Here is a 57529-nt window from a genome sequence, read left to right on the forward strand (position 1 = left end):
CGCGTCGAGGACGGCGTCGGCCAGGCAAGCCGGAACCGCGCCAAGCCGGACGCCGTCCGCCAACTTCACAAGTGGTGACGCGGCGCGTCCGGTGGGGTAGCGCCGCGACGATGCGCTGACCCAGTCGGTCGGCGACAAGGGCAGCGCACCCCCGCCTGGTTCTCCACGGTCCAGGGCGTCCGCGACTACCGCAACTTCTGCCGCGTCGACCGCGAGCGCGAGTTCACCGAGCCGGGCGAGGGCGTCGGCGAGCCCGGCCCCGGTGGCCTGCCAGGTCACCTCCCGCAGCCGCGCCAGCGTGTCCCGGGCGTGGTCGACCAGTGTCAGCACCGTGGCGAGGGTCGGCGGGTCGCCGGCCTCGCGTGGGGTGCTGATCGGGGTGGTCGTCATGGTATTAATCGTACATGTGTTCGGATCTATTGGCAAGAGTCGATTCCGTGAAAAGTCTTGTGGGACAGGGGGTCTCGCGTCCTCGGGCACGCAGGAGTTGCGGCTCGTGAGGGGTCGTTGCGCCGTGAGGTCGATCATGCCGCCGACCACCGACAACCCGCGACGGCGCACGTAGGCCGGCCCTGCTGCGGGAACTATCGCACCATCGCAACAACGTGATCCCGTCCCGGACGAGGCCTCGTCAGGGGCGAGGTTAGGCTGCGGGCAAGAGACGCCGAAGGAGACGTCACGAATGCCCAAGATTGACCTAACCGTGCTCGCGATCCCGGCGTATGTCGGGGCGATGGGGGCCGAGTACGCGTGGCTGCGGCGCAACCTCCCAGCGCCCGGCACCACTCGCGCGGGTGACTACACCCTTGCCGACACACTCGCCAGCCTGTCGATGGGCGTCGGCAGTCTCCTCGCCCCCACTGTGGCCAAGCGCGTGCTCGACCCGATCACGCCCGGCGTCGGCCGCTGGAGCAAGGCTTTGCTGGGCACGGCGGCGGCCGGTGCGCTCGTCACCACGATCGCCGACGTCGTCCGAGTCCGGTATGCCGCGGGCGAACTCCCCGCTGCCGGCGTCCGGCCCGACCCTGGCACTCCCGCCGGCTCGGTGTCCGCGACCCCTCCGGATACGCCCGCCGCCCAAGGATCTCCGGCCGCTAGCGGCGCGACCGCCGGCAGAGGACCCGCGGCCGATCCCGCCACGCCCGCCAGGCTGGCCGCGATCAGCCCGAACAGCATTGTCCCGCAACGCCTCACCGGGGCCGCCGCGGTAGCAGCAGTAGGTGCGACGGCGCTCACCGTCGCGACGACCTGGGCGGCCCAGACGTCGGCCAAGCGCCTTTTCGAAACCCACGCGCGCGACCTCGGCTCGGGCGCGCTGGGCACTGTGCTCGCCATCGCCGGCTGGGACTTCATCTACTACTGGAACCCCGGCTCTCGCACGAGAGCCGCTGGCTCTGGGCGGTGCACGTCGTCCACCACAGCAGCGAGCACTACAACCTCTCGACCGCGCTCCGACAGCCCGTCGCTGAGGGAGTGACGTGGACCGTGCCCTACGGGCTACTGGCGCTGATCGGCATACGGCCATCGGCGATCGAGAACGCGCGAGCGCTCAATCTGGTCTACCAGTTCTGGATTCACACCGAGGTGGTGCGCTCGATCGGGTGGCTGGGGCGTGTGCTCAACACCCCGTCACACCATCGGGTCCACCATGGCTCCAACCGCCGCTATCTCGACCGCAATCACGGCAGCATCTTGATCGTCTGGGACCGGATCTTCGGCACCTTCGAGCCGGAGGGGGAGCCCGTGGTCTACGGCCTCACGCGCAATATCGACACCAACAACCCGGCCCGCATCGCGACCCATGAATGGCGCGATATCGCCCGCGACATCGCCGGTTCCCGCACGTGGAGCGACCGTTTCGGCTATCTGGTGCGCGGCCCCGGATGGGCGTATTCGCGGCGGCCCGCCGCGGCGGTGTGATTGCCTAGGGCGTATGCCGTCCTTTGTCTCGCACACCTCGGTCGACGCCGGCAACGCCTACGAGCAGGCGGAGTTCTGGAAGCAGGTCCTCGGCTATGTCGACGATCCCGACGACCCCAACAGTCCCGGCGATCCGGAGTGTTCGATCGAGGATCCGGAAACCGGTCATACGATCCTGTTCATCGAGGTCCCGGAGCGCAAGACGCTGAAGAACCGCCTGCACTTCGACCTGCGGCCGCGACCGGACTCAGGCACCCGTGATGAGGAGTTGACGCGTCTGCTCGCCCTCGGCGCCCGTCAGGTCAGCGACCTGCGCGGCATCGACGGCCCCGGCACCGGCTGGGTCGTGCTGGCGGACCCCGAGGGCAACGAGTTCTGCATCCTGCGCTCGCCCGCCGAGCTCGGCCGCTGACGCGGCCCAGTGCTCGCCCGCCGAGCTCGCCCGCCGAGCTCGGCCGCCGACGCGGCCCGGCGCTCTCCCGCCGAACTCGCCCGCTGACGCGGCTCGGCGCTCGGCCGCTCATGCAGCCGAGCGCCGTTCGGACCTGATCGGCCCGCTTAACTCGCCCTCAGCCGCGCAGCTTGGCGGTCAGAGGCAGCAGCTGGCCCAGCAGGGTCTCGAACTCCGCTGCCCGCCGGTCGTTCGGGGTGAATCCGTTCGGCCCGAATTCGGTGAACAGGCTGCACGAAACCTGCTGGCGCACATCGACCATCGAGAAGTTCGAGACGATCTGACGCCAGTGCTCCACCGCCCGCACACCCGACTCCGCGCCATAGGAGACGAAGGCCACCGTCTTGCCGGCCCACTCGCTGCCGAGCGAGTCGAAGGCGTTCTTGAAGGCACCCGGCACGCTGTGGTTGTACTCCGGCGTGACGAAGATGAAGCCGTCGCAGGCGTCGACGGCCCGGCTCCAGGCGGTGACCTCGGGGCTCTCGTACTGCTTGTTCGCCGCTCCGGGGACGGTGGCGGAGGTGAGCAGCGGCACGTCGAAGGTCTTCAGGTCAAGCACCTCGAACACCGCATCCGTGCGGCCCTCGACCTGCTGCCTGACCCAGTCGCCCACCGATTCGCCGGTGCGGCCGTCGCGGATCGAGCCAAGGATGATGCCGATTTTCATGGGGTAGTGCTCCTAGGGGAGGGCGTCGCCGCTGATGCGGCCGTTCGTTGAACGAGCAACCACCTTAGTCGGATTGCTATTCCCCAGGCCGTATGCCGTGTGGCGACCTCAGCCGGATCCCCCCAGATCGACTTCGTAGGCCTCGTGCACGAGTTTCGCGCCGCGCTCGCGGTGCCTGACCAGCCGGGTCAACAGTCCGCGCACGGCGGCACGGTGCCCGGCCACGTCTTGGCCGGCCAGCCCGTCGTCGCGCTCATCCAGCAGGCGGTCGACCTCGACGAGCAGGTGGGCGTGCTCGTCGAGCTGGGCATCGACGCCATTGGTCAGGCGCGGCGCCGAGGCGCGCAGATCGTCATACAGCCCGCCCTCGGCCTCGGTCAGTTCGACGTGCGTGCGGATGTCGTGGGCGAGTTCGGTCAGGGCTGCGCGCACGCGCCGCCGCCAATGCGGTCCCTCGTCCGCAGGCAACTCCAGTGCTGCGTCGAGGGCCTGCATGGCCTCACCCAGCTCACCCCTGTGGGCCCGCACCCGTTCGAGATAGCTGGCAAATGCCTGATCCATCACGCCTCCCGCTGCTCGGCCGATAGCACCATGGTCCCTGCTGGGGGCAGGACACGCCAGAGGGGAGCGCCAAAGCTGGCCGCGCGGGCCCGCGGACAAGATCGGGCGCGCCTGGATGGCACGATGGCGAGATGGGTGCGGCGCCGACTCACGACGACTTGGGGTATGCCGTCGACCTCCCCGCGCGACCGACCCGCGTCATCTCCTTGGTGCCTTCGCTCACCGAGGCCATCGCGGCCACCGCGCCCGAGGTGCTCGTCGGTGCCACCGACTGGTGCACGCACCCGGCCGGCCTGGATGTGGTCCGGGTGCGCGGCACCAAGAACCCAGATCGCGCCGCGATCGCCACACTTCGTCCCGATCTGGTGGTCGCCAACAAGGAGGAGAACCGGGAGCTTGATGTGGACCGCCTGCGTGCAGCGGGCATACCGGTCTGGGTGACCGACATCGTCGATGTGCCGACGGCACTCGCGTCGATGGCCCGCCTCGTCGCCGTTCTCACCGAGGATGAGCCGGTATGGCTGTGGCAGGCTCGCGAGCTGTGGTCCGGGTCGGTGCCCTCACCGCATACGCGCGTCGCTGTGCCGATCTGGCGCGATCCGTGGATGGTCGTGGGCGGCGCCACCTACACCAGCGATCTGCTCGCGCGCTTGGGCCTGGCCAATGTCTTCGCCGGCCGGGAGCGCTATCCGCATGTCGAGCTTGGCGAGATCGACACATCGAGGGTGGATGTGGTGCTGCTCCCGGATGAGCCCTATGTCTTTACTGCCGACGACGGACCCGAGGCGTTCGCGCGAGTCTCGACACGCCTGGTGTCCGGGCGGTTGCTGACGTGGTACGGCCCGGCCATGATCGAGGCGCACGCCCTGGGCGCCCGCTTCCGTCCCGCCTGACGCCTGCGGCGCGCCGCCTGTGGAGGCCGACCGCCTACGCTGGCTTCCACGCCATAGGTCAGCGCGGCCGACGGGCCGCCGGAACGCCTGGAGGAATACGCCGGTGCCGCACACCCTCGTCGTGATCCGTCACGCCAAGTCCGACTGGGAAGTCGCCGCGTCCGACCGGGACCGGCCGCTCGCCACGCGCGGCAGGCGGCAGGCCCCCGTGACCGGCGCCTGGCTCGCCGCTGAAGGAGTGCGTCCGGACCTAGCGATCGTCTCGCCCGCCGAGCGCGCCCGGGCCACGTGGGCGCTGGTCGCGGCTGAATTGGAGGGCGCGGTGCCGACGCGGATCGAGGAGGCCGCCTACACCTTCGACGGCGACGATCTACTGGACCTGGTGCGCGCCACACCCGAGGACATCGCCACCCTCGCCTTGGTCGGTCACAACCCGGCGGTCGAGGAACTGCTCGAATCCTTGACCCGCGAGTGGGTCCGTATGCCGACGTCGGCGCTGGCCGTCGTGGAGTTGCCGTCCTGGACGGCCTCGCTGGGTAGCGGGCGGGTCGCCTACGCGGGCCGGCCGGCCGACTGAGCGGGCGGCATCCGGATATGGGGTCATTGGGGTGTCACGTGCGGGGCCTGGCCTGGCGCGATGGTGAGCTGATCGATGACGATGTCACCGCGGAGGAGGTCGCGGATGTGGCGCGCGCTGATGGCGCGATTGCCTGGGTCGACCTGCTGCGCCCGAGCGCCGCAGACCTGACGGCCCTGGCCGAACGGCTCGATCTGGCACCCACAGCGGTCGACGACATCCTCAGTGCGCACGAGCGGCCGAAGGTCACCAGGCACGGGCGCATTCTCTACTTCACTGTCTACTCCGCGCCCTTGGTCACCGACACCGAGCACCCCGCGGAGGAACGTCTAGTGACCAATCGCATCTCCGGGCTGGTCCTGCCGAATATGCTCGTCACCATCCGGCTGGACGATCGCTTCATGATGGAGCCGATCGTCGCCCGCTGGCAGGACAACCATGATCTGCTCAAGTCCGGCGTGGGCGCCCTGCTGCACGGCCTGCTCGACGCGGTGGTCGACGAACATTTCGACACCATCCAGAAGCTCGATGACGAGATCGAATTGCTCGAGGATGCCCTCTTCGACGACGGCCCCACCGACGCCCGGTTCGTGCAGCGTGTCTATCGTTTCCGCAAGGACCTGGTGGCTCTGCGGCGGGTCGTTCTGCCGATGCGCGAGGTGGTCAATGCGTTGGTGCGCAACAGAACTCGCGATGGCTCCGATCTCGACCACTGGTATGACGATCTCTACGATCACGTCTTGCGAGCCAGTGAGTGGACGGAGTCGCTGCGCGATCTGGTGACGACGATCTTTGAGGCCAACCTCTCGTTGCAGGACTCGCGCCTCAACATGATCATGAAGAAGCTCGCGGGCTGGGCGGCCATCATCGCCATCCCGACAGCCATCACCGGCTGGTTCGGGCAGAACGTGCCCTACCCCGGTTTCGACAAGCCTTTGGGGCTTTGGCTGAGCGTGATTCTGATCGTGATGCTCTCCGGCGGCCTCTATGTCATGTTCCGGCGACGGGACTGGCTTTGACGACCCGGGATCAGCGGATCAAGCGGGCGATGGCGCTGGAGACCTCGGCGAGCTTGGTGGCCTCCTCCTGCCCGCCCTCGCGGGCGGCGTGCACCACGCAGTGCGCGAGATGCTCGTCGAGCAGGCCGAGCGCGACGGCCTTGAGCCCCGACTGGATCGCCGTGATTTGCGTGAGCACGTCGATGCAGTAGCGGTCCTCCTCGATCATCCGCTCCACGCCGCGCACCTGACCCTCGATGCGCCGCAGCCGCTTGGACAGCGCATCTTTCGTGTCGGCATAACCGGGCCTGGTCGAATCGTCATGCGTCGCAAGGACGTCGGTCTCAGAGTTCATCGGTCGCCTTGGGGTGTGAAGCGGCGCAGTCGCTGGCTGTTGAGGACGACGAAGACCGACGAGAAGGCCATGGCCGCGCCGGCGAACATCGGGTTGAGCAGGCCCGCCGCAGCCAGAGGCAGGGCGGCAATGTTGTAGGCGAAGGCCCAGAAAAGGTTGCCCTTGATCGTCCGCAGGGTGGCACGGGAGAGGCGGATCGCGTCAGCGGTGACCCGCAGGTCACCACGGACCAGAGTCAGATCTGCCGCCTCGATCGCCGCGTCGGTCCCGGTGCCCATGGCGATGCCCAGGTCGGCCTGAGCCAGGGCCGCGGCGTCGTTGATGCCGTCGCCGACCATGGCGACAACTCGTCCGTCGGCCTGCAGCTCACGAATGACGTCGACCTTGCCCTCGGGCAGCACGCCGGCGATCACGTCGTCGATGCCGACCTGTGCCGCAACATTTTCCGCGCTCGCTCGGTTGTCCCCGGTCAGGAGCACCGGGCGTAGGCCAAGTGCTCGCAGCCGCGCGATCGCCTCACGGCTGGTGGGCTTGACGGCATCCCCGACGACGACCAGCCCGCGCGCGGCGCCGTCCCAGGCGACGGCGACGACGGTGGCGGCAGAACGCTCGGCTGCCGCCATCGCGTCGGCCAGTTGCGGGGGCAGGTCGACGGACCAGTCGATTAGAAGTTCTGGGCGGCCGACGACGACCGCACGGCCACCCTCAGCCGTCTCGACAATCCCGTGCACGCCGCGGCCCTGGACGTTCTCGAATCCGTCGATCGGGAGCAGCCGGCCGGGGAGTGCACCGGCCGCCGCGGAGATGGCGCGCGCGATCGGGTGCTCCGACCCGTGCTCGAGAGATCCGGCCGAGCGCAGCACGTCGTCGCGCGACTCACCTTCTGTGGCAATGACATCACGCACGGCCATCAGGCCGGTGGTCACGGTGCCGGTCTTGTCGAGCACGACGGTGTCGACGCGCTTGGTCGACTCGAGCACCTCGGGGCCCTTGATCAGGATGCCGTGCTTGGCGCCCTGTCCGGTGCCGACCATCAAGGCCATCGGCGTGGCCAGGCCGAGCGCACACGGGCAGGCGATGATGAGCACAGCGACGGCCGCGGTGAAGGCGGCGCCACCCCCGGCCCCGCGGAGCAGCCAGAACACCAGCGTGCCCAGGGCCAGCAGGATGACGACCGGGACGAAGACCCCGGAGATCCGGTCCGCCAGCCGTTGCACGGCCGCCTTTCCCGACTGGGCCTGCTCGACGAGTCGGGCCATCCGCGCCAGTTGCGTGTCGGCCCCGATGCGCGTCGCGCGCACGACGAGCCGGCCGCTGACGTTGACGGTCGCCCCGGTGACAAGGTCGCCCACGCCGACGTCGACGGGCACCGGCTCACCGGTTAGCATCGACGCGTCCACCGCGGAGGTGCCGGACTCCACCACGCCGTCGGTCGCGATCGTCTCACCGGGGCGCACGACGAAACGGTCGCCGACCGCGAGGGCGGCAATCGGCATACGTTCTTCTCGTATGCCGTCGCGCATCACCGCAACATCCTTGGCTCCCAAGGACATCAGTGCGCGCAGCGCGGTGCCGGCGTCGCGCTTGGAGCGCGCCTCCAGATAGCGGCCGGCAAGAATGAAGGTGGTGACGCCGGCCGCGGCCTCGAGATAGATATTGCCGGCACCGTCCGAGCGCGCGATGCCCCACGCGAAGTGGTGGGTCATCCCGGGCATGCCGGCATGGCCGAAGAAGAGGGCATAGAGCGACCAGAGGAAGGCCGCTCCGGTGCCCAGCGAAATGAGGGTGTCCATCGTCGCGGCGCCGTGGCGCAGGTTGATCCACGCTGCTCGGTGGAAGGGCCAGGCGCCCCAGACCGCCACGGGAGCGGCGAGGGTGAGGGAGAGCCACTGCCAGTTGGTGAACTGCAGTGCCGGGATCATCGCCATCGCGATCACGGGGAGGCTCAGCACCGCCGAGATGAGCAGACGGCTGCGCAGGCGCTCGAGGTGGGCGTCCCGCGGGGCGGCTGGCGGCTCGTCATCGCCAGTGTCCGCCACGGGGGCAGCGGGAATGGTGGCGCCGTAGCCGGCCGCCTCGACGGCGGCGACGAGAGCATCGGGGCTGACGGTCTCCGCGAAGCGGACGTGTGCCCGCTCGGTCGCGTAGTTGACGCTCGCGGCGACGCCGTCGAGCTTGTTGAGTTTGCGCTCGATGCGGTTGGCGCACGAGGCGCACGTCATACCGGTGAGTTCGAGATCGATCTCCCGGGCCGCGTCGGTGTCCGGGGTTGTCGGCAGCGTCGTCGTCATGCCAGGGCGTAGCCGGCTTCCGTCACGGCGGCGTCGACCTGCTCGCGCGTGACCGCAGCCCCGGAGGTGAAGGTCAAGGCGCCCGAAGCCAGTTCGACCTGGACATCGCCGACGCCGGGGATCGCGCTGACCTCCTCGGTGACCGATGCGACGCAGTGGCCGCAGGTCATGCCTCTGACGGTGTAGGTGTTCTCAGCGCTCATGGTGGTGCTCCTCACGTGGGTGATATTGCTGCCTCGGAAACATCATACCCCCAGGGGGTATTCCCGTCGAAAGGCCGGTTCAGCCCCGTCGAGTGGCCGGTTCAGCCCCGTCGAGTGGCCGGTTCAGCCCCGAGGTGTTCCGTTGCCTCGATGCCGGCGAGCGGCCACACTGCTCGCACACGCCCAGCCACACCGATGTGACGGGACTGGCTATGACGACCACCACCGTGCCCGCGGTCGCGCTGCTGACGGATCCGATGACGAGATGGGCGGCGGCTCAGCCGGACGCGCCGTGTGTCGGCTACCAGGATCAGAACTACACGTGGGCTCAATGGGCCGAGCGCGTCCAGCGCGTCTCCGGTGCGTTGCGGATGCTTGGCATCCCCCGCGGTGAACGAGTGGCGACGATCGACATGAACAACCTCGCCACCGTCGAGGTGACCAACGGTGCGGCTGCCATCGGCGCGGCGCACGTGATCGTCAACTTCCGACTCTTCGGTGACCAACTCGCGTATGTCCTCGCCGACAGCGCGCCCAAGGTCGTCTTCGTCGGGGCGGACGTCCGAGCGGCATACGACGCAATCGCCGACCGCGTGCCGAGCGTCGAGAAGGTCATCGTCCTGGGTGGGGATGACGACGAACTCCAGGACTGGGTGGCGGCCGGCGAGCCCGAGCCGACGGGCTCCGTCCCCCATGCCGCTGCCGATGCTCCAAAAGGCCCTGGCGAGTTGGCCCGAGATGGACTTCGTCCAGGTCTACGAGATGACCGAGATGGGCGGGGTGATCACATCGCTCAGCCCGCTCGCACATCGAGACCCGGAACATCGCGAGCGGCTGACCAGCGCCGGCCAGGTGGTGGCTGATGGGCAGGTGCGGGTCGTCGACCCGGCGACGGGCGAGGACTGCGCCGTGGGTCAGGTCGGGGAATTGTGGTTCCACACGCCACAGTTGATGAAGGGCTATCTCGGCAAACCGGAGGCTTGCGCCCAAGCCTGGTGTGACCGTGGACCCGGACGAGGTGATCGCGTGGATGCGCGAACGCCTCGCGGCCTACAAGTGTCCGAAGTCGGTCGACGTGGTGGATGCCTTGCCGCGCAACCCCTCCGGCAAGATTCTCAAGCGCGAGTGCGCGCTCCCCACTGGGCCGGCAGAGACAGCGCGATCGCCTGAAGTCCCGCCACCTCCCAGCGGTCGGTAGCATCCGGAGCGGGAAAGGGGGCCGGATGGGCGCGGCGTATTTCGAGCGATTGGGGCCCACGCGGTTCCGGGCGACCGAGCACACAAGCGGGGCCTGGCAGGTCAGCGAGCAACACATCGCCCCGGCGCTCGGGCTGCTTGCTCATTGCATCGAGCGCGATCGCGACGCGCGTCGCCCGGACGGGTTGATCGTCGGGCGGCTGTCCTACGACATTCTCGGCACCGTCCCGGTCGGCGAGGTGGAGGTGGCAACCCGGGTGCTGCGCCCCGGGCGGACCATCGACCTCGTCGAGGCGACCATGACGTATGCCGATCGCGCCATCGTCCGTGCGCGCGCCTGGTTGATGGCGACGGCCGACACCATGTCGATCGCGGGCGGGGCGCTGCCGGCGGTGCCCGGGCCGCAGGAGTGCGAGCCCTGGGCGATGCGAGATGTCTGGCCAGGAGGCTTCATCGGGGGCGTCGAGGTGCGTCGGCAGGTGCTCGGGCCCGGCCGTTCGGTGGCGTGGGTGCGGACGCCGGTGCCCTTGCTTGCCGACGAATCCGTGAGCACACACGCGCGGTGGGCAGGCTTGCTCGACATCACCAATGGTGTTGCGGTGCGCGCCGATCCACGCGACGTGCTCTTCCCTAATGTCGATCTGACCGCACACTTCGTCCGGTCGCCGGTGGGGGAGTGGGCGGGCTTCGATGTCACCGTTATCTTCGGCGGCGACGGCTTGGGCGTGACGCACACGATCCTCCATGACGCCGCCGGCCCCCTCGGCACCCAATCACAACTCCTGACGGTGCGCCCCCGCCATCAATGACCCGAGGGAAGAGAGAACGCGTTGCTGGTCAAGTGGCCCGGCGCCATACGGAAATGTGACTCGGACTATCGGCCGTGAAATCGGAGCCGTCCCAGTCCGCAACCCGGGACTCGAACTCTAGGCCGGCGAGCTGCGCCATCAGATCGCACTCGGCCGGCCAGATATAGCGGAAGTTCGTTGTGCCGTAACGGATCGAGCCGTCCGCTTCGTGTGTGTAGTGGTGTGAGGTGCCCTGCTGGGTCACCAGATCGTAGGTATCCATGCCGAGATGCCGGTCGGTCACGTCGAAGGGCACGGCGCGTTGTCCGGGCGGCATCCGGCGGATCGGCGGAATCCAGAGCTCGATGAGGAAACGCCCGCCGGGCGCGAGATGCCGCGCGGCGTTGCGGAAGCACGCCACCTGTTCCGTCTGGGTTCGCAAGTTCGCGATGGTGTTGTAGATCAGATAGACGAGGCTGAAGTCGCCGTCAACGCGCGTCGTCGCCATGTCGCCGATGGTCACCGGCACGAGGCCATCGGGATCCTTACGCCGCAGCTGCCTGGCCATCGGATACGACAACTCGATGCCGGCGACGGGCACCCCACGCAACGCGAGCGGTATGCCGATCCGCCCCGTGCCGATGGCAAACTCCAACGCACGCCCCGGACCGGCAAGTCCCGCAAGGACATTCAGAGTGGCGTCAGTCTCGGCCGGGGTAAAGTCCTCGGCGCAGACGGCGTCGTACCGGGCTGCCGTCTCCTCGTCCCACAGGTCGCTGCTCGTCACGGGTGCCAGTGTGCAGGTTCCAGCGAAGGTGCGCGCAGGATTTCCGATCAGCTATTCGGCTCGGGGTGTGGGGTAGCTGATTGTCTCGCTGCGCCCGCTGGTCAGCGAGCGGGTCGCGGCCTCGGCAATTGCCTGCGCCTTCAGCCCATCGGTCAGCGACGGGGAAAAGGGCGAGCCCGTTTCCACGGAGGTGACGAAAATGTCCAGAGTCGCGGCATACGTGGGTTGGACGCGCTCGAACCAACCGGCAGGCATACCGTTAGCGACAACGGAATTCGCGCCATACCGTGAAACGGTCCCCGTCACATGGCGCCCGGCCTCGATCAGGCCGCCCGACCCCATGACTTCGATCCGCTCGTCATAGCCGTATGCCGTGCGGCGCACCGAGTCGATCTGGACGATGGCGCCACTGGGGAGTTTGAGGATGGCGGCGGAGGTGTCGACGTCGTCATACTGCGCGATGCGCGGGTCGGCGAGGGCTGACCCGCTGGCGAAGACCTCGACGGGGTCGGCACCGGCGATGAATCTCGTGAGGTCGAAGAAGTGGACAGCGGAGTCGCGCATGATGCCGCCGGAGACCTTGATGTAGTCAAGTGGTGGGACGACCGGGCCGCGCGACGTCATCTGGATGAGCTCGACGTCGCCGACGTCGCCGGCGGCGACAGCTCGCTGGAGCGCGCCGTAGTCGCGGTCGAAGCGCCGGTTGAAGGCCATCATGACCCGCCCGTCGCGCGCGGTCACATAGTCGACGACGTCGATGGCCGCCATCAGGTCCTTGTCGATCGGTTTCTCGCACAACGCAGCCAGGCCGGCGTCTGCGGCGCGGCGCAGGTTGTCCGCGTGGCTGTCGGTGGACGACGCGATGAAGACGGCGTCGATGCGCTCCGGGTCGAAGGCATCCTCGATTGTCGTCGTCGCGACAGTGCCGTAGCGAGTGGCGACCGCTTGGGCGCGGTCGGGGTCCACGTCATACACAAGCGCGAAGTCGACCCCGGGATGCGCGGCCAGGTTGCCCGCGTGCACACTCCCGATGAAGCCCGCCCCGACCAGCGCCATTCGTTGCATTCCGACTCCTTTTTCCTCACGTATGCCGTTGCCCCCCAATCTAGTCTCGGCCCTGTCCCAGCCCCGTCGAGTGGCCGGTTCAGCCCCGTCGAGTGGCCTACTGCTGCGCCCGGCCGCGACGCCGTCGACGTTCGAGATTCTCCAAGAGCGTGGCCGCGGCCTCAGGTGAGTGGCGTTGCGGTTCCGCGGCCGGGAGATCGAGTCGGTGTGCCGGAAAGCCGAGGGCATCAGCCAGCGCTGACAGGAACTCGTTGCGCAGATCCCGGTCCCAGATCTGGTCCGAACGCACTTCCAGGAATGTCCAACCGTGCCGCTTGCCGACCTCGAAACGGCGGGTGTCGCTGGCGACGGCGTCAGGGGTGTCGTGGTATTCGGTGCCCTGACATTCGACGGCAACTCGTTTGGCGCGCCAAGCAAGGTCCGGGCGGAAGAGGAAGTTGCCCTTGGAGTCGTAGACGTTCTGATTAAGTGATGCCGACGGCACGCCGCCGCGATGCACGACGAGTCGCGTCCCAGTTTCGAGCATCGATTCCGATCCCCGCCGCATCCAAGGCAGCGCTGGGAGCAACGTCCGTTTGCCGCGTGGGCGGATCCGGCTCTCGACAATGAGGCGTAGTTGCTCCTTCGTGCAACCGGCATTGAGCGCCTGGTCGCCGGCGCCGATGATGTCCTCGAAGGTGTAGGGCAGCCCCCGTCCGACCAATTCGCCCAGGTCGGCCCAGGTATGCGCGGGCGCGACGATAGGCAGCCCGTGGCGCAGCACCACCGCCCGGCTCTCCAGCCCCCGGTGACCGATGAAGCCGATCCTCTTGAGGTGTCCGGCACGGGTCTCGGTGATCACGTGGAGATCACCGACGACGCGCGCGGCCCACGGTGTCGGCCAGCCGGCGATCTCGGCAGCCGTCGAATGTGAGAACGCAAACGGCACGTCGATCGAGCGCGCGACGGCGGTGAGGGCCTCGAGGTTCTTGGGCGCGGGCGGTCGGTGTCGTGGGTGCGCCAGTGGCGAATCGGTGTGGTCGGGGTTCGTCATACCTCTCAATGCTGCGCGCCTTGCCGTCGAGAGGTACCCGGAAAACCGACGGCCTGTGGATAACCGGCCTCTCGACGGGGCTGAACCAGCCTCTCGACGGGGCTGAACCGGCCTCTCGACGGGTTAGGGTCGGGGCATGAGCGACGTCGCTGCCGAGGCTGCAGCTGTGCCACCAACAGGGAGCGCGACACCGGAAGTCATCGCCCCGGGGACCGGCAGCGGGGCGGCGGACGGAGAGGGCGTGGCGGCGGACGGAGAGGGCGTGGCGTCGCCGCCGTGGTGGACGTCGGCTACGGTCTATCAGATTTATCCGCGCAGCTTCGCCGACAGTGACGGCGACGGGCTGGGCGACCTCGGTGGCATCCTCGGCAAGCTCGACTATCTGGCGGACCTCGGGGTCGATGTCGTCTGGCTCTCGCCGGTCTATCGCTCGCCGCAGGACGACAATGGTTACGACATCAGCGACTACGAGCACGTCGACCCGATGTTCGGCACCGATGCGCAGTTGGACGCGATCATCGCTGGGCTGCACGAGCGCGGCATCCGGCTGGTCATGGACCTCGTGGTCAATCACACCAGTGACGAGCATCCGTGGTTCATGGAGTCGCGCAGCTCGCGCGAGAACCCCAAGCGCGACTGGTACTGGTGGCGCGACCAGCCGACCGACTGGGTCTCCTTCTTCTCCGGCTCCACCTGGGAGTACGACCTGGCCACCGAGCAGTACTACCTGCACCTCTTCTCGCGCAAGCAACCCGACCTCAACTGGGAGAATCCCGAGGTCCGCCAGGCCGTCTACGCAATGATGCGCCGCTGGCTCGAGCGGGGCGTCGACGGCTTCCGGATGGACGTCATCAATCTGATCAGCAAGGTCACGCCCCTGCGAGACGCCCACGACGACCTGGTCGCGCAGACCTTCAACGGACCGCACATCCATGAGTTCCTCCAGGAAATGCATCGGGAGGTCTTCGCCGGCCGCGAGGCCGCTCTTATCACGGTCGGTGAGACGCCGGGCGTGACCATCGAGGAGGCCCGTCTCTACACCGATCCCGCGCGCGCCGAGGTCGACATGGTCTTCCAGTTCGAGCATGTCGATCTCGACTCCGGGCCGAACGGCAAGTGGGACGTCATCCCGCTCGAACTACCCCGGCTCAAGGCGAATCTCGCTGCGTGGCAAGACGGTTTGGCCGACGTCGGCTGGAACTCCCTCTATTGGGACAACCACGACCAGCCGCGTGCGGTCTCGCGCTTCGGCGACGACGACCCGGCCTGGCGCGAGCGCTCGGCCAAGACCTTGGCCACGGTCCTGCACCTGCACCGGGGCACGCCCTACGTCTATCAGGGCGAAGAACTCGGGATGACCAATGCCCCGATCGCGGGCATCGACGATGTCCGCGACATCGAGTCGATCAACTACTACCGCGAGGCCGCCGACGCCGGTGTGCAGCCCGCGCAAGTGTTGCACGGCATACGGGCCAAGGGACGCGACAACGCGCGAACGCCAGTCCAATGGGACGCCAGCCGGCACGCGGGGTTCACCACCGGCGAGCCGTGGATCGCCGTCAACCCCAACCACATTGAGATCAACGCCGCCACTCAAGCCGACGACCCGGACTCGGTCCTCGCGCACTACAAGCGGCTGATCACGTTGCGGCACAACAATTCCACCGTCGCGCTCGGCCGCTTCGAGCTACTTCTTGCCGACCACCCGACCGTATGGGCGTTCACCCGCACGCGAGGCGACGACCAACTGCTTGTGCTCGCCAATCTCTCGCGCGTGCCGATCGAACTGGCCGACTTCGGCGCGGCGGGGCCGTTCGAGGGCTGGGCAGGCGCGGAGGTCCTGTCGACTACGGAAACCGATGGAGGCATGCCGTCTCCCGCGCTGCCCGCCGCCGCGGGTCACCTCGCGTCGTGGTCGGCCGTCGTCTTGCGGCGGACGATCTGACCTGATCGTCGACAACTCTGGACCGGCCTTTCGACGGGGCTGAACCGGCCTTTCGACGGGGTGGGGTGGGGTCAAATCAGGACGCGGTCTAGGGCGGCGGACAGGCGGCCGGGGTCGCGCTCACGCAACGAATAGCGGGCCCGCACAAGGGGTTTGTCGACGGTCAACACTCGCGTCAAGTCGATCGGGGTGCCTGACACGATCGCCTCGACCGGCATGGCGGCGATCGTGGCCTGCAGGTCCGCGATCTGCTGCTCGCCATAACCCATGGCCGGGAGAATCCCCACGGCGTTGGGGTACTTGGCGTAGGTCTCGGCGATGGCGCCAACGGCATACGGCTCGGGGTCGACGATCCCGGCGACGCCTGCGGCCCGGGCGGCGACGACGCCGGCGCCGAAGCTCATCGACCCGTGTGTCAGCGTCGGCCCGTCCTCGACGACGACGACGCGCCGGCCAGCGATAAGTCCGGGGCCGGCCAGCGTCACGGGGGAGTCGCAGCGCACGATCTCGGCATCGGGGTTCAGCGACCGCGCGCCCGCCTCGACGGCACTGATCTGCTCCTCGCTCGCGGAGTCGCACTTGGCGACGATGACGACATCGGCCATCCGGACGTTGGCTTCGCCCGGGTGGTAGGCCGATTCGTGTCCGGCCCGCAGGGGGTCGACGAGCACGATGTGCAGATCGCTGACATAGAACGGGATGTCGTTGTTGCCGCCGTCCCAGAGGATGACATCGGCCTCCTCCTCGGCCGCGCGCAGGATGCGCTCGTAGTCGACGCCGGCATAGACGATGACCCCGCTGTCGATGTGCGGCTCGTACTCCTCCCGCTCCTCGATCGTGCACTGGTGACGGTCGAGATCGGCATAGGTGGCGAAGCGCTGGCAGGCCTGCGCGGCCAGGTCGCCATAGGGCATGGGGTGGCGAATGGCGACGACGCGCAGCCCTCGCTCGCGCAGCAGCTCGGCGACGAAGCGCGTGGTCTGCGATTTGCCGACGCCGGTGCGGACCGCGGTGATCGCGACGACCGGGCGGGTCGAGCGCACCATCGTCGCCTTCGAGCCGTGCAGGACGAAGTCGGCGCCGGCCGCGATCGCGCGCGAGGCCAGGTGCATGACGCCCGCGTGCGGCAGGTCAGAGTAGGCGAACGCCACGACATCGACGCGCTCGCGCGCGATCAATGCCTCCAGTTCCGTCTCGTCGACGATCGGTATGCCCGCGGGGTAGAGCTCGCCGGCCAACTCCGGCGGGTAGGTCCGCCCGTCGATATCGGGGATCTGCGTCGCCGTGAAGGCGACCACCTCCACGCTCGGGTCATCGCGGTAGACGACATTGAAGTCGTGGAAGTCGCGACCCGCGGCGCCCAGGATGACGACGCGCTGACGTTCTCCGGCAAGGGTTTTCGCTGTGCCGCTCATGGCGATCTCCGCGGGGCTGAGGTCGACCGCGGGACCGACTTACCCGACACGGGCAGTCCTGGCTGCGGGGACCCGCCTCCACCGCGATGCTATCGCGAACCGCCGCGCCGCCGACGCCTAGGCCGGCGGTCGCGACGGTTCAGACGGACAGCGGGACGACGCGGTCGGTGAACCCGGCGAGCACCTCGTTCAGCACGTCGACACCGATGCCCGGGCCGCCTGGGACGGCGATGCAGCCATCGGCGTCGAGTTCGAAGGGCGCGGTGATGTCCTGGGTGTAGTAGCGCGCGGACGCCGAGGTGTCGCCCGGCAGCACGAAGCCCGGCAATGCGGCGAGCGCCAGATTGGGTGCCCGGCCGATGCCCGTCTCCAGCATTCCGCCGCACCACACCGGTATGCCATTGGCCGCAGCCACATCGTGGATCCGGCGGGCCTCCAGGTAGCCGCCGACCCGCGAGGGTTTGACATTGATCACCGAGCAGGCGCGCATCGCGATCGCGGTCGCGGCGTCGCGCGCCGAGGTGATCGACTCATCCAGGCAGACCGGCGTCCGGATCAACCGGGCCAGCTCTGCGTGGCCGCGCAGGTCGTCCTCGCGCAGCGGTTGCTCGATCAGGAGCAGCCCGAACTCATCCAGTCGCGCCAGATGCTGCGCGTCCATCAGCGTGTAGGCGGTATTGGCGTCCACCTGCAACTGAATGTCGCCGAACTCCTTGCGCACCAGGCGAACCGGTTCGATATCCCAGCCCGGCTCGATCTTGAGTTTGATGCGCACATAGCCCGCGTCGAGATACCCGGCGACGGCGGCGAGCAGGTCGGCATGGGCGTCCATGATGCCCACCGACACACCCGCCGGCACGCGTTCGCGCACCGATCCGAGATAGGTCGCGAACGGCATACGGGCACTCTTGAGCTCCGCGTCGAGGACGGCGGTCTCCAGCAGGTGCTTGGCCATGAAGTGGCGCTTGACCGGCTCCAGCGCCGGCTTGACGCGAGCCGCCGTCACCTCATCGCCAAGGGCCACCAGCCGCGGCAGCAGATGATCGCGCAGGACGAGATCGACCCCATCGAGCCACTCCTCGCTGTAGAGCGGGTCGATCTCGGCGCCGCACTCGGCCCACCCCTCGGCACCCTCGTCGGTCACCATGCGCAGCACGATGGTGTCCCGGTCGTAGGACGTGCCGAAGGAGGTGCGGAAGGGCGCCACCAGCGGCATCCGCACCCAGCGCAACTCGGCGTGCGCGATCCTCATGACGACTCCTTCACGGTCAGGTGATACCAGCCTCGACGGGTCACGCCGACCGCGACGTAGCCGGCGGCGAAGGCGTCGGTGAACCACTCACGGGTGGTCGACCGCCACGCGCTCGCCTGGGCCGGATCGCTGCGGCGCAGGGCGACGATATCCGCCGGCACGCGCAGCCAGCGTGCGCCGTCCCCGAGGACATGGGCCGGGTCGCCGTCCGGCCCGGCGACGCCGCCGACTGCCGGCGGCTCCGGTGGCTCGGCCCGCGGACCGGGATCGGTCAGCACCCACCGGGCCACCAGCCGGTCCGCCGGGTCACTGCCATTGATCCGGTCGGACATCACGCCATAGAACTCCGGCTCGTAACAGTCCACAGCAGCTCCGAGCTTGGTGAGATTGAAGCGCGCATTGCGGCCGACGAGGGGGTCGAAAGTCCAACTCATGCAATGGATTCCGCGCTCCAGGCACCACTGCCGCTGGTGCAGCTTCAGCAAGAGTCCCAGGCCCCGCTGCTCATGCCCGGGCGCGGTCGCCGCGATATAGCTGTATGCCGTTCCCGGCGCCCCGCGCCCCAGCGCGGCGGCACCCAGCAGGGCCCCAGCGCCATCGTGAAGGAGCGTGACCAGCCCGTCCGCGTGCGCCAGACTGCGCAGCATCTCGCTGCCGATCGGCAGGCCCTCGTCATTGCGTCCCCACACCGCGCCGAAGAGCTCGGCAGCGGCCCGCATCTGCGCCATCGTGTGCGCCGCGCGCGCCTGCGGCTCCGGCTCAGTTGTCACGACGTACAGCATGCCCGAGCGCGCCGGGGTGCGTTCGCGCGAGCGACCTCGAGACCCCGGACATAGGGTGCCGCCCATGCACATCGGGCGAATCGCCGCCGGCCTGCTCGCGCCATTCGCCCTCCTCAGCGCCGGCGGTCCGGCCGGCGCGCAGGACGGGAACGCCGTCGAACTCGTCGGCGAGTTCGCCCGCTGGGAAGAGAAGCGGATCGCAGAGTCCAGCGGCCTGCTCTGGTGGCGCGATCGCCTGATCACGACGAACGACTCCGGTGACGAGGCGGTGCTCTATGTCGCCGATCGCACCGGTCGCGAGACCGCGCGCCTGCGGTATGCCGATTCCGACCCCACCGATGTCGAAGCCCTCGCGCTGGGGCCGGACGGCACCATCTGGGTCGGTGACATCGGCGACAACGCCCAGCAGCGCAGCACCATCACGGTCGTCCGGGTGCCGTCCCCGCCCCTCGACCACGACGACCATGTTTCTGGCACCCGCTACGACCTGCGCTATCCGGACGGCCCGCACAATGCCGAGGCGTTGCTCGTCCACCCCACGACGGGCGCGCTCTATGTCGTCACCAAGGCCCTCGTGGGCGCGATCTACCGGGCGCCGCAGCCGCTGCGCGCGGACGGGGTCAACGCGCTGGCATACGTCGGTCCGGCACCGGCGATCGTCACCGACGCGACCTTCGCGCCCGCGGGCGCGCAGGTCTACCTGCGTGGCTATGCGAGCTTGACCGTGCTCGACTATCCGGACTTCACGCTGCGGGCCACCTGGCCCACACCCGCGCAGCCGCAGGGCGAAGGGCTGGCCAATGGGCCCGATGGCACCCTCCTGGCCTCGACCGAGGGCTCACGCTCGGCGATCCAGCAGTGGCGGATGCCGCCGCTCCCCGCCCCGGTCGGGGCCACCGGCGCCTCGCCCACGCCGCCCTCGCCGGCGCCCACCGCATCGCCCGCGGCCGCACGGATCGCTCCCGAGTCATCCGCGCCCGAGGCGCCCGGCTCCACGGCAGACGCTCGCCGGTGGCGCGGCATCGCCCCAGCTCTCGCTCTCGCGGTCGCCGCGGCCGGGGCGCTGGGCGCGCTGCGGAACCGCCGGCGGCGCGAGCACTTCTGAACTGCGAGGGCACCCGGCCGGCGGTGCTGATTCACGAGGGAGTGGCATCATGCGTTGTCCCAAGTGCGGCAAGTCCGTCAGCGGCAAGAGCTATGGCACGCCGCTGGGCGAGCGGGTCTGCGGCCCGTGCAATGACAAGGTCAATGGCTTTGTCATCGGCGCTCTCGCCGGTGATGCCGGCGGTGCCGTCGCCGGCCCCGGCATCATGGCGTGGGTGCGCACGTCCCTCCGCGGCAAGGCCAAGCGCAGCACGATCTGACGAGGCCGCCGCGGCTCACAGCCGCGGATCGACCGGCTCGGATTCCAGGGCGAGCACGGCGAAGACCGCCTGGTGGACGCGCCACAGCGGCTCGCCGTCCACCAGGCGGCGCAGCGACTCCAGCCCCAGGGCATACTCCCGCAGGGCCAACGACCGCTTGTGGCCGAGGTTGCGGCCGCGCAGCCGCGGCAGGGCGTCGACATAGTCGGGGCCGTAGATCAGCCGTAGGTACTCGCGCCCGCGCACCTTCAGACCCGGTTGCACGAGGCGGTTCTTGCGATCGCGGACCAGCCCGGCCAGTGGCTTGACGACCATCCCCTCGCCGCCGGCAGCGGTCAGGCCGAGCCACCAGGCGGTGCCGGCAGCCCGCGAATCGCTGTCGGTGAGGTCGACGATCACCCGGCGCGTGGGCGTGACGACATCGGGATCGGCCGCCACAAGCGCATCGGCGACGCGCAGGTGCCAATCGTGCGGCCGGCTCTCGTGGGTTGCCCCCTCGGATGCGAGGAGCGCAAAGGGCGCCAGGCGAACGCCGTCCAGCCCGTTGGTCGGCCAGCAATAGTGCCGGTATGCCGTGGTGAAGGCCTCCGCATTCGCCGCCCGGCGGGCGGTGCGGGCCCGCAGATCGGCCACGTCGATGCCGCGGGCGGCGGCCGCGTTCACGGCCCCGAGGACCGCGGGCAGGGCGGCCCGGGCCGCGGTGCCGGTCGCGGCATACTGCTCGCGAAGCAGCCCGTCCGCCTTGAGCGACCACGGGAGCAGTTCGCTGTCCAGGACGACCCAGTCGCTGTCCAGTTCATCCCAGAGCCCGGATCGGTCTGCGGCGCAGCGCAAGCGGTCGAGGAAGCGCTCGGTCGTCGCGGCGTCGAAGAAGGCACGGCCGGTGCGGGTGTAGACCGCCCCCGTGCCCGCCGAGGCCGCCGGGAACCGCCGGCGCGCCGCGTCCTCGCCACGGCACAGGACGACGACCGCGCGGCTGCCCATGTGCTTCTCCTCCGCGATCACCGACTCGACACCGGCCTGGTCGTAGGCCGCCCAGGCCTGATCGGGATGCTCCAGATAGTCGCCCTCCGGCATGGTCGGCGCCGGCGCCATCGTGGGCGGCAGATAGGGCAGCCAGCCCGGCTCGGTGGCGAAGCGGCTCATGACCTCCAGGGCGCCGGCGGCATTCTCGGGCCGCACCGTGACCCGCCCCAGGACGCTGGTCTCGACCAGCCGATTGTGCACGACATCGGCGATATCGAGACCGGAGCCGTGGACCGAATCCGAATCCCCTGGCGCAGAAGCGCTCTCGGCGGTGGCGAAGGGGCGCGCGGGCTCGTACCACACCCGCTGGGCAGGGATCTGGACGCTCTCCTTCTCCGGATAGCGCAAGGCTGAGAGCCGGCCACCGAAGACGCAACCGGTGTCGAGGCAGAGGGTGTTGTTGACCCATTCCAGGGTGGGAGTGGGTGTGTGCCCGTACAGCACCATGGCCGCGCCCCGGTAGTCGGCCGCCCACGGATAGCGCACCGGCAGACCGAACTCGTCGGTCTCGCCGGTGGTGTCGCCGTAGAGCGCGAAGGCGCGGACCCGCCCGCTCGCCCGGTTGTGGTAGCTCTCCTTCAGGCCGGCGTGGGCGACGACGAGCCGTCCCTCGTCGAGCACCTGGTGCGAGACCAGGCCGCGTGCCCACTCCCGGACGGCGGCCCGGAACTCCGCCGGCTCCGCGGCGAGCTGGGCGAGGGTGGTCTCCAGGCCGTGACTGACGGTGACCTTCTGGCCGTCGAGGGCCCGGATGAGCTTGTTCTCGTGATTGCCCGGCACGGCGAGGGCGTGCCCGGCGGCCGTCATCCCCATCGCCAGCCGCAGGATGCCGGGCGAGTCCGGGCCGCGGTCGACGAGGTCACCGAGGAAGATCACGGTCCGGCCCTGCGGGTGCGCGGCGTCGACCGGGCGCCCCTGCGGGTCGCGGATCACGGCATAGCCGAGGGCATCGAGCAGGCTGAGCAACTCCGGCAGGCAGCCGTGGACGTCACCGATGACATCGAAGGGCCCGTGCAGATCGCGCCGGTCGCTCAACAGCGGCACCCGCTCGATGACGGCCGCGTCCACCTCCTCCACCCCGCGCAGGATGTGGACGGCCCGGAAGCCCTCGCGGGCCAGGCCTTTGAGCGCGCGACGCAAGTCGCCGGCCTGGCGATGGATGACCCGGTCTCCGAAGTCGCGGTCGGACCGGCTCCGGTTGCGTTCGCGGGCAACGGATTCTGGGATGTCCAGGACGATCGCCACGGGTAGCAGATCGTGGTCGCGGGCCAGGCGCACCAGGCCCTTGCGGGCGGCCGCGGTGACATTGGTGGCGTCGATGACGGTGAGCAGGCCGCGGGTCAGGCGGACGCCGGCGATGTGATCGAGCAAGGTGAAGGCGTCGGCGCTCGCCGCCTGGTCGTTGACGTCATTGCTGACCACGCCCCGGCAGAAGTCGCTGGAGACCACCTCGAAGGGGCCGAAATGCCGGGCCGCGAAGCTGCTCTTGCCGGAGCCACTGACCCCGACGAGCACGACCAGGCTGGGGTCGGGAAGCCGCAGGACCGTCACGGCGCCTCCCGCCGGAAGAGCGCAAGCTGGGTCGGCGACCCGAGTTGCGGATCGTCCGCGCCGACCGGGCGGAACTCGACGGCATACCCATGCCGCTCGGCGAGCGGTAGCGCCCAGGACCGGAACTCGGCGCGGGTCCACTCGAAGCGATGGTCCGGGTGGCGCATGGCGCCGGGGGGCAGGCCGGCATACCGCGAGTTGTACTCCCGGTTCGAGGTGGTGACGATGACCGCGCCCGGCCGGGCCTGGCCGAAGACGGCGATCTCCAGCGCCGCGAGGCGCGGCGGGTCGATGTGCTCGACCACCTCCATCAGGACGATCGCGTCGTATGCCGTGAGGCGGGTGTCGCGGTAGGTGGCCGACGTCTGGAGCAGCGTCAGCCGCTCGCGAGTGCGGTCGGGCAGTTGGTCCAGTCGTAGCCGGCGCTCCGCGCCGGCCAGGGCACGGGCCGACACATCGGCGCCGACGATCTCGTGGAAAGTGTTGTCGGCCAATAATTCTCGCAAGAGGGCACCCTCGCCGCATCCGAGGTCGACGACGCGGTGCGCGCCGACATCGTGCAGGGCGGCGAGCACCGCGTCCATACGCTGCCGGCGCAAGGGCTGGGCCGGCTCGCTGCCCTCGCCGGGCGGTGGCGGCGCCACCTCCGTCGAGTCGTCCAGGGCGGCGAGCCGGGTGAGGGCGTCCGCGACATAGTCGCGGCGATGGGCGAGATAGCGTCGCGTGATCCATTCGCGCTCGGGATGGTTCGCCAGCCACGCACCACCGCGGCGCAGGAGTTTGTCGGCCTCGCTGGCGTCGACCCAGTAGTGCTTCTCGCCGTCTAGCACCGGCATCAGCAGGTAGAGCTGGGTCAGGGCGTCGGCCAGCCGCGCTGTCCCGGTCAAGGTCAGGTCGACCAGGCGTGCGTCGCCCCAGGCGGGTTGGGTGGGATCGAGCGGGATCTGCGCTGCCGCCACCGACCAGCCCAGCGGCTCGAAGAGCGCACGGACGCGACCCGGATCGCCATCGCATTGCAGTGCGGGCAGGTGGATCGTCAGCGGCAGGGGCGTGGCGGCGAGGTCCTCGTGGCCCGCGCAGCCGCCGCGCATCGCGGAGCCGAAGACCCGGCCGAGGGCGACGGCGAGAAGGGAGCCCGCGGCATAGGTCCGGTCGTTGACATAGGCGGCCAATGGGCCGTGCTCGCCGAAGCGGCGGCTGCGCACGATGTCGACGGGGTCGATCTCCAGGACGAGCGCGACGGTGCAGCGGGTGTCACTGGCCTCCGGATAGAAGACGTGCGCCCGGCCCACGGGCAGGTCGAAGACCTGGTGCCGGTCGGGATGCTTGTGCAGCAGATAGCCCAGATCGCTCGCGGCGGGCGCGGTCGACGTCAGGCTCAGGAACACTGCTCCATCCTGCCGCCCTCGCCGCGTGCCGTCGCGGGAGTTTTCGCCGCGATACGGCCGACCAGTTCCGCGAGGTCCTGCCGGTAGCGCTCCACATTGGCCAGCTTGATCGCTTCGTAGCCGCGGACCTGGCCGGGCAGTTCGGCGAGCCGGGCGACGTCCGCGAGCGTGTCGTGGCTGAGGTGGGCCGTCGCGGCGGCCACCGCACGGACATACTCATCGGGGAGTTCGCGCTCGATGCGGCGAACGGCACTGTGCCCGAAGGGATCCAGCCGAGTGCCGCGCAGGCGCTTCATGGCGGCCAGGCCGCGCAGGGCCGGGATCGACTTCTCGCCGAGGGCGATCTTGGAGTCCATGCCCAGGGCCCGCAGGACCGGGGGATGCAGCCGGAAGGCGAAGGCGGCGTCCGGGCCGAACTGCGCCCGGATGCCTTCCGCCACCGCGGGATCGACGCTCAGGCGCGCGACTTCGTATTCGTCCTTGTAGGCCATGAGCTTGTGCAGATTGCGTGCAAAGGCGCTCGTCAGTCCGGCTGCCGCGGCGCCACCCACCGTGTCCGCGCGCCGGTGCACCTCGGCGATATGACGCAGATACGTGCGGGCATACCGTTCGTCCTGGTAGCCGATCAGGTCGTCGGCCAACCGGGTGATCAGCGGGCTCAGGTCCGCGTAGTCCGCGAGTCCGGCTCGCTGCACGAGCGCCTGCGCGGCCGCGCTCGGTCGGGCAGCGGCTGCCGCGTCGGCGGGGCCGGCGACAGCGAGCACGGCAGCGGGGTCCACGGCATACCGGCGGCCCCAGCGGAAGGCCTGGAGATTCGCCGTGACGGCAACGCCGTTCTGCGCCAACGCCTCCTCGACGGCGCTCGGTGAGACCGGGATGCCGGCCGACTGGATGGCGATGCCCAGGAGGAAGGTGTTGGCGAGCTGATCGCTGCCGAAGAGACCCTCGTTGACGGCGCGCGCGTCGAGCAGCACCGGATCCGGGCCGGTGTGTGCGCGCACGAACTCGGCCAGGGCAATCGTGTCAGCGGCGGGTGCTGTCACATGAGCCACCATCGCCCCCGTCGGGTTCGGCGTCGTCGAGATGATCGCTCGCGTGCGGGCCGGGTCGGTGACCGCGAGATTGCGCGGATCGGCGGCGACGAGCAGGTCGGCACCCAGATAGACATCGCAGGTCCCGGGCTCGAGCTTGTTGGTGCCCTCGAAGGGCGCCGCGGCGAGCCGGAGGTCGGAGACGACGGCCCCACCCTTTTGTGATAGCCCGAGCTGGTCGAGGCCACGGACGTGGAGCCCGGCGTTGGTCGCGGCGACTGCGAGGACCTGGGCGGTGGTGACGATGCCCGTGCCGCCGATGCCCATGATGCGGATGTTGAGCGGTGAGTTCGTTGCTGCGGCAACGGGATCCGGGAGGTCGGTGCCCTCGATCGCCGGGGCGCGGCCGGCCGGTCGCTGCGGGCCAGCGGGAGTCACGCTGATGAAGGAGGGGCAGTCCCCCTCGATGCAGGAGTAGTCCAGATTGCAGCTGGCCTGGTGGATCCGGGTCTTGCGGCCGAACTCGGTCTCGACCGGCTGCACCGAGAGGCAGTTGGACTTGGCGCCGCAGTCGCCACAACCCTCGCAGACGCGCTCGTTGATCCAGATCCGCCGGCCGGGCGACTCGATGAGCCCGCGTTTGCGCTTTCGCCGCAACTCGGTTGCGCATTCCTGCTGGTGGATGACGGCGGTCACCCCGGGCACTGTCGCCAGCTCGGTGAGGACGTCCTCGAGGTCGTCACGGTGGCGGACGGTGACGCCGTCGGGCAGGCCGGCCGACCGGCTGCGACCCACGTCATCGGTCGTGACGACGACCTGCCGGACACCCTCGGCGAGGAGTTCGCGCGCGAGATTCGCCGGCGTCATACCGCCCACGATGTCCTGCCCGCCGGTCATTGCGACGGCCCCGTTGTACAGGATGCGGTAGGTGACATTGGTGCCGGCGGCGACGCTGGCGCGCACGGCAAGACTGCCGGAGTGATGATAGGTCCCGTCGCCGAGATTCTGGACGAGATGCTCGTCGGTGACAAAGGGGGACATCCCGATCCAGGCCGCGCCTTCGCCACCCATCTGGCTGAAGCCGACGACATTGCCGACCCGCTCCTCGTCCATGAAGACGACCAGCGTGTGGCAGCCGATGCCCGCCGCGACCAGGCTCCCCGCCGGCGTGCGCGTGGAGCGGTTGTGCGGGCATCCCGAGCAGAAGTAGGGCGTCCGCGCCGGGACCGGAGTCAGCGGCAGTGCCCGCCGCGTCAGGGCCGTCGTCTCCCGCGCCTGGGGATTGGCGTATGCCCGCGCCCCCGCCAGTCCCAGCGTGCTCGCCAGCACCGGCGCCAGGGCGTCGGCGATGACCTGCGGGGGCAGGTCGCCCGTCGCCCGCAGCAAGGCGCGCCCGTCGGGATCGGTCTTGCCGTGGACTCGGGGTGTCCCGGCGCGTCCGTATAGCGCCGCCTTGACGGCCGTCTCCACGACGGGGCGCTTCTCCTCCACGACGATCAGATCGGTCAGGCCGGCCGCGAACTCCCGCACGATCTCGGGGTCGAGGGGCGCGACCATGCCGAGCTTGAGCAGGCGAATGTCGCTGTCGGACAAGTGATCCGGGTCGACGCCGAGGCTGGCGAGAGCCTCCTGGGTGTCGCGGAAGGTCAGCCCCGCCGCGACGACCCCGACCCGGCCACGGGCATCACCGGTGACGACATTGAGGCCATTGGCGCGGGCATACCGGCGGGCGAGTTCCGGCCGCGCACCGGCCAGGCTCTCCTCGAGCGCCGCGAGATGCGGCTGGAGGAATCGCGCGGTGACCTGGTGATGGAAGGGCCGGCCGTCGATCTCCCGATCCGGCTCGACGATCGTGATCGCCGGGTCGGCCAGGGTGAAGGTGGCGCTCCCGTCGACGACATTGGTCGCCAGCTTCAGCCCGCTCCACAGCCCGCTGAAGCGGGACAGGGCGATGCCGTGCAAACCCAGGTGCAGGATGTCGGCCGGGTCGGCGGGGGAGAGCACGGCGAGACCCAGTTCAGCCATCGCGAGCTCGCTGCTGCTCGGGACGGTCGAGGACTTGGCCGTGGCGTCGTCGCCGACCAGGGCGAGCACGCCGCCGGTCGCGGAGGCACCGCCGAGATTGCCATGGCGCAGGGCATCGGTTGCGCGATCGAGCCCCGGCGCCTTGCCGTACCAAATGCCGGCGACACCCTCGACGCGCCGCCCGGCGAGCGTGGCGACCAGTTGCGCGCCCTGCACGGCATTGGCGGCCAGTTCCTCGTTCACCGCCGGCCGGAAGACGATGCCGGCCTCATCAAGCGTGGCCCGGATGCGCAGCAGTTCCTTGTCGTAGCCGCCCAGCGGCGACCCCTCGTAGCCGGAGATGAAAACCGCGCTGCGTCGACCGGCCGCCCGGTCGAGGCGACGCTGATCGAGCGGGAGCCGGACGAGCGCCTGCAGGCCCGAGGCGAGAATCTCGCCGCCGGTCGCGGCATACCGGTCCGCCAGCTGGAAGTTCCGTTCGCTCATCGCCACGCCCTTCCGTCGGGGACTCGACTCGGCGTCAGGTTGGTGACCTCCACTGAAGGCAACCTACCCGGCGACCGGCCTGCCAGACTGGCCCGCATGTATCCGACAGTGGGGGATCTGCTGGGTATCGACCTGCCCATACCCACGCACGCGGTCTTCGTGGCGCTCGGCGTGGCGGTCGCCGGGCTGGTCTTCACGTTCGAAGCTCGCCGGCGCGGGCGCACCGGCGACAAGGTCATCGCGGTCGTGACCGGCGCGCTGATCGGCGGCGGACTCGTGATGCGCCTGGGCACCTGGCTGCAGCATGTCGACCTCCGCCAGAACGCCACCCTCGCCGAGCAGTGGGTGTATGGCAATAAGTCCATCCTCGGCGGACTCTTCGGCGCCTGGCTCGGCGTGCATCTCGCCAAGCGGATCGTCGGCTACCGCATCCGCACCGGCGATCTCTTCGCGCCCGCCGTCGCGGCCGGTATGGCGGTGGGGCGGATCGGCTGCCTGCTCACCGAGCCGCCCGGGACGCCGACGCACACGGCATACGGGATCGTGCTCGATCCGGTGACGGCGGCGCGCCTCCAGGTGCCGGCGGGGGTCGCGCTGCACCCATCCTTCGTCTACGAGATCGTCTTCCACGCGCTCGCGTTCGTCGTACTTTGGCGATGGCTGCGCCACGACCGGCTGCCCGCCGGCGAGACGCTGACGGTCTATGTCGGGGCGTATGCCGTCTTCCGGCTCCTCGTGGAGTTCGTCCGCGGCAACGAGGTGGTCTGGCACGGCCTGACCCGGCCGCAACTCGTCCTGCTCGCGACCCTGCCCGTCCTCCTCCTCCGGCTGACGGTCGTGCTCCGCCGCCGCGAATCCGCCATGACGTCACCCGCTCGCATCCCGCAGTTGGAGGCCCGATGACCACGCCACCCGAACCACCTCCCCCGGCACCCGATGGACAACCGGGGGTGCCGCCGCCGTGGGGCCAAGATGGCGCACCGCTCCCACCCTGGCCGGCAGGAGCTTCGGGCGCGACGGCGCCGAAGGAGAGTTCACGGCCGATCTGGGGTGGTGCACTGATCGTGCTCGGGATCTGCCTGCTCGGGCTCTTTGGGTTGGTCGCGCCGTCTGGACCATGGCGCACGGTCGCGAGCGCTCTCGGGGGCCTGGCGACGATCTTCCCGGTCGTCGCCATCGTCCTGCTTTTCCCGGAGAAGACCCGGCGGTGGGGGCTCGGGATGCTGCTCGGCTATGGCCTCGCGCTCGTCATCGCCTTCGTCGGGTGCATCGGGTTGATCGTCGCCTATTCACGGTCGTCGTCCACATGAGCGCCGGTATGCCGTTGCAGGACTACCGGATTCACCGCTATGTCAACGCCTTCTGCCCGCACTGTCATCACGCCGACCCGGACCGCGCGCTCAGCGACGTCGCGCGGCTCTCGGGCCGGCTGGCCGTCCGGAACGGCCGGGTGTGGCTGGAGCGGGGCTGCCCCGAGCACGGCCTGATCAGCACCCTCTACGACGAGTCTGCTGAGATCCTCACCTATCTGGAGCAGTGGACCGCGCCGACCAAGGTGCACGCGCCGGACCGGGTGGGCAACTTCCTGCCGGTGCCCGCGGCATACGCCCAGGGGCTGCCGGAGATGCAGACGCAACACACATGCATCCTGCTCGAAGACGTCATCGAGCACTGCAACCTGTGCTGCCCGACCTGCTTCACCGACAGCGGGCCGGCGCTGGCCGGCATCGTGGCTGTCGAGGAGGTGCTCCGCTCGGTCGACACCCGGTTGGAGCGCGAGAACGGCCGGCTCGATGTGGTCATGCTCAGCGGGGGTGAGCCGACGCTGCACCCGGACTTCGGGGCGCTGCTCGACGCGCTGGTGGAACGTCCGATCGTGCGGATCCTGGTCAACTCCAACGGGATTCGGATCGCCCAGGACGATTCGCTGGTCGCCCTGCTTCGGCGGCACCGGGAGCGCGTCGAGGTCTATCTGCAGTTCGACGGCTTGCGGGCGGAGTCCTCGGCGGCCCACCGCGGCGCCGACATCCGCCGCTTCAAGGAGGCGGCCGTGGCCCGGCTCTCGGCAGCCGGTGTCTTCACGACCTTGACGATGACGGCCGCGCTCGGGATCAATGACGACGAGATCGGCGACGTCGTCCGGCTCGCGCTGAGCACGCCCTATGTCGGTGGCGTCACCATCCAGCCGGTCTTCGGCTCGGGGCGCTCGCGGGCGATTGACCCGGGCGACCGGCTCACCCACACCGGTGTGTTGGCACGACTCGGCCCGCAGACCGGCGATCTGGTGACGTGGCGCGACCTGACGGCACTGCCGTGCTCGCATCCGCACTGCTGCTCGGTCGGTTACCTGCTGCGCGACGACGCCGGCCAATGGCGGTCGCTGACCGCGATCGTCGGCCCGGACCGGCTCAAGGAATGGCTCGAGCTCGAGCCCGAGAGCCTGGCCAACCGGATCGCCGACGACAGCATTCCGGCGACGCTGCGCCAGACCGTCAAGAGCTCACTTCTCGACCTGCTCAGCGAGCAGTCGTCGCTGAGCCATCCGTCGATGTCCGCGATCTGGCGCGACATCTGCGAGAACTGCGACCTGGGCCTGTCGACGCTCGCCACCCTGGCCTCCTCGTCGCTGCCGGGCGGGGCGGCCCGGATGCGCAAACTCCTCGGCGAGCGCGTCGTCCGCCTCACGGTCAAGCCCTTCATGGATATCCACACGATGATCGAGGAGCGATTGACCCAGTGCTGCGTGCACGTCGGCACGGTCGGTGACGGGCACCAGTGCGCGCCCTTCTGTGCGGTCCAGGCGTGGAATCCACTTGCCCGGCAACGGCTTTCGACGGCGCTGGGGAGTTCCCGCCGCGAGCTGGGACTGATGGCCGAAGGCGAGCAGGAGGTGCGGGTATGACCGCGCAGAGCGAGACGGGAGCGGCGCGCGCGGGGGAGCACGCGGCATACGACCCGCTGCGACTGTGCATCTTCGCGACGATCGCGCTGCTCGGGTGGCTGCTGGGGCCGGTGGCGGTCGCCGGCTTCGGCGCGCTGGGCTTCGCCGGCTACTGGCGAGCGCGCCGCGCCGGGCTGACCCGGTCGAAATGCGTCCTGCGCGACACGCGGCTGGTGCTGGCCTACCTGGCGCTGCTGGTTGCGGCCGGGGTCGGCGGGATCGTCCTCCCGGTCACCTGACCGCCGGCGGGCTAAGGTCGCCCGGTGGCTCAGTTCATCGACGGAGAAGTGCGGGCAGCGAGCACGGGCGAGCGCGCCTGGGTGTGCGATCCCTCGACCGGCGATCGGGTCGCCGAGGCCGACCTTGGCGGTCCCGCGGATGTCGACGCGGCCGTCGCCGCGGCGAAGCGGGCGTATGCCGAGTGGTCGCGCGCTACGCCCAGCGAGCGGTCGGCGGCCCTGACCAAGCTCGCCGCCGAGTTGGACGCGCGCGGGGCCGAACTCGCCGAAGTGGAGAGCCGGCAGGCGGGCAAGCCGATCCGCCTGGCCACCGAGTTCGATGTGCCCGGGACCATCGACAACACGGCCTTCTTCGCCGGGGCCGCGCGGCACCTCGACGGTTTGGCGAGCGCCGAATACTCGCCCGATCACACCAGCTCGATCCGCCGGGAGCCGGTCGGCGTCGTCGGCTCGGTCGCGCCGTGGAATTACCCGCTGCAAATGGCGGCCTGGAAGATCCTCCCGGCGATCGCCGCGGGCAACACGATCGTCCTCAAACCGGCCGAGAACACCCCGCTGACCTCGATCATGTTCGCCGAGGCCACGGCCGCCGCGGGCATCCCCGCGGGCGTGATCAATATCGTCGTCGGCACCGGTCCGGTCGCTGGCGCCGCGCTGCTGCGCCACCGCGATGTCGCCATGGTCTCCTTCACCGGCTCCACCCGGGTCGGCCGCACCGTGCTCGAAGCGGCCGCGACCACCGCCAAGCGCGTGCATCTGGAGCTGGGCGGCAAGGCGCCCTTCGTCGTCCACGACGACGCCGACCTCGAGGCCGCCGTCCACGGCGCGGTCGCCGGGTCACTCATCAACACCGGCCAGGACTGCACCGCCGCCGCCCGCGCCATCGTGCACCGCTCCCGGTATGTTGAGTTCGTTGCGGGAGTGGCCGACCTCTATGCCGGTGTGCGCCTCGGCGCTACCGCTGACCCGGCCACCGACCTCGGCCCGCTCATCTCGATGGCCCACCGCGAGCGGGTGGCCAGCATCGTCGACCGTGCCCGCGCGTATGCCCGCGTGGTCACCGGCGGCGCTCCGCCCGAAGGCCTCGACGCCGGGTCCTACTACCTGCCGACCCTGATCGCCGATGTCGCGCCCGGCCAGGAAGCCTGGACCGACGAGATTTTCGGCCCGGTCCTGACGGTGACCGCCTTCGACGACGACGAGGAGGCGATCGCGCTCGCCAATGACACGGCATACGGGCTCGCGGCCTCGGTGTGGACCCGCGATGTCTACCGGGCGCTCCAGGCGACCGCGCGGATCCAGGCCGGCTGCGTGTGGGTCAACGACCACATCCCGATCATCAGCGAGATGCCGCACGGCGGGGTCAAGCAGTCCGGCTTCGGCAAGGACATGTCGGCCTATTCCTTCGAGGACTACACCAGCGTCAAGCACGTGATGTACGACCGCACTGGCGTGGCCGCCAAGCCCTGGCACCGCACCATCTTCGGGATCGATGAGTGATACCGCGGTCATAGCCGCGGTATCACTCATCGATAAGGCACGAACCTCGCCATTAGTCGGGCAGCCAGTTGCCGTGGAACCCGGTGGGCACGCGCACGGGCAACTCCACGCTCGCCACGGGCTCGAGACCGGCGGCGTCCAGCACCACGAAGGTGCTCCGCCCGCGCGCCCGGTCATACGCCAGCCCCAGCAGCACGCCGTCGTCCTCGCCCGCATCGGCGGCCCGGGGCACCAAGACCACCTCACCCAGGTTCACCCCGGGCCCGAGGTCGTGCGTCAGCGTGGAGCCGGCCACCAGGTCGTGCTTGACCAGCGTCCCGGTGGGATAGCCGTCGTCGTCATAGGCCACGGCATACCCGAAGCGATGCGGGCGGCCCGTGCGCCGCTCGTCGATGCGCGGGAACTCCACCGCCCGGTCGTCCAGCGGCTCCTGCGTCACCCGCCCACCGGCCAGATCGACGACCCATCGCTGCAGCCCCGGCGACCCTTCGTTGGGCACCAATGGTGAGCGATCGAACATCCGCGGGTGGGCGATGACGTCGAGCACGATCCGCGGCCCGTCGTCATAGGCGTTCACCGCGTGGAAGACATAACAGGCAGGAATGTCGAACCACCTCACGTCCGCATCGCGCCCGCCGCGCGGGAGCACCCCGATGCGCGCCGGATACCGCGAACGCCAGCGTGCGACCCGCGTGGCCGATCACATTCGTATTGGCTGCCGGCCGCAGGACGTATGCCGTGCGCTCCCCGCCGTTGTGCACCCGCGGTTGCGATACCACCGGACCCGTCCCGCTTCCAGCGCGAGCCCGTGGACCATCCCCTGACCCAGGAACCAGTGCTGATCCGCGCGCAGGCGGCCGGGCGGGTTGGGCCCACTGCGCAGGTAGCGGCCCGTCAGAAAACTGGGCAATTGTCCGGTTGTTACCGGCAAGTCAATAGGTGAGTCTCCTCGCGCATTGGTCGAATGTGGCTGTCGTGAAAGAAGTCGCTGGTCATGATGCGCAGTCGCACCCTTCGAGGTAGGGAGTAATCTGGCTACATGCGGAGGGTAACAATGTTATGGCGCCAGCGCGCGTCGAGGGCGATCCGATGAGCGCGCCCGTCCATACCCCCAGCATTCGCGATCTGCTCCTCGACGCCGCGTGCGAGCGGCTCGCCAAGGAGGGCGTCGCCGGTCTGCAGGCCCGGGTGATCGCCAGCGATGTCGGTGTGTCCACGACCGCGCTCTATACCCACTTCGGCAATATCGGCGGCCTGGTCGCCGCTGTCTCCCAGGTCTCGCTGCGCCGGTTCAGCGATGCGATCACCTCCGCCGGCATCACCGACGACCCGGTTGCTGACATGCTCGCGATGGGCATGGCCTACCGCAACTTCGCGATCACCAACCGGCACGAATACGAGCTGATGTTCAACCACGCCGTCCTGCGGGTCTCGCGCGGGGTTCGCGCGGATGTCGCCGATGTGCCCAAACTCCTAGAGACCCCCGAGGGCCTCAAGGCCTACAACCACATCTTGGGCTTCTCCACCCGCTTGGTTGAGTCCGGAGTGACCCGTCCGCTCGAGGCACACTTGGTCAGCACCGGCCTCTGGTCGGCGCTGCACGGCTTCGTGCTGCTGGAGATCCTCGGCCACTTCCTCGTCGAGTCCAGCTTGACGATCTTCGGCTCCATCGCCTTCCAGATGTTCATGGGGCTGGGCATCCCGCCCGAGCGCCTGCAGTTGTCGATGGCGAATGCGCTCACTCGCGTCACCATGCTCCCGTCGCCCGCCCGGGACTAAATACTCACCAGGACTGACGCGAACCCAGGTAGGACCCGACCACGGCGACCCCGAGATCCTCGGTCTCCGGCGCGACCACGCGCCCGTCGACCCGTCGGGCGAGTTGGTCGATGAAGCGCTGCAGGCCCCGGTCATCGCCGAGCCGGAAGAAGGTCGTGCGCGCGCCCAGTCGCCCCGCGGCATCCAACTCGCGCACGGTCAGCGCGATCGTCAGCGGATGCGGCGGGTATTCGAAATAGATCTCGCCGTCCGGCTCCAGATGCGATGTCGGTTCGCCATCGGTGACGATCAGCAGCACTGGCGTGGCATTGGGGTGCTTGCGGAAATGCCGGTTGGCCAGCAACAGCGCATGGTGGAGATTGGTGCCCTTGGCCCACATCGGCTCGAGCCCGGTGAGCTGGTCGATGTCCATCACCTGAGCCGCCCGGCCGAAGGCGATCAGCTGGAGCCGGTCGCCGCGGAAGCGCGTCGAGATCAACTGATGGAGCGCCAGCGAGGTGCGCTTCATCGGAACCCAACGCCCGTCCATGGCCATCGAGAAGGAGGTGTCCACGAGCAGCGCGACCGCGCTCTGGGTGCGCGCCTCCGTCTCGGTCACCTCGACATCCCCGATATCGAGCCGTATGCCGTGCCTCACCTCGCCGCCCGTGCTCACCTGCCGCAGAACGGCATTCGTTACCGTGCGCGCGACGTCCCAGCTTTCGGTGTCACCGAACTCCCAGGCCCGGGTGGCGCCGCTGGGCTCACCGGCCGCGCCGGCCAGACGCAGATCGCGCTGGCCGAGCCGCCTGGACATGCGGTCCGCGACATCCTTCAACAAGCTCTTGCCCAGCTGGCGCATCGCCTTGGGGGAGAGGCGGAGCGAGCCGTCGGAGCCGCGTTTGAGATAGCCCGAGTCACGCAGGGCCTCCTCGATCTCGCGCAGCATCCGGGCATCGACAGCCGCCTGTTCGCCGACCTGCCGGGCAAGGGCGTCGAGGTCGACGTCGTCCATCCGGGCGCCCGGATAGGCCTGGGAGAGTTGCTCGGCGAGTTGGTCGAGCTCGGCGAGATCCTGCAGCATCCCCGTGCCGTCGCCCAGTCCGAGCCCGTGCTCGCCGCTGAACCGCTCGGACCCGTCCCAGTCCGCGCCCGGTCGCAGCCCCTGGAGGTTGGCGTCGAGCCGGCCCAGGGTGTCCAACAACTGCGGCGAACCGAATGCCTGCTGCGAGAGCGTCATCAACTCCGAGCGCTGCTCCTGCGTCATCGAGTTGAGCATCCGCTGCGCGGCCGCGGCCCGCTCGGCGAGGGCGTCGATCAGTTCGTCGATCGATCCCGGATTCTCGGGGAAGAACTGACCGTGCTTGGCCAGGAACTCGGCGAACGGCTCGCCCGTGTCCTCGCCGCGAGCGTGTGCTTCGAGCAGGTCGTTCAGGTCGGCGAGCATCGCGGCGATCGCCGCGCGGTCGGCCTCCGTTGCGCCTTCGAGCGCTTGCTTCATGCCCGCGAACCGCTGATCCAGCACCTCCCGGCCCAGCAGGTCCTTGATCTGTTCGAATGCCGCGCGGGCGTCGCTGCTGCGCCACGAGTAGTCGCCGAGCGCCGTCACCGCGCCGGCCGTGGACGGTGGCAGGCCATCGAGTTGCATCTCGGCGAAGCGGGCGTCGTCGTCCAGCTCGCGCGCGAGCTGTTTGCGCTCGGCCAGGACGGCCTTGTCGAGCAGGTCACGAACCTGCTCCAGGGTGGCGCCGAGGCGGTTGCCGCGCAACAACTCCTGGCGCCGCCGGGCGACCTGCGCCGCCAGGTCGTCCAGCCCGCGTTGCCTGTCGCTGCCGCGGCGCAGGAATTCCTGCAAGGCGCGCTCGGGTGAGTAGCCGGCCATGACGTCGTCCCCGATCGCGGCGAGAGCCTCGCCGAGGTCGACGGGCGGCGCGAGGGGGTCGCCGCCGGCATACGGGCCGTAACGGGCGCCGCTCATCGCGGGCGCCTCAGGCGGACTCACCGTAGAGCGTGGCCCTACCGTCGGTGTCCTTGCCGATCCGCTTGGCGAGATAGAGGCCTTCGAGGGCCATCTCCAGGGCACTGGCGCGCTCACCGGTCGTCGTCGCGTCCACCCGGTCGGCGACCTCGTCATACAGGGAGGAGTTGCCGAGATCGGGCAGAGCGGCGAGGAATTCGCCGGCCGCGACCTGACCGCCCGTGGCCACCAGCGCCCCGCCGGCGAGAGCCTCGACGAGTAGGCGGAAGTCGATGCCGCGGAAGGTCTCGCGCGCGGTCTCGGCGCTCGCGAGCCGCAGGAGGTGATCGAGCACTGCGCGCTCGCGGCCCTCCTCGCCGGACTCAAACTCCACCTTGCCGCCCAAGACATCAAGGGCGGCGGTCAGGTCGACGACCCGGGCGACGGCCTCGGACTCGCCCTGACGGGTCGCCCGATGCCGAGCGGCCGCGGCGATGGTCTCAGCCGCCGCGATCGAGAAGCGCGCAGAGACGCCCGAGCGCTGATCCACGGCAGTCGACGCACGCAGGTGGCGGGTGAAGCGGGCGAGCACCTCGGTCAGGAAGGGCGGGACAGTGGCGACAAGGTGCGCCTCCTGGCCGATGACCGCCACTTCGTCGACGAGCGCCACCGGATAGTGCGTGCGGATCTCGGCCCCGAAGCGGTCCTTCAACGGGGTGATGATGCGCCCGCGGTTGGTGTAGTCCTCGGGGTTTGCGCTGGCGACGACGAGCACATCGAGCGGCAGGCGCAACACATAGCCGCGGATCTGGATATCCCGCTCCTCCATCACATTGAGCATGGCGACCTGGATCCGCTCGGCAAGATCGGGCAGCTCGTTGATGGCGACGATCCCGCGATGCGAGCGTGGGATCAGCCCGAAGTGGATGGTCTCGGGGTCACCGAGATGGCGGCCCTCGGCGACCTTCATCGGATCGACGTCGCCGATCAGGTCGGCGACCGAGGTGTCCGGGGTGGCGAGCTTCTCGGCATACCGCTCGGAGCGGTGGCGCCATTCCACGGGGAGGTGATCGCCCAACTCCGCGGCGCGGCGGATCGAGGCGGGGGTGATCGGGTCATACGGGTGCTCACCGAGCTCGGAGCCGGCGATGACCGGCGTCCACTCGTCGAGCAGGCCGACCAGGGTGCGCAGCAGGCGGGTCTTGCCCTGGCCGCGCTCGCCGAGAAGGACGATGTCGTGACCGGCGATGATCGCCCGCTCGACCTGCGGGATCACCGTCTCATCGAAGCCGTGCAGGCCCGGCCACGGGTTCTCGCCGGCAGCGAGCTTGGCCAGGAGGTTCTCGCGCAGTTCCTCCCGCACGCCGCGGGCGTGATGGCCGGCGGCGCGCAGTTGGCTGACGGTGGCGATATCGGGAGCGTCGGTCACCGTCTGACGCTAACCTGCGCGACTGGGAAGCGGGCGACGTGGCCGTCAGAAAACCGGAAAGAATGAACGTTCAACTGCGCTACACTTTTCTGATCGCCCGGCCGAGACGCCGGCCCTGCCGGCCCAGTCGACACTTCGGCTCGCCGGCTCCCATCCCCTCCATTCATCACCGGAGCCCACCTGTGTCAACAGCCACAACCCATCCGGCGCCGACCGACTATCCCGACAAGATCGACGGCGCCGTCCTGAAGATCGCGGGCGTCGTCGTTCTCGGCGCGATCATGTCGATTCTCGACATCACCGTCGTCAATGTCGCGCTGCCGACCCTCCAGCACACCTTCGCCAAGGGTGGGGAGGACCTGGCCTATTCGACCGTCGCGTGGACGGTCACCGCCTATACCCTCGCTCTCGCCGCCGTCATCCCGCTGACCGGCTGGGCGGCCGACCGCTTCGGCACCAAGCGCCTCTACATGATGGCGGTGGCCTTCTTCACGCTCGGCTCGGTGCTGTGCGCATCCGCCGGCTCGATCAACCAGTTGATCCTCTACCGGGTCCTGCAGGGCCTCGGCGGTGGTCTGCTGATGCCGCTGGGCATGACCATCATGACCCGCGCGGCCGGCCCGAACCGGATGGGCCGCCTGATGGCCATCCTCGGTGTGCCAATGCTGCTCGGCCCGATCCTCGGGCCGATCCTCGGTGGCTACCTCATCGATGCCGCGAGCTGGCACTGGATCTTCCTGATCAACCTGCCGCTCGGTCTGATCGCCTTGGCGTATGCCGCGTGGGCGCTGCCCAAGGACCGCCCGGTCCCGAGCGAGTCCTTCGACTTCCTCGGCATGCTGATGATGAGCCCCGGTCTGGCGATGTTCCTTTACGGCATCTCCTCCATCCCGGGTGAGGGCACCTTCTTCTCCGCCAAGGTCATGGGCTGGGGTAGCGCCGGTCTGGCCCTGCTGGTGGCCTTCGTGATCTACAGCTTCAAGCCCGAACACCCGCTGCTCGACTTCCGCCTGTTCAAGAACAAGAACCTCACCGTCGCCGTCATCACCATGTTCATCTTCGCGGCGGCCTTCTTCGGCGGCTTGCTGCTGGTGCCGACCTACTTCCAGAACGTCCGGCACGAGGACGCCTTGCACGCTGGCCTGTTGGTGGCACCGCAGGGCATCGGCGCGATGCTGACCATGCCGATCGCCGGCGCGCTCGCCGACAAGATGCCGGTCGGGCGGATCGTCCCCTTCGGTCTGGTGGCCATCATCAGCGGGATGTTCTTGCTTTCGCGGGTCGACGGCACCACATCCTACTGGGGCTACATCATCCCGGTGCTCTTCCTCATGGGCCTGGGCATGGGCGCGACGATGATGCCGATCATGACCTCGGCCATCAAGACGCTGACGGCCCACCAGGTCGCCCGCGGTTCGACGCTGATCAACATCGCCCAGCAGATCGCCAGCTCCGTCGGCGTCGCCATCATGTCGGTGGTCCTGACCAACGGCCTGACCAATGACAAACTTGTCTCCCAGGCCGGCGCCTTCGCCGAGGCCAGCAAGGGCGTCACCGACCCGGCCAAGCTGCAGACCATCCTGGCCCAGTTTCCGTTGGTCGGCGAGTATTTCGCCAAGGCCGGTGGAGACATGGCCGCCGGTGGTGCGGCCCTGAGCAGCGCCGTCGCCGACGCGATGGGCAAGGTCTTCGGCCACAGCTTCCTGGTGGCGGCCTTCCTGGTGCTGCTGACGCTCATCCCCGCGTGGTTCCTGCCGCGCAAGCAAGAGGAGAGCCACCTGCTCGACGACGAGGACGCTCCTGCGACCCCGATTCTCATGCACTGACGCGTCTGCGTCCACGGAGCCGGCCCGGCGCGCACGCCCCGGGCCGGCTTTGTGCTGCCACCAGTCAGCACAGGCTGGGTGACGTTGGGGTAGGTTGCACCCTGCTGTAGGACACCTAAAGTCTGCTAGCAGAAGTTAGGAACGGGGGGCCCGTGCGCTGGTTGGGTGTCGCCCGCAAGCGCGTGCGCACCCATCTCGCTGCGCTCGCCGCCGTGTGGGCGACGCTGTTGATCTCGTTGCTCGTCCTGGGCTCCCTGCAGCTGTTCGCGCTCGTCATCGGCGACGCCAGCGCTCGGGGGGTGCTGGAGAGCGCTGACCCGGCGGCGCGCACCATCGCGGTCAACGCCTCGATCAAGGCCGGCACGCTGCCAGCGCGCCGGGCGGAAGTCACGGCCGCCATCGCCGGGATTCCCGGCGCTCGCCTCTATGAGGCCGACACCGCCGTCGCGCGGGGCATCGAGGGCCGAGGTCCCCAAGATCGTGCGGTCCTTGCCGACCTGCCCGCCCTCACCTCGCTCGCCCGGCTCGACGTCGGCGCTTGGCCCACCCCACCGGCCGCCGGCCGGCCCGTCGAGGCCGTCGTCCCGACAGCGACCGCGCACGCCGCGGGCTGGCAGGTCGGGCAGGAGTTGCGACTACCGAGCCTGATCGACGCATCCGCTGCCCCAGTCCAGGTGCGGATCTCGGGCACCTTCACACCGCGCGACCGATCCGACCCGACCTGGCTCGACGCGCCGCTCGCGCTGGCGGGTGTCGGCAAGGGTGACTTCACGGCATACGGGCCGCTGGTGCTCGCGCCGGGCGCCTTCGACGGCGACCTCGGCGCCGGGGCGAGCGGCGCCTGGCGGGTGACCATCCCTTGGCAGCAGATGTCGACAGGCGATGTCCGGCGCTTCCAGGCCGCCCTGGGGCCGGCGCTGGAGAAGTTGCGCGCGAACAGCCATCTGCGCGTCGCCACGGGGCTCGACCGGCTGCTCGCGACCTCCGACCTGACCGCCAACCGCGTCCGGATCGCCCTGCTGACCCCCACCGTGCTCCTCATGCTCCTCGGCGGCACGGCCCTCGCGCTGGCCAGCGTGCAACTGTCCACTCTTCGCACGTCCGAGACCGCCCTCCTGCGCTCCCGGGGTGCCTCCGCCAGACAGATCCTCGCGCTGGCGGGTCTCGAGGCCGGCATAATCGTCGGCTCCTCCCTGCTCGCGACGCTGCTCCTCGCCCCCGCTCTTGTGCAGCCGCTCGCCGGCGCGACCGGGCTGCTCGCCACCGGCACGCGCGTCCGGGACGGCCTGACCACACCGAGCGTGTGGGTCACGATGGCCGTATCGGCCGCCCTCGGCGCCCTGATCATGGTCGCGACGGCAATCCGCGGGGGCCGCTTGCGCACTGAAGGCGCCCAGAGTGCGCGCATGCAGCGATTGGCCCGATTCGCCGGCTCCGGGCTCGACCTCGCCCTGATCGCCCTCGGCGTGCTCGGGGTGCTGCAGCTGCGGCGGTATGACGCCGCGGCCGCCAAGCTCGACCCCCTCACCATCGCGGCCCCCGCGTTGTTTATTAGTGGCCTCGCCGTGGTCGCCCTGCGCGTGATCCCGTATGCCGCGCGGCTCGCCTCCCGGATCGGCTCCCGGTCCGCGGGCCTCGGGTTGGCCTGGGGCGCTTGGCAGGTCGCGCGGCGGATCGCGGGGCAAGGCGTCGCGATCCTCCTCCTGCTGCTCGCGATGGCCATGGGCACCCTGGCGCTCGGTCAGCAGCGCACCCTCAGCGCCGCATTGTCCGACCAGAGCGACTTTGCTGCCGGCGCGCCCGTTGTCGTCGAACTCGGGCCGGCGGCCCGGCTGGCGTCCCCGTCCACCAGGACGGCCGAGCTGGCTGGTGGCGCGGACCGGTCAATGGCGGTCTACCGGACCACCAGCTATCTGCCCGGTTCCACCGCCGCGACCAGTGTGCTTGCCGTGGACACCCGCGCGCCCGGGGTCCCCCTGCCGATGCGGCCGGATATCGCCCGGGGCCGGTCGTGGGCGGATCTGTTCGCCGCCGTGCGAACGGATCCGCTTGGGATCCCCGTCCCGGCGGGCGCTGCGAGGTTCGATGTGTCCATGCGGGTGTCCTCGTTCAGCGCGTTCGGCGCCGATCGGGGTGCGCTCGTGGCGGTGTTGGCACGTCCCGATGGCAGCCGCGTCGACGCGGAACTCGGGATGATTGGGCTAGGCCGGGTGCGCGCCGATCTCGATCTCGGGCCGCTCGACCTGCCCACTGGGACTCACCTGCTCGGGATGACCATTAGCCCAGATGTCCCCTGGCCGCTCGGAAACGATGCGCTCAGCCAGGCGCAGGTTAATGATGTCGTTTTCGCATTCGATGGCACGGCGGTGGCGCACGGCGACAAACCCCAGCTGAGTTGGGGCAGCGGGGTGCTCATCCTGGGCCCGCGTCTTCGCTCAGCGCCGATCCCGGTGGTGATGACCGACGCGGCGGCTGCCCACGCCAAGCTCAAGATCGGCTCGACCGGGACCCTACCGCTGCTCCTCGGTGCCCGGCCGGTCAAACTCATGGGGACCGTAGCCGCCTTGCCGACTGGGTCGCCGGACCCTACCTTGGGCGTGCTCGCCGATCTCGCAGCAGTCAACGATGCGCTCTTTTTTCCGCCGTCGGCGGGCGTCGACCCCAATCCCGCCGCACTCGACCCCCAGTCCTATTGGCTGGCTCCGTCCGACCCGGCACAGGCGGCTGCCCAGCTCACGGGCGAGAAGGGCCTGGTCTCCGCGGTGACCACGCGCGAGGAGATCCTCGCCGAACGTCGAGCAGGCGCGGTCAACGCCGGTATGCGGTGGGCCATGCGCCTGGTCACCGCCGCCGCCGCCGTGCTCGCCCTGCTGGGCTTTGCCGCCACCACCGCCGCGTTGGGGGCCACCCGGGCCCACGACTGCGCGGTGCTCGCCGCGCTCGGGATGCCGCCGAAGGGGATCCGCCGCGTCTTGGTCCTCGAACGACTCACCGTGGTCGTCGTCACGGTCGTCACCGGTCTCGCGCTCGGCCTGGCCGGTTCCGGCCTCATCGTCCCGCTCCTCGTCGGCGCTGACGGGCACCCGCAGATTCCGCCCATCCGGCTGGTGCTCGACCTGCCCGCCGTCCTGCTCTTCGCCACGGCGATGATCACGGCGCTCAGTGTGGTCGCGGCGCTGGTCGTCAGCCGCATCGTGCGCGATATCTCAGCCCAGCTGCGGGAGGGGGAGCGATGAGTCGTCCCCTCGGCCTGACGACCCTGTGGCGCCGCCACCTGCGCCGGCGTGGCCCGGCGCTTCTGCTCGCCCTGCTGTGCGCCCTGACCACGGCCTTTGTGGTGGCCGCACCGAGACTGCAGGACACGGCATACGACAAGGGGGTGGGCGAGGCGATCGAGCGCTTCCCGCGCGGCATGCGCGAACTCGTCCTGACCTACCGCAACCCGGGGAGTCTGCAGTTCGGCGGCGACATCTCATCGATGCCGTTGCGCGAGCCGGTCCCGCCGACGGGTCACGCCAGGGTCATCGACCAAACACTCGGCCCAGCCAGCCGCTTCCTCCGCCCGACCTCCATTTCGGTGACGACCGACCAGAAGTCGCTGCGCGGGCCGGGAAGGTCACCGACCGGGGACAACCGGCAGGCTCTGGTGCGGATCCAGGACGGGTTCGATGCGCACGTCCGGTATGACGCGGGCGGTCCGCCACCGACGGCGACCGAGACCAAGGTGCTCATCGAGGACGATGTGGCCACTGACTACATCGACCTCAAGTGGCGTACGCCGATCATTCCGGTGGCGATGCCGGCGAGTTTCGCGCGGGCGTGGGGCGTGGGCGTGGGCGACCGGTTCACCTTGACGGATATTCAGTCCAGACGACTCGGGACGCCAGAGATCATCGTCGAACTCGCCGGGACTTATACCGCGATCGATCCGCGAGATCCCCTCTGGGACAACGATCGCAGCATGATCGACGGTGCTGTCTACCCCTCGCCGGAGGGCGGCAGCATCCAGCAGGTCACCTTCATGACCTCGAACGCCAACTACGGCCCGCTGGGCTCCGCGCTGGGGCCGATGCCCGCTGACTTCGTGATGCCGGATCAGTCGAGGACCGCTGTCGGGGTCATCCACGAGTGGCGATATGGCATCGAGCCTGGTGCCATGACCCGGGAGAGCCTGCAGGAGGTGCTCGACGGCATCACGGCTCTGCGCTCCGATGTGGACCTCTTCGGCAATGAACGCCCCACACTCAACACCGGCCTGCCGGCCATCGCCGATTTCTACCACCACGCGGTGACGGTCACGGCCGCCCTGTCGCTCTTCCCGGTCGTCGGCTTGCTCGCGCTGTCCGGGTTGGTGGTGGGACTCGCCGCCTATGTGCTCATCGCTCGGCGCACCGACGCCTTGCGATTGCTACGCACTCGCGGCGCCGGAACCCTCCAACTCGCGGGGCTGAGCGCGGGTGAGGCAATCTGGTGGCCGCTGTTCGCTGTCCCCCTCGCGGCTGCGGCCGTCCTACGGACGGTCTCCGGCGTCTCGCCCCGCTGGTCGATCGCGCTCGCGGTGACACCGCTCCTCGTCGTGGCACTCGTCGCCGTGGCCACGGGCGTGCGAGCCGCGCGGTCGGCCGGGCGCCCGATGCCGGTGGGGGCCACGGGCGCGGCGCGCCGAGTGGTCCTGGAACTCTTCATTCTCGCTGGCGCGTACTTCTCGGTTTCCACGGTGCGCAGCCGCGGGGACGCCGTTCGCGCCGGCCAGTCCGACTGGTATGCCGCCCTCGCCCCAGTGCTGCTCGCGCTCGCCGTGGCCGTCGTGGTGCTGCGGATCTATCCCTGGCCGGTGCGGCTGGCTGCGGCGTTCGCTCGGCGGGGCCGCTCCTTGCTCGGCTTCGTCGGGCTCACCGGCGCGGCGCGTGAGCGGGGCGCGGCCCTGGTGCCCTTGGTGGCGCTCGTCGTCGCGACCGCGATCGCCGGCTTCCTGACCACGGTGACGCACTCGATCGGTGAGGCGAGGGGGCTGGCCGGCTATCGAGAGGTCGGTTCGGACGTGCGGATCGATGCGGTGCGCGTCGACCCGGAGGAGCTCACCGTGTTGGCCGCCCGGCCGGGCGTGAGCGCGGCGGTGCCGGCCTACCGTGAGGTCGGTGCCCAGGTGACCGGAGTGGCGGGCAGTGGCGTGCGAACGGCGACGCTCATCGCGACGGATCTGACGGCATACGCGAAATCCGTTGCGGGCACGCCGGATTCCTTCACCGTGCCAGCGCTCCCCGCCGCAGACGGTGGGGTGCTGCCGGCGATCGTGAGCGCGCCGCTCCAGGCCGACCGCATCACCGTCAAGATCGCCGGGGAACTGCGCAATATCAAGGTCGTGGCCGTCGATCCGGGGCTCAATCGCGACAGTGCGACCTCGACCGCGCCGGTGGTGGCCCTCGACTTCGCGTCACTGAAGGCGATCCAGGGCGGGGTGCAGGCCAATACCGTCTTCCTCCGCGCCGACCGCGCCGCCGCCGACGCGCTGACGGCCACGCCGCCGACGAAGCTGTCACAGAAGGTCGTTGACCGCTACGCCCTCGAGGCGGCGACGCGCACCGGCGCCCTGCCGACGCTGGTGCGGCTGATCGCGTTGCTCGCCACGATCGGGGCGCTCGGCCTGGCCGCGCTCTCGATCTTCGTGTTGCTGACCTTGACTCGAGCGCGTCGGGAGTTCATCGCGGTCCGGCTGCGGACGATGGGCCTGCCGAGCCGCGGCAGCTGGCGACTCGGGGCAGTCGAGGTGCTGCCGCTGGTGGTCGCCGGGGTCGCCCCCGGCCTGGCGATCGGGTTGTTCCTCCCGCGCCTGATGTCGGATGTGCTCGACCTGGGGCCCTACACCGGGGGGGCTGCGCGTCCCCCGCTCCTGCCGTCGTATGCCGCCGCTGCCGCGATCGTGCTCGCCACGCTCGTCCTGGCCGCCCTTGCGGTCGCCGTCGACGCGCGCCGGGCGCGGCGCACCAGACTTGCCGAACACCTGCGAGCAGGAGGGTCCTGATGACGGCCGACACGATGGTCACCGAGCCCGAGATCGTCTGCGACAACCTCGTGCGGATATTCAAGTCCGAGGGCATCGAAGTGGTCGCCCTTCAGGGGCTCGATCTGGTCGTGCCCAAGGGCGAGTTGATGGCGCTGGTCGGGGCATCCGGATCGGGGAAGTCGACTCTGCTGAATGTCTTGTCCGGCTTGGACATCCCGAGTGCGGGGCTGGCGAAGGTCGCGGGCAAGGACCTGCTCTCGATGTCTGGACGCGACCGGGTGGTCTATCGCCGCGAGACCGTCGGCTTCCTCTTCCAGCAGGCGAGCGCCAATCTGTTCCCCTATCTGACGGCGGTCGAGAACATCCAGGTGCCGATGGCCCTGGACGGGCGCAAGCGATCCGAGCGGCACCCGCGCGCGATGGAGTTGCTGGACATGCTCGGCATCCCCGAGTGCGCGGACCGCGGCTTGACCCAGCTGTCCGGCGGTCAGCAGCAGCGGGTCGCGCTCGGCGTCGCGCTCGCCAATTCGCCTCGGGTCCTGCTCGCTGACGAGCCGACCGGCGAGTTGGACACGCAGAGTTCCGACGAGGTCTTCGCCGCGATCCAACGGGCCAATGCGGCCTATGGCACGACCGTCGTGGTCGTCACGCACGATCCCTTGGTCAGTGAGCATGTGCAGCGGACGGTCGGTATCCGCGACGGTCGCACCTCCTCGGAAGTGGTGCGGCGCGGGGAAATCGACGAGCACGGCAATGAGTTCGTGGTGGCCGAGGAATATGCCGTCCTCGACCGGGCCGGGCGCTTGCAGCTGCCCCGAGAGTTCACGACGGCCCTGGACATGAAGGATCGGGTGCGGCTGGACCTCGAGGCCGATCACATCGGTGTCTGGCCGGACGGGTCCCGGCGGGCACGGGAGCAGGAGGTGGCTGGCGATGAATGAGGCGTTCGCGAACGACGTGCGTGGGCCGCAAGGTGCGGTCGACATCGCGGGGCGGGGCACGGCATACGTGCAGGTGCGAGGGTTGGTGCGGACCTTCGGATCGGGCGCCACGGCCGTGACGGCCCTGCACGGCATCGATCTGGAGGTGTGGGCCGGTGAGTTCGTCGCGGTGAAGGGACGTTCGGGGTCGGGCAAGACGACCTTGCTGAACATCCTCGGCGGGCTGGATCGGGCGGATGGCGGGACGGTCTTCGTCGACGGGCACGAGGTGACGGCCATGAGCGATGCCGATGTGCTGCGGATGCGGCGCGAGCGGGTGGCCTACGTCTTCCAGGGGTTCGGGCTCCTGCCGATCCTGACCGCGCGCGAAAATGTCGGAGTTCCGTTGCGGCTGAAGAAGGTTGCGCCCGCCGAGCGCGAGCGTCGGGTCGTCGAAGTCTTGGAGCGCGTCGGCCTGGGTGCGCACCTGAATCAGACACCGGCCGAGCTCTCGGGTGGTCAGCAGCAGCGGGTCGGGCTGGCACGCGCGCTGGTCGCGGACCCCGGGCTATTGCTCGCCGACGAGCCGACCGGGCAGTTGGACTCGGGCACGGCGCGCGAAATCATGCAGTTGATCGCCGAACTTGTCCGCGACATCGGGATGACGGCTATCGTCACCACCCACGACCCGGTCTTGCTCTCGGTCGCCGATCGCGTGATCGAGATCGCCGACGGGCGCATTGTCGGCGGGTTCGAGGAGCCGGGCATTTAATCTGAACCAGTCGCCGACGACGGCGGCCGGACTGGGAGAGGTGGCGTGACCACGGTGGCCATCGCGTATGTGGCATTGGGCGATTCGTATGCTGCCGGGGTCGGCGGGGGCCCCAGTCACGGAGCCTGCTGGCGCGCCGACGCCGGCTATCCAGTGCTCGTCGGGCGGCGGCTTGGGCTGCCGGTGGCCTACAACGCGTGCCTCGGCGCGACGATCGCCGACGTGCTCGCGCATCATCTGGACGCGCTCGGTCCGCAGACCTCCCACGTGTCGATCACGGTGGGCGGCAACGACATTGGCTTCGTGCCCGTGCTCATCGCGGCCGCCGAGCCGGCCTGGATGTCCAACTCTGACACGGCGATCGATGCCGCGCTGATCACCATGCGGCGATCGCTGCCCGGCCGGCTGGACGGGCTTTTCGCCGAGGTCACGCGCCGGGCTCCGGGGGCGCAGGTCGTGGTCTCGGGCTATCCGGCGCTCTTCATGGGCGAGGACTGCAGCCCGTTCACCTTCTTCTCGGCGCACGAGATGACGCGTCTGAACGACGCGGCCGACGAGCTGCGCTCGATCATCGCCGCGGCCACCCGCCGGGCCGGTTTCGGGCTGGCGCGCGTCGCGTCGAGCTTTGTCGGGCACGCCGTGTGCTCGTACGCGGAGTGGATCAACGGAGTGTCCTGGCCGGTCGAGGCGTCCTTCCACCCGAATGCCCTCGGGCACAAGGCGTATGCCGACCTGGTCCTGCGCGCCTTCGGCGTGGCGGCTGGGCCGGGCGATCTCGAGCCGGGGCCCGAGGCCGCGCCCGGAGACCTGGCGGAGCCGGCAGGGCGGGAGTCGGAGGTGATCGAAGGGCCGTGCATCCCGGGGTCGGCGCCGACCTTCGCGCTGCCCGATCTGCTGAGCGCGCGCAGCCTGGCCGGCGCGCGCAGCTTCGGACTCGACCCCGCGGAAGTGGCGCGCCTGGCGACCGTGCTGCACGAGAACGCGGAGCCCGGGATGCGGTCGGCCCCAGCGGCCCAAGCGGCAGCCGCGCGGCTGCGAGAGCTGGACCGCCAGGCCGCCGCCGCCCGGGGCGTCGCGGGCATGGCGTGAGCAGTGGGTCGAGCGCGACGCACCGCCGCCAACTTCCGCTCGCCACTCGGTCGCTGCCATTCTCGGGCGGTGGGCGATGACTGACGAGGCGGGACAGGTGGGCATTGTGGATCCGGCGGAGGAGGCGTTCGCCCAGGCAGGGGAACGCCTGTATGCAGCGCCACTGACCGAGTTCATGGCCACGCGCACGGAACTGGTCGCGGCGGCCAGGGCGGCGAAGGACCGGCCGCTGGCCACACGCATCGGCAAGCTGCGCAAGCCGAGCGTGGCGGCGGGGCTGGTCAATCACGTGGTCCGTGCGCACCCGGAGTTGGTCGAACAGGTGCGCAGCGTCGGCGCGCAGCTGCGGGCGGCGCAAGCCAATCTGCACGGCACCGCCATCTCCGCCCTGCGACCGGCTCGCGATGGTGTCATTGCGGAGCTTCTTGCTGCTGCCGAGGCCGTCGCTCGGGCCGGCGACGCTCCGCTGACCTCGGCCGCACGCGACGAGATCCGTGACACCGTGATTGCGGCGCTGGCCAGCGAGGAGGCGACCGAGGCGATGGCGTCGGGGGCGCTGACCCGCACGTTGGCCTACTCCGGATTCGGCGAGGTTGACCTGGACGACGCGGTCGTCGAGGGCTTCCGGCTGCCGGCGCCCAAGCTCGTGCTCCTCCGGCCACCGAGGCAGCCCGAGCCCGACCGCGCCTCCCTCGACGAGCCGGTTGCTGCGCGGGCCCGTGAGCAGGTTGAGCCAGAGCTGGACGCACCGGCCACGACCCCGGAGCCGGATGGGCCAGACCCGGCGCCCCCTGCGACGGGCCGTCCGGAGCGCTCTGCGGTCGAGGATCCCCTGGCGGCGCTCACCCGCGGTCTGGGGAGGGCAACTCCCACCGACACCGCCGAAGTCTCGGCCGAAACCGCAGATGCGCCGTCGCCCGGACCGCGGGAATCGCTGTCTTCTTCTGCCCGGGCGTCGACCCGGGCGGCCGAGGACGATGACGACGCGGACCCGGAGGCGCTGATCGAGGCGGCGGCGCAGGCCTACGCTGAGGCGGCCGGGCGGGTCGCGCAAGCGAAAGCCGCTGTGGCGCAAGCCAGCCGTGAACTCAATGCGTCCAAGGTCCGGGCTGACGACCTGCGCGCCCAGCTGGCCGCCACCGAGGCCGAACTGGCCGACCTCTTCGCTCGTGACGCCCAGGCGCGCGAGGCCGTCACCCAGGCCGTCCAGGCCCGCCTGGCTGCCGCGGAGTTGCTCGCCAGGCGGGAGGCGCAGGCCTGATGCCCACCGACCCTCGCCGGCTGCGTGGCCACGCGCCGCTGCTCGATGCTTGGCTCGCCTTCCAGGAGAAGCCGATTCGGCCGTTCACGATTCCCGGCCACAAGCAACGGCTCGACCTCGTCGGTGACGTCGTCGCCGGCGACGTGCCCCTCTACGCCGGCCTCGACTCGATGAAGCTCACGCGCGGGGTGCTCGCCGACGCGGAACGTCGGGCCGCGGCTGCCTGGGGCGTCGACCATGCCCGCTTCTCGGTCGGCGGATCCACCCACGGCAACCAAACCGTGGCGCTCGCCGTCGCCAGCCCGGGCGACACCGTCGTCGTCGGGCGCACCGCCCATCGGTCGATGGTCCTGGCGCTCGTGCTCGCAGGTCTCAAACCGCGCTGGGTGAGCCCGCCCGTCGACTCGACGACTGGGCTCCCACTCGGTATCGCCGTCACAGACCTCGATCGAGCCTGTCGCCAAAGTCCAACTCCCACAGCGATTTTCCTCACTGACCCGTCCTATGTCGGAACTCTCGGCGAGGTCGAGGCGTGGGCCGGCGTCGCGCATGCCCACGGCATACCACTGGTTGTCGACGCGGCCTGGGCGGCACACTTCGGCTTCCACCCCGACGTGCCGGGCCATGCCCTAGCGCGTGGCGCGGACGCCGTGGTGACGTCCGCGCACAAGTTGCTACCGGCCTACAGTCAGGGCGCGATCGTGCTCGCCCGTGGCGAACGCGTCGACCTCGACCGACTGGATGCGGCGTTCGAGGCGACGCACACGACCAGCCCGGCCGGCTCGATTCTCGCCTCGATCGACGCGAGTCGCGCTCTGTTGCAACGCGATGGCGCAGAGCTGCTCGGCGCCACCCTCGACGCCGTCCGGTCCCTCCGGCGCCGCCTGCAAGCCGTCCCGGGCCTCGTCGTGCTCGACGGCCCCGCCGTGGATCCGCTCAAGGTCACCCTCGTCCTCGGCGGCACCGGCGCCGACGGCAACGCGGTCGAGGCCGACCTCATGGCTTCCGGTATGCCGGTGGAGTTGGCCGACCGGGACACGCTTGTCGCGCTCGTCTCGCTCGCGGACACCGCGGACACCGCGGACACCGCGGAAACGCTTGGCGCGCTTGGCGATTCGCTGATCGAGAGCATTGCACGCCACCGCGGCCCGGCGCGTCTGGCCGTCACCGCGGCCGCGTACGCCGTGACCCCGGAGCAGGCGGTCGCCCCACGCGACGCCTTCTTCGCCGAGCGCGAGGCCCTCCCGCTCGGGGCCACTGAGGGGAGGGTGAGCGCCGAGCTCGTCGCGCCCTACCCGCCCGGCATCCCCGTGCTGGCGCCTGGCGAGCGCGTGACCCGCAGCGTGCTGGACGCCCTGGCGAGCGCCCGCGCGTCGGGCATCCGGATCGCCTATGCCGCCGACCCGACGCTATCCACCCTGCTCTGCCTGCGCGACGGCTGACCGGCAAGTCAGCCGATCAAATCCACCGCCTCGTAGTCGCCCACGCGCGCGGCCAGCGCGGCCAGGTGCTGCCGTGTGTCGCCATACGAGTGCTCGATGGCCGTCAGCCGAGCGGTGAGATGACCCACGGCATACTCCGCCGTCACGCCGATCCCGCCGTGCAACTGAATGGCCTCCTGCCCGATGTGCCGGCCGGCCTTGCCGACAACGACTTTCAGACGGTCGATCGTCGCCGCATCGTCGGGGTCGGCAGCGAGCGTCATCGCCGCGAATTGCACGGTGCTGCGCGCGAGTTCGAGGGAGGTGTACATGTCCGCGGCGCGCTGCGTCAGCGTCTGAAAGCGCGCCAGAGGCACCCCGAACTGCTTGCGGGTCTTCAGGTACTCCACCGTCATCGTCAAGGCCGTGTCCATCGCGCCGAGGGCCTCGGCGCACAGCGTCAGCGTGCCCAGATTGACTGCGCGCGCCACGGCGGCCGCCTCGGCGCCCTTGAGCCGCCGCGCGGCGACACCCGCCAGGTCCAACCGTGCCCCGCAGAGGGCGGGGGACTCGATCACGAAGACAGCGACGCCGTCCGCATCGCGAGCCGACGTGACCACGGCGTCGGCCGCCGCGCCACACGGGATCGGCTCGCGGACGCCGGTCAGGCGGTCGCCGTCCGCCATCACGCTCGCGGGTTCCAGTGACCACGCCCGATTGGGCTCATAGAGCGCGGGCACCACGAAAGAGTCTCCGGCACAAAGCGATCCGAGGAGTTCGCCGCCGTCCCGGCTAGCGGCTAAGAGGGATCCCGCCACCATCGCCTCGGCGTATGCCGTGCGGATGCCGGCGCGCCCGAGCTCGCTCGCGACGATCATCACCTCGACCGGGCTCGCGCCCATGCCCCCGGATGCCTCGGGGAAGGGCAGCCCAAGGGCGCCCAGTTCGGCCAGGGCCGACCACAGCGCCGGGTCGTGCGGCGCGTCGCCGGGCACGGGTTCCGTGCGGCCGCGGGTGGCCAACTCGCGCACCGCGTCGCGCAAGGACTCCTGCTCATCGGTGAATGCGAAAATCATTGCGGCTCAGCCCTTCAATCCGAGAATGGCGCTGGCGATGACCCCGCGTTGGACCTCATTGGACCCGCCGTAGATCGATGCCTTGCGATAATTCAGATATACCGGAGCCGTATGCCGTGCCCACTCCGGCACCGCACCGTCGTCCTCGCCGGACCACACCACCGACATCGGCCCGGCGATGTCGACCATCAGCTCCAGCACGTCCTGCTGGACCTGGCTGCCGCGCAGCTTCAAGATCGAGGACGCCGGGTCGGGCTTGCCGCCGTGCGAGTTGGCGGCGACTCGCAGCACGGTCAGTTCGAGTGCCATCAGATCGCATTCGAGCTCCGCGATTCGCGCGGCCATCAGCGGATCGTCCAGGAGCGTTCCTGATCCGGAGGCCACGGTCGCGGCCCGCGCCTTGGCATCGGCGAGCTTGCGCTTGATCCAACCCACCGGAGCGACGCCGACCCGCTCGTTGCCGAGCAGGAACTTCGCATAGTCCCAACCGCGATTCTCTTCTCCGACAAGCTGATCGGCGGGCACGCGGACGTTGTCGAAGAAGACCTCGTTGACCTCATAGCCGCCGTCGATCAACTGGATCGGCCGCACCGTGATGCCCGGGCTGGTCATGTCGATGAGCAGCATCGAGATGCCCTGTTGGGGCTTGGCCGCCGCGGGATCGGTGCGGACGAGCGCGAAGATCCAATCGGCATACTGGCCTAGGGTCGTCCACGTCTTCTGGCCGTTGACGAGAAATTCATCGCCGTCGCGGACGGCGGTCGTGCGCAGCGAGGCGAGGTCGGAGCCGGCCTCGGGCTCGGAGAAGCCCTGACACCACCAGATGTCCAGCGACGCCGTCGGCGCCAGGAATCGCTCCTTCATCTCCTGGCTGCCGAAGGCCGCAATGACCGGCCCGATCATATTTGCGTTGAAGGCGAGAGGCGCGGGCACGTGAGCCGCGGCCATCTCGTCGAGCCAGATGTAGCGCTGCAGGTCGCTCCACTCCTTGCCGCCCCACTCGACCGGCCAGCCCGGCACGGCCAGCCCGTGCTCGTGCTGGATCCGGTGGGCCTGCGCGAAGTCCTCCTTGGTCAACTCCGCACCCACTGCGACCTTGTCGCGGATGTCCTGGGGGATTTTCGTGGTGAAGAATTCGCGCATCTCCGCGCGGAATTGCGCGTCGTCCGCGCTGAGCTCACGCTCCATCGAGTGCCTCCGTCAGTGGTGCCGCCCTGTGAATCTGACTCCATTCAACCCGGCCGGGCCGCCGCCGCCGCGGCGGGGTGCCTATGACCTTGGCACCAGCCGGCAGCCGAGGCATCGGTGGGGGTGACCGCTGTCGGAGGGCGCGAGTATGGTCGGATTCCTGACCGGTCATCGGGCCGGTCACCGATCACCACTGGTGAAAGGACGTGGTCATCGATGTCGGTGAACAACGAGGGCGAGGCACCCGCCGAGAAGTCCGATTTCGTGTCGGTCTCGCGCGTGCTCGATCATTCGGTCGCGAATGTCTGGGGTGCCTTGATGGCCCGGCACGGCGCAGAAGCTCTCCTTGGTGAGGGCGGCGAGCTCGGCACGAAGGGCAGCAGTTGGCGGGCCAGCGACGGCACCTTCGGGGTGACGCGCAGCTTCCATCCCCAGGAGCAGATCCGCTTCTCCTGGCACGCGGATGATGCTGCCCCGGCGACCTTGGTCGATGTGCATCTCGTCCCGGCCGACGACGCGCGGACCAGCCTGGAGATCCGCCACGAGCACCTCGACGACGGTGCCGATCGTGACGGGTTGGCCGCCCATTGGGAGGCCGCCCTCGATCGACTGGACGCGATGTCCTTGTGAGCCGACGGGGCCGGCGATCGGCCGGCCCGGTCAGCTCGCCAGCCGGTCCAGTGTGACCGCCTTGGCGGCGCCGTGCTCGAGTTCGGCCAGCTGGGCAAGGTAGAGCTCGGCGCAGGCGAGGGCATCCTGCAGGGCGTCGTGCGCGGCATACGTGGGCAATCCGAAGCGTTCGCGCACCGTCCATAGGCGCAGTTCGCCCGGCTGCGGTTCCCGCTGCCAGCCGCCCGGGAGGGCTCGTCGGGCCAGTTCCATGGTGTCCACCGTGCGCAGCGGCAACTCCAGCCCGTATGCCGTTCGGCACGCCGCCCCGAGGAAGCCCACCTCGATCGGTGCGTGGTGAGCGAGCAGCACGCGGCCGGTGAGGGCGGTCGCCAGGGCGTCGACGGCCTCCCGCGCGCTGACGCCCGCGGCGACCAGGTCGTCCGTCAGGCCGTGAATCGTCGCGCTGACGCCGACTTCGGCCCCGGCTTTGGGACGCACATGGATCCGTCGAGCCCCCTCGAGGCGGATCGTGTGCCCGTCCACGGGCACAAAACCGATGCTGAGCAACTGATCACGGGCGGGATCGAAACCGGTGGTCTCGACGTCCACCGCCAGCAGCCGCAACGCGCTCGCCGCGGTCGCACCGGACGGCAGACCGGCCCGCGCAAACTCGCCGACCGGGCTCGCGACCCCGGCGAGTCGGCCAAGGGCCTTCTCGGGCCCCCGGCGCAGGCCGAGCCAGGCCACGGTCAGCCCAGCTTCCCGGTGCCATAGGCGACACCGAGGGTGGACTGGGCGGACCGGACGATCGCGAAGGCCTCTCGCAAGTGGCGCTTGTCGAACGAACTGAGCTCGTCGGGGGAGAGCCGGTTGTCGGGCGCCTGCCCGGCGCGCACCCGCGCCGCCTGGTGACGGAAGCGGACATACGAGATGAACTCGAAGGCATCGCGCAGATCGGCACCGCGCCCGGCGTCCATCCGCCCGGCCGCGACGGCGGCGGCGAGCCGCTCGTCGGTGTTCTGCGCCGGGCTGCCCACGGCCAGCCCGTGCACGCGGGCCAGATCCACCACCGCACCGATACCGCCGCGCTTGATGTCCAAGGTGTCTCGGTGGGCACCCTCCTTGGCCAGCACGAAGCCGCGGAAGAAGCCGATCGGCGGCTCGTTCAGCACGGCCGCGCCCGCGAGGTGGGCGAGGAAGCGGGCCGAGGTGGGAGCCTGCGTGCGCACCTGCTCGGCCAACTCGGCATACAGCGAGGCATCGCCAGCGACCGGGCGCATGTCGAAGAAGATGCTCGCCCGGAGGATCGCCTCCGGCACGGGTGCGGTCATCCAGTCGGTGAAGACTTTGCGCCACTTTTTCAGGCGGAGGCGGCAGTTCGGGTTGGTGGCCATGACGTCGCCGGCACACGTGGGATAGCCCGCCTCGACGAGGGCATTGCTGACCAGCCTCGCCAGTTCGGCGAAGTACTCCTTGTCCGCCGATGTGGCCGCGTCATCGATGATCAGCGCATTGTCCTGGTCGGCCGCCAGGGCCTGCTCCATGCGTGCTCGCGAGCCCAGCGTCACCCAGCAATAGGGCACCGGCGGGGCGCCGAGCCTGGCCTCCGCGAGGGCGATCAGCCGCCGCTCGATGGCGTCGCCGACGGTGGTAACGATCCGCCCCATGTCGGCGGCGCTGGCGTCCTGCGCCACGAGCGACTCCACCACGGACGGCAACCGCGCCGCGATCTTGGCGATCGCCGCGCCGCTCTCCTGCTTGGCGATGTCGCCGGCGAGATAGACGGGGTTGGCATGTTCGAGGCGCATCAAGTCGGTGGTCGTCACCACCCCCAGCGCCCGGCCGTCTTCGACCAGCGGCAGATGATGGATGCGGCGGCCGACCATCTCCAGCAACGCCTCGAAGGCCAGACCGTCCGCGCGGGCCGTCACCGGCTCGGTCGTCATCACGGCGCTGACCGGGCCCGCGGGATCGAGACCGACGGCGAGCACCCGGTTGCGCAGGTCGCGGTCGGTCACGATGCCGGCCAACCGCTCGCCGTCCATGACCAGCAGCGAGGAGATGCCGGCTTCAGCCATCACCGCGGCCGCCTGCCGGATCGTGGCGTCGAGGCCGACCGTCACCGGCTCGCGCTTGACCATGTCGCGCAGGCGGGTCTTGAGCACGGCGCTGCCGGAGCTCGAGGCCTGCTGGAGAGCGACCGCTCCGGCCATCCGCCGCGCGCGCTGGGAGTCGAAGAACTCCTCGAAGCCGGGCGCATTGCTGCACAGCTCGGCGAAGGTCGCGGCGTCCATGACCAGCGCCAGCGTGTCCTCGATGGCGACCACGCTGAAGGTCGACGGGTTGCCGCCGAGCAGGGTGGTCGACCCGAAGCACGTCCCGACCTCGCCCCGGTCGACGAGGGTGCCGACGGCATCGTGCATGTCGACGGCCCCCGACCGCACGATGAACAGGTGCAGGTTGTCGCGGCCCGGGACCATGATCGCGGTCCCGCGCCGGAAGTACTCGACGCGCAGCCGGCGCACCAGCCGCTCCACGGCGCCTGGCGCCATCGACTCGAAGGGTGGGTGAGCGAGCAGGAAGTCGCGGATCTCGGCGAGCTCCACATCGAGGGCCATGAGTCCATGGTGGCAAACTCGCTGCGGAATGGCGTGGCGCCCCCGCCGGTGCGGGCGTAGGTTGTCGGGGCCATGTTGCTTCGACTGATCCGCTCGCACCTGCGGCCGTATGCCGTGCCGGTCGCCGTCATCTTTGTGCTCCAGTTCGTTGCGACCCTGAGCAGCCTCTACCTGCCGTCGTTGAACGGCCAGATCATCGACCAGGGCGTCGTGCCCGGGGACATCGCCTACATCCTGCGCACCGGCGCGATCATGCTCGCGGTCTCCATCGTCAACATCGTCGCGACGATCGGCGTCGCCTGGGCGGCAGCGACCGCGTCGGCGGGGGTGGCGCGCGACCTGCGCCGCGAGGTCTTCGAACGCGTCGGCCGCTTCTCGGCCCAGGAGTTGTCGAGCTTCGGGGCGCCGACGCTGATCTCGCGCAACACCAATGACGTCATGCAGGTTCAGACGCTGCTCAACATGGGCCTGATGTTCATGGTGTCGATCCCGATCATGATGGTCGGCGGCATCATCATGGCGCTGCGCGAGGACGTCGGTCTCTCCTGGCTGGTCGCCGTCGCCGTGCCGCTGCTCGGGGTCATCGTCGGGTCCATCGTCGTTCGGATGCTGCCGTGGTTCCGGCGCATGCAGGAGTCGGTCGACGCGGTCAATCGCATTCTGCGCGAACAGATCACCGGCATTCGGGTGGTGCGCGCCTTTGTGCGCGAGCGCCACGAGGAGGCGCGGTTCGACGACGCCAACACGACCTATACCGGCACGGCGCTCGCGGTCGGCCGGCTCTTTTCGATGGTCTTCCCGCTGGTCATGCTCGTCTTCAATGGGGCCAGCGTGGCGGTGCTCTGGTTCGGCGCGCACCGCGTCGAC

The 57529-nt window shown here is 69.8% G+C and carries 49 protein-coding genes and 3 pseudogenes (1 of these 52 cut by a window edge); 29 read left to right on the top strand and 23 right to left on the bottom strand.

Translation table 11 applies throughout. The features are described from left to right. Nucleotides 1-390, bottom strand: a 390-nt coding sequence (locus tag ABD209_RS00415; protein WP_344060505.1) for a hypothetical protein, incomplete at its 3' end; no start/stop codon positions are given. Nucleotides 391-682: 292 nt separating this feature from the next. Here ABD209_RS00415 and ABD209_RS00420 point away from each other — a divergent pair. Genes ABD209_RS00420 through ABD209_RS00430 form a run of 3 tightly spaced genes read left to right on the top strand, consistent with a single transcriptional unit; the run spans nt 683 to nt 2332 of the window. Next, nucleotides 683-1477 carry a hypothetical protein gene (locus ABD209_RS00420; RefSeq protein WP_344060508.1) on the top strand — a complete coding sequence of 265 codons (795 nt, stop codon included), beginning with the start codon at nt 683-685 and terminating at the stop codon, nt 1475-1477. Then, nucleotides 1402-1920, top strand: coding sequence for a sterol desaturase family protein (locus ABD209_RS00425; protein ID WP_344060511.1), 519 nt, complete (start codon nt 1402-1404; stop codon nt 1918-1920). The genes ABD209_RS00420 and ABD209_RS00425 overlap by 76 nt, the downstream gene beginning before the upstream one ends. A 13-nt stretch (nt 1921-1933) precedes the next feature. Continuing rightward, nucleotides 1934-2332 carry a VOC family protein gene (locus ABD209_RS00430; protein WP_344060514.1) on the top strand — a complete coding sequence of 133 codons (399 nt, stop codon included), beginning with the start codon at nt 1934-1936 and terminating at the stop codon, nt 2330-2332. 157 nt (nt 2333-2489) lie between these two features. On the opposite strand, the gene ABD209_RS00435 is transcribed toward ABD209_RS00430, so the two are convergent. Together ABD209_RS00435 and ABD209_RS00440 are read right to left on the bottom strand one after the other, a co-directional pair. Further along, nucleotides 2490-3038 (bottom strand): NADPH-dependent FMN reductase, encoded by a 549-nt coding sequence (locus ABD209_RS00435; protein ID WP_324388298.1) that lies wholly within the window; start codon nt 3036-3038, stop codon nt 2490-2492. Between the two features lie 108 nt (nt 3039-3146). After that, nucleotides 3147-3599: a hypothetical protein gene (locus ABD209_RS00440; RefSeq protein ID WP_344060521.1), complete on the bottom strand. Its 453-nt coding sequence runs from the start codon at nt 3597-3599 to the stop codon at nt 3147-3149. A 131-nt stretch (nt 3600-3730) separates the two neighbouring features. On the opposite strand from ABD209_RS00440, the gene ABD209_RS00445 reads away from it, so the two are divergent. The 3 genes from ABD209_RS00445 (at nt 3731) to ABD209_RS00455 (ending at nt 6088) form a co-directional block, all read left to right on the top strand. Further along, on the top strand, nt 3731-4492 hold the full coding sequence (locus tag ABD209_RS00445) for a helical backbone metal receptor (protein ID WP_344060525.1): 762 nt from the start codon (nt 3731-3733) through the stop codon (nt 4490-4492). Between the two features lie 103 nt (nt 4493-4595). Further along, nucleotides 4596-5069, top strand: a complete 474-nt coding sequence (locus ABD209_RS00450) for a SixA phosphatase family protein (RefSeq protein WP_344060528.1) — start codon at nt 4596-4598, stop codon at nt 5067-5069. Nucleotides 5070-5107: 38 nt separating this feature from the next. Then, on the top strand, nt 5108-6088 hold the full coding sequence (locus ABD209_RS00455) for a magnesium transporter CorA family protein (protein WP_344060531.1): 981 nt from the start codon (nt 5108-5110) through the stop codon (nt 6086-6088). Nucleotides 6089-6098: 10 nt separating this feature from the next. Here ABD209_RS00455 and ABD209_RS00460 read toward each other — a convergent pair whose 3' ends face one another. Genes ABD209_RS00460 through ABD209_RS00470 form a run of 3 tightly spaced genes read right to left on the bottom strand, consistent with a single transcriptional unit; the run spans nt 6099 to nt 8916 of the window. Next, nucleotides 6099-6422 (bottom strand): metal-sensitive transcriptional regulator, encoded by a 324-nt coding sequence (locus ABD209_RS00460; protein ID WP_344060534.1) that lies wholly within the window; start codon nt 6420-6422, stop codon nt 6099-6101. Continuing rightward, entirely contained in the window at nt 6419-8713 is a 2295-nt protein-coding gene (locus tag ABD209_RS00465) for a heavy metal translocating P-type ATPase (protein WP_344060537.1), read from the bottom strand. The genes ABD209_RS00460 and ABD209_RS00465 overlap by 4 nt, the downstream gene beginning before the upstream one ends. Beyond that, the gene (locus tag ABD209_RS00470) at nt 8710-8916 is read right to left on the bottom strand and encodes a heavy-metal-associated domain-containing protein (RefSeq protein ID WP_344060540.1); all 207 of its coding nucleotides are present in this window, start codon (nt 8914-8916) and stop codon (nt 8710-8712) included. Before ABD209_RS00470 ends, ABD209_RS00465 begins: the two co-directional genes overlap by 4 nt. Before the next feature lie 257 nt (nt 8917-9173). Here ABD209_RS00470 and ABD209_RS19695 point away from each other — a divergent pair. The 4 genes and pseudogenes from ABD209_RS19695 to ABD209_RS00485 form a co-directional block, all read left to right on the top strand. Next, nucleotides 9174-9572: pseudogene (locus ABD209_RS19695) on the top strand (AMP-binding protein); the annotation flags it as partial. Nucleotides 9573-9654: 82 nt separating this feature from the next. Next, a pseudogene (locus ABD209_RS19700) lies at nt 9655-9822 on the top strand (hypothetical protein); the annotation flags it as partial. Between the two features lie 91 nt (nt 9823-9913). Further along, nucleotides 9914-10114, top strand: coding sequence for an AMP-binding enzyme (locus tag ABD209_RS00480; RefSeq protein ID WP_344060546.1), 201 nt, complete (start codon nt 9914-9916; stop codon nt 10112-10114). 25 nt (nt 10115-10139) lie between these two features. Then, complete coding sequence (locus ABD209_RS00485; RefSeq protein WP_344060549.1) at nt 10140-10922, top strand: thioesterase family protein; 783 nt, start codon at nt 10140-10142, stop codon at nt 10920-10922. Nucleotides 10923-10950: 28 nt separating this feature from the next. On the opposite strand, the gene ABD209_RS00490 is transcribed toward ABD209_RS00485, so the two are convergent. The 3 genes from ABD209_RS00490 to ABD209_RS00500 all read right to left on the bottom strand — a co-directional run bounded on the left by ABD209_RS00490 (nt 10951) and on the right by ABD209_RS00500 (nt 13786). Continuing rightward, nucleotides 10951-11688, bottom strand: a complete 738-nt coding sequence (locus ABD209_RS00490) for a class I SAM-dependent methyltransferase (RefSeq protein ID WP_344060552.1) — start codon at nt 11686-11688, stop codon at nt 10951-10953. A 51-nt stretch (nt 11689-11739) separates the two neighbouring features. After that, nucleotides 11740-12753, bottom strand: a complete 1014-nt coding sequence (locus ABD209_RS00495) for a Gfo/Idh/MocA family protein (RefSeq protein WP_344060555.1) — start codon at nt 12751-12753, stop codon at nt 11740-11742. Between the two features lie 97 nt (nt 12754-12850). Next, on the bottom strand, nt 12851-13786 hold the full coding sequence (locus ABD209_RS00500) for a hypothetical protein (RefSeq protein WP_344060558.1): 936 nt from the start codon (nt 13784-13786) through the stop codon (nt 12851-12853). A gap of 136 nt (nt 13787-13922) precedes the next feature. On the opposite strand from ABD209_RS00500, the gene ABD209_RS00505 reads away from it, so the two are divergent. After that, nucleotides 13923-15731 (top strand): glycoside hydrolase family 13 protein, encoded by a 1809-nt coding sequence (locus ABD209_RS00505; protein ID WP_344060561.1) that lies wholly within the window; start codon nt 13923-13925, stop codon nt 15729-15731. A 71-nt stretch (nt 15732-15802) separates the two neighbouring features. On the opposite strand, the gene ABD209_RS00510 is transcribed toward ABD209_RS00505, so the two are convergent. The 3 genes from ABD209_RS00510 to ABD209_RS00520 form a co-directional block, all read right to left on the bottom strand. Continuing rightward, nucleotides 15803-17146, bottom strand: a complete 1344-nt coding sequence (locus tag ABD209_RS00510; RefSeq protein ID WP_344060564.1) for a cyclic 2,3-diphosphoglycerate synthase — start codon at nt 17144-17146, stop codon at nt 15803-15805. A 139-nt stretch (nt 17147-17285) separates the two neighbouring features. Beyond that, the gene (gene menC, locus ABD209_RS00515; RefSeq protein WP_344060567.1) at nt 17286-18398 is read right to left on the bottom strand and encodes an o-succinylbenzoate synthase; all 1113 of its coding nucleotides are present in this window, start codon (nt 18396-18398) and stop codon (nt 17286-17288) included. Continuing rightward, a complete protein-coding gene (locus ABD209_RS00520) occupies nt 18395-19168 on the bottom strand; it encodes a GNAT family N-acetyltransferase (protein WP_344060570.1) in 774 nt (257 codons plus the stop codon). The genes menC and ABD209_RS00520 overlap by 4 nt, the downstream gene beginning before the upstream one ends. Before the next feature lie 76 nt (nt 19169-19244). Between ABD209_RS00520 and ABD209_RS00525 the strand changes: the two genes are divergently transcribed. Further along, complete coding sequence (locus tag ABD209_RS00525) at nt 19245-20285, top strand: hypothetical protein (RefSeq protein WP_344060573.1); 1041 nt, start codon at nt 19245-19247, stop codon at nt 20283-20285. A gap of 49 nt (nt 20286-20334) precedes the next feature. Further along, nucleotides 20335-20544, top strand: coding sequence for a hypothetical protein (locus ABD209_RS00530; RefSeq protein WP_344060576.1), 210 nt, complete (start codon nt 20335-20337; stop codon nt 20542-20544). Between the two features lie 15 nt (nt 20545-20559). Here the strand turns inward: ABD209_RS00530 and ABD209_RS00535 are convergent, their stop codons facing one another. Genes ABD209_RS00535 through ABD209_RS00545 form a run of 3 tightly spaced genes read right to left on the bottom strand, consistent with a single transcriptional unit; the run spans nt 20560 to nt 28051 of the window. Next, nucleotides 20560-23121, bottom strand: a complete 2562-nt coding sequence (locus ABD209_RS00535; RefSeq protein ID WP_344060579.1) for a polynucleotide kinase-phosphatase — start codon at nt 23119-23121, stop codon at nt 20560-20562. Further along, nucleotides 23118-24509 (bottom strand): 3' terminal RNA ribose 2'-O-methyltransferase Hen1, encoded by a 1392-nt coding sequence (locus ABD209_RS00540; RefSeq protein ID WP_344060582.1) that lies wholly within the window; start codon nt 24507-24509, stop codon nt 23118-23120. Before ABD209_RS00540 ends, ABD209_RS00535 begins: the two co-directional genes overlap by 4 nt. Beyond that, nucleotides 24500-28051, bottom strand: a complete 3552-nt coding sequence (locus ABD209_RS00545) for an indolepyruvate ferredoxin oxidoreductase family protein (protein WP_344060585.1) — start codon at nt 28049-28051, stop codon at nt 24500-24502. Before ABD209_RS00545 ends, ABD209_RS00540 begins: the two co-directional genes overlap by 10 nt. A gap of 96 nt (nt 28052-28147) precedes the next feature. Here ABD209_RS00545 and ABD209_RS00550 point away from each other — a divergent pair, with 96 nt between their 5' ends. Genes ABD209_RS00550 through ABD209_RS00570 form a run of 5 tightly spaced genes read left to right on the top strand, consistent with a single transcriptional unit; the run spans nt 28148 to nt 32731 of the window. After that, on the top strand, nt 28148-28954 hold the full coding sequence (locus tag ABD209_RS00550; RefSeq protein ID WP_324386619.1) for a prolipoprotein diacylglyceryl transferase: 807 nt from the start codon (nt 28148-28150) through the stop codon (nt 28952-28954). Beyond that, a complete protein-coding gene (locus tag ABD209_RS00555) occupies nt 28951-29361 on the top strand; it encodes a hypothetical protein (protein ID WP_344060590.1) in 411 nt (136 codons plus the stop codon). Before ABD209_RS00550 ends, ABD209_RS00555 begins: the two co-directional genes overlap by 4 nt. After that, the gene (locus ABD209_RS00560; protein ID WP_344060593.1) at nt 29316-30953 is read left to right on the top strand and encodes a radical SAM protein; all 1638 of its coding nucleotides are present in this window, start codon (nt 29316-29318) and stop codon (nt 30951-30953) included. The genes ABD209_RS00555 and ABD209_RS00560 overlap by 46 nt, the downstream gene beginning before the upstream one ends. Then, the gene (locus ABD209_RS00565; RefSeq protein ID WP_344060596.1) at nt 30950-31231 is read left to right on the top strand and encodes a hypothetical protein; all 282 of its coding nucleotides are present in this window, start codon (nt 30950-30952) and stop codon (nt 31229-31231) included. The genes ABD209_RS00560 and ABD209_RS00565 overlap by 4 nt, the downstream gene beginning before the upstream one ends. A 24-nt stretch (nt 31232-31255) precedes the next feature. Beyond that, nucleotides 31256-32731: a gamma-aminobutyraldehyde dehydrogenase gene (locus ABD209_RS00570; RefSeq protein WP_344060599.1), complete on the top strand. Its 1476-nt coding sequence runs from the start codon at nt 31256-31258 to the stop codon at nt 32729-32731. Between the two features lie 52 nt (nt 32732-32783). On the opposite strand, the pseudogene ABD209_RS00575 reads toward ABD209_RS00570, so the two are convergent. After that, nucleotides 32784-33404 (bottom strand): annotated as a pseudogene (locus ABD209_RS00575) (carotenoid oxygenase family protein); the annotation flags it as partial. Nucleotides 33405-33431: 27 nt separating this feature from the next. Continuing rightward, entirely contained in the window at nt 33432-33668 is a 237-nt protein-coding gene (locus tag ABD209_RS19705) for a carotenoid oxygenase family protein (RefSeq protein WP_425564523.1), read from the bottom strand. A 152-nt stretch (nt 33669-33820) separates the two neighbouring features. On the opposite strand from ABD209_RS19705, the gene ABD209_RS00580 reads away from it, so the two are divergent. Further along, nucleotides 33821-34510, top strand: coding sequence for a TetR/AcrR family transcriptional regulator (locus ABD209_RS00580; protein ID WP_344060603.1), 690 nt, complete (start codon nt 33821-33823; stop codon nt 34508-34510). 4 nt (nt 34511-34514) lie between these two features. Here ABD209_RS00580 and ABD209_RS00585 read toward each other — a convergent pair whose 3' ends face one another. Then, the gene (locus tag ABD209_RS00585) at nt 34515-36467 is read right to left on the bottom strand and encodes a vWA domain-containing protein (RefSeq protein WP_344060606.1); all 1953 of its coding nucleotides are present in this window, start codon (nt 36465-36467) and stop codon (nt 34515-34517) included. A gap of 10 nt (nt 36468-36477) precedes the next feature. After that, nucleotides 36478-37875, bottom strand: a complete 1398-nt coding sequence (locus tag ABD209_RS00590; RefSeq protein WP_344060609.1) for a sigma 54-interacting transcriptional regulator — start codon at nt 37873-37875, stop codon at nt 36478-36480. 182 nt (nt 37876-38057) lie between these two features. On the opposite strand from ABD209_RS00590, the gene ABD209_RS00595 reads away from it, so the two are divergent. From ABD209_RS00595 to ABD209_RS00630, 8 genes are all read left to right on the top strand, one after another. Beyond that, nucleotides 38058-39701 carry a DHA2 family efflux MFS transporter permease subunit gene (locus ABD209_RS00595; protein ID WP_344060612.1) on the top strand — a complete coding sequence of 548 codons (1644 nt, stop codon included), beginning with the start codon at nt 38058-38060 and terminating at the stop codon, nt 39699-39701. 152 nt (nt 39702-39853) lie between these two features. Then, nucleotides 39854-42937 (top strand): FtsX-like permease family protein, encoded by a 3084-nt coding sequence (locus ABD209_RS00600; protein WP_344060614.1) that lies wholly within the window; start codon nt 39854-39856, stop codon nt 42935-42937. Beyond that, the gene (locus tag ABD209_RS00605) at nt 42934-45723 is read left to right on the top strand and encodes an FtsX-like permease family protein (protein WP_344060616.1); all 2790 of its coding nucleotides are present in this window, start codon (nt 42934-42936) and stop codon (nt 45721-45723) included. The genes ABD209_RS00600 and ABD209_RS00605 overlap by 4 nt, the downstream gene beginning before the upstream one ends. Continuing rightward, complete coding sequence (locus ABD209_RS00610) at nt 45723-46646, top strand: ABC transporter ATP-binding protein (protein ID WP_344060619.1); 924 nt, start codon at nt 45723-45725, stop codon at nt 46644-46646. Before ABD209_RS00605 ends, ABD209_RS00610 begins: the two co-directional genes overlap by 1 nt. Next, on the top strand, nt 46639-47397 hold the full coding sequence (locus tag ABD209_RS00615) for an ABC transporter ATP-binding protein (RefSeq protein WP_344060622.1): 759 nt from the start codon (nt 46639-46641) through the stop codon (nt 47395-47397). The genes ABD209_RS00610 and ABD209_RS00615 overlap by 8 nt, the downstream gene beginning before the upstream one ends. 45 nt (nt 47398-47442) lie before the next feature. Beyond that, nucleotides 47443-48486, top strand: a complete 1044-nt coding sequence (locus tag ABD209_RS00620; RefSeq protein ID WP_344060625.1) for an SGNH/GDSL hydrolase family protein — start codon at nt 47443-47445, stop codon at nt 48484-48486. A 76-nt stretch (nt 48487-48562) separates the two neighbouring features. Beyond that, the gene (locus ABD209_RS00625) at nt 48563-49747 is read left to right on the top strand and encodes a hypothetical protein (RefSeq protein ID WP_344060627.1); all 1185 of its coding nucleotides are present in this window, start codon (nt 48563-48565) and stop codon (nt 49745-49747) included. Then, complete coding sequence (locus tag ABD209_RS00630) at nt 49747-51189, top strand: aminotransferase class I/II-fold pyridoxal phosphate-dependent enzyme (RefSeq protein ID WP_344060630.1); 1443 nt, start codon at nt 49747-49749, stop codon at nt 51187-51189. The genes ABD209_RS00625 and ABD209_RS00630 overlap by 1 nt, the downstream gene beginning before the upstream one ends. An 8-nt stretch (nt 51190-51197) precedes the next feature. Here the strand turns inward: ABD209_RS00630 and ABD209_RS00635 are convergent, their stop codons facing one another. Both ABD209_RS00635 and ABD209_RS00640 read right to left on the bottom strand, forming a co-directional pair. Next, nucleotides 51198-52244 carry an acyl-CoA dehydrogenase family protein gene (locus ABD209_RS00635; RefSeq protein ID WP_344060633.1) on the bottom strand — a complete coding sequence of 349 codons (1047 nt, stop codon included), beginning with the start codon at nt 52242-52244 and terminating at the stop codon, nt 51198-51200. A 6-nt stretch (nt 52245-52250) separates the two neighbouring features. Beyond that, complete coding sequence (locus tag ABD209_RS00640; protein ID WP_344060636.1) at nt 52251-53432, bottom strand: acyl-CoA dehydrogenase family protein; 1182 nt, start codon at nt 53430-53432, stop codon at nt 52251-52253. A gap of 216 nt (nt 53433-53648) precedes the next feature. Between ABD209_RS00640 and ABD209_RS00645 the strand changes: the two genes are divergently transcribed. Next, complete coding sequence (locus ABD209_RS00645; protein WP_344060639.1) at nt 53649-54062, top strand: SRPBCC family protein; 414 nt, start codon at nt 53649-53651, stop codon at nt 54060-54062. A 30-nt stretch (nt 54063-54092) separates the two neighbouring features. On the opposite strand, the gene ABD209_RS00650 is transcribed toward ABD209_RS00645, so the two are convergent. Both ABD209_RS00650 and ABD209_RS00655 read right to left on the bottom strand, forming a co-directional pair. Next, nucleotides 54093-54791 (bottom strand): 3'-5' exonuclease, encoded by a 699-nt coding sequence (locus ABD209_RS00650; protein WP_344060642.1) that lies wholly within the window; start codon nt 54789-54791, stop codon nt 54093-54095. Between the two features lie 2 nt (nt 54792-54793). Continuing rightward, nucleotides 54794-56662 carry a DUF294 nucleotidyltransferase-like domain-containing protein gene (locus ABD209_RS00655; RefSeq protein WP_344060645.1) on the bottom strand — a complete coding sequence of 623 codons (1869 nt, stop codon included), beginning with the start codon at nt 56660-56662 and terminating at the stop codon, nt 54794-54796. 72 nt (nt 56663-56734) lie between these two features. Here ABD209_RS00655 and ABD209_RS00660 point away from each other — a divergent pair, with 72 nt between their 5' ends. Then, nucleotides 56735-57529, top strand: the start of a protein-coding gene (locus ABD209_RS00660; RefSeq protein ID WP_344060648.1) for an ABC transporter ATP-binding protein. It continues 1005 nt past the right edge of the window; the window shows 795 of its 1800 coding nt (coding positions 1-795); it begins with the start codon at nt 56735-56737; its stop codon lies beyond the right edge, outside the window.

The sequence above is a fragment of the Nostocoides vanveenii genome, assembly GCF_039531165.1.
Taxonomy (GTDB): domain Bacteria; phylum Actinomycetota; class Actinomycetes; order Actinomycetales; family Dermatophilaceae; genus Nostocoides_A; species Nostocoides_A vanveenii.

Excerpts from the sequence above, each read along its gene's own strand:
- ABD209_RS00555 (WP_344060590.1), top strand. The coding sequence starts at position 28,951 with ATGACCACGCCACCCGAACCACCTCCCCCGGCACCCGATGGACAACCG.
- ABD209_RS00510 (WP_344060564.1), bottom strand. The coding sequence starts at position 17,146 with ATGAGCGGCACAGCGAAAACCCTTGCCGGAGAACGTCAGCGCGTCGTC.
- ABD209_RS00500 (WP_344060558.1), bottom strand. The coding sequence starts at position 13,786 with ATGACGAACCCCGACCACACCGATTCGCCACTGGCGCACCCACGACAC.
- ABD209_RS00655 (WP_344060645.1), bottom strand. The coding sequence starts at position 56,662 with ATGGCCCTCGATGTGGAGCTCGCCGAGATCCGCGACTTCCTGCTCGCT.
- ABD209_RS00460 (WP_344060534.1), bottom strand. The coding sequence starts at position 6,422 with ATGAACTCTGAGACCGACGTCCTTGCGACGCATGACGATTCGACCAGG.
- ABD209_RS00615 (WP_344060622.1), top strand. The coding sequence starts at position 46,639 with ATGAATGAGGCGTTCGCGAACGACGTGCGTGGGCCGCAAGGTGCGGTC.
- ABD209_RS00645 (WP_344060639.1), top strand. The coding sequence starts at position 53,649 with ATGTCGGTGAACAACGAGGGCGAGGCACCCGCCGAGAAGTCCGATTTC.
- ABD209_RS00640 (WP_344060636.1), bottom strand. The coding sequence starts at position 53,432 with ATGGAGCGTGAGCTCAGCGCGGACGACGCGCAATTCCGCGCGGAGATG.
- ABD209_RS00630 (WP_344060630.1), top strand. The coding sequence starts at position 49,747 with ATGCCCACCGACCCTCGCCGGCTGCGTGGCCACGCGCCGCTGCTCGAT.
- ABD209_RS00545 (WP_344060585.1), bottom strand. The coding sequence starts at position 28,051 with ATGAGCGAACGGAACTTCCAGCTGGCGGACCGGTATGCCGCGACCGGC.
- ABD209_RS00430 (WP_344060514.1), top strand. The coding sequence starts at position 1,934 with ATGCCGTCCTTTGTCTCGCACACCTCGGTCGACGCCGGCAACGCCTAC.
- ABD209_RS00420 (WP_344060508.1), top strand. The coding sequence starts at position 683 with ATGCCCAAGATTGACCTAACCGTGCTCGCGATCCCGGCGTATGTCGGG.
- ABD209_RS00485 (WP_344060549.1), top strand. The coding sequence starts at position 10,140 with ATGGGCGCGGCGTATTTCGAGCGATTGGGGCCCACGCGGTTCCGGGCG.
- ABD209_RS00505 (WP_344060561.1), top strand. The coding sequence starts at position 13,923 with ATGAGCGACGTCGCTGCCGAGGCTGCAGCTGTGCCACCAACAGGGAGC.
- ABD209_RS00435 (WP_324388298.1), bottom strand. The coding sequence starts at position 3,038 with ATGAAAATCGGCATCATCCTTGGCTCGATCCGCGACGGCCGCACCGGC.
- ABD209_RS00625 (WP_344060627.1), top strand. The coding sequence starts at position 48,563 with ATGACTGACGAGGCGGGACAGGTGGGCATTGTGGATCCGGCGGAGGAG.
- ABD209_RS00525 (WP_344060573.1), top strand. The coding sequence starts at position 19,245 with ATGCACATCGGGCGAATCGCCGCCGGCCTGCTCGCGCCATTCGCCCTC.
- ABD209_RS00585 (WP_344060606.1), bottom strand. The coding sequence starts at position 36,467 with ATGAGCGGCGCCCGTTACGGCCCGTATGCCGGCGGCGACCCCCTCGCG.
- ABD209_RS00610 (WP_344060619.1), top strand. The coding sequence starts at position 45,723 with ATGACGGCCGACACGATGGTCACCGAGCCCGAGATCGTCTGCGACAAC.
- menC (WP_344060567.1), bottom strand. The coding sequence starts at position 18,398 with ATGAGGATCGCGCACGCCGAGTTGCGCTGGGTGCGGATGCCGCTGGTG.
- ABD209_RS00495 (WP_344060555.1), bottom strand. The coding sequence starts at position 12,753 with ATGCAACGAATGGCGCTGGTCGGGGCGGGCTTCATCGGGAGTGTGCAC.
- ABD209_RS00470 (WP_344060540.1), bottom strand. The coding sequence starts at position 8,916 with ATGAGCGCTGAGAACACCTACACCGTCAGAGGCATGACCTGCGGCCAC.
- ABD209_RS00440 (WP_344060521.1), bottom strand. The coding sequence starts at position 3,599 with ATGGATCAGGCATTTGCCAGCTATCTCGAACGGGTGCGGGCCCACAGG.
- ABD209_RS00530 (WP_344060576.1), top strand. The coding sequence starts at position 20,335 with ATGCGTTGTCCCAAGTGCGGCAAGTCCGTCAGCGGCAAGAGCTATGGC.
- ABD209_RS00445 (WP_344060525.1), top strand. The coding sequence starts at position 3,731 with ATGGGTGCGGCGCCGACTCACGACGACTTGGGGTATGCCGTCGACCTC.
- ABD209_RS00565 (WP_344060596.1), top strand. The coding sequence starts at position 30,950 with ATGACCGCGCAGAGCGAGACGGGAGCGGCGCGCGCGGGGGAGCACGCG.
- ABD209_RS00605 (WP_344060616.1), top strand. The coding sequence starts at position 42,934 with ATGAGTCGTCCCCTCGGCCTGACGACCCTGTGGCGCCGCCACCTGCGC.
- ABD209_RS00635 (WP_344060633.1), bottom strand. The coding sequence starts at position 52,244 with ATGATTTTCGCATTCACCGATGAGCAGGAGTCCTTGCGCGACGCGGTG.
- ABD209_RS00465 (WP_344060537.1), bottom strand. The coding sequence starts at position 8,713 with ATGACGACGACGCTGCCGACAACCCCGGACACCGACGCGGCCCGGGAG.
- ABD209_RS00580 (WP_344060603.1), top strand. The coding sequence starts at position 33,821 with ATGAGCGCGCCCGTCCATACCCCCAGCATTCGCGATCTGCTCCTCGAC.
- ABD209_RS00550 (WP_324386619.1), top strand. The coding sequence starts at position 28,148 with ATGTATCCGACAGTGGGGGATCTGCTGGGTATCGACCTGCCCATACCC.